The organism is Paenibacillus sp. J22FR5 (genome assembly GCF_059691975.1).
Window position 1 is genome coordinate 1 of sequence record NZ_JCAUAN010000013.1, and the last position, 57,671, is coordinate 57,671.

The window sequence follows — 57,671 nt, forward strand, 5'->3', positions numbered from 1 at the left end:
GAAGAAAACCATAATAAAGGCGAATTCTCATTCAGATATTGAATGGAAATTCGCCTTTATCTATTTAGGTCCTCTTCACAAAATTAAAAACAGACGTTTTTCAGCGGCCTCGGTTAAGCGGCAACCTGTTGAGGTAACAAGACTACCTCATAAATGGGGACTGCAACCGCGATTATTTCAAGGTACAAACTTCCATCTTAATGTTCAACTAAACTGTTTAGAGGCACTTCTTGTTCTTGCTCCGGTTGATCTAGTGGATAGATCCTCGCCGTTTCATTCGTTTCATCCACATTTTGAATGTAAATAGGAACGCCATTGCAAGAAACGTTAGCCATTACAGGTGAGGCGGCGATTTGTGATGCACGTAGTTTGTTCATGGTCATTAATCTCCTTCAGGGTTTATTGTAACTTTCTTAGTCTATCCTCATAATGTTAAATTATTTGGTTCAAAGACTATAAAGAACTACTGATCTCAACGAGATCAATAGTCTTTGGCTTTTGACATCCTTTTCCCAAAAATAATAAGACTTAATCAAGAATGAATACATTTACAAGCGAACATACATTCGTTAATGGAGTGATAAATGGTGGAAGTTATCAAAACAAGGGTTGCAACAGATAGAATGATGACATGTGAACCATCATTTCCCTGGGAACAAAAAGTTTAGTCATTCAACTCTAGCGAGAAACGATCGTTGAGGAGCTTGCCTTTGGCAGCTCCTTTTTTAGTTGGATTAAGGAGCTCCTTTTTGATTTCGTTGAAAGAAACCTCTGGCGCGTCAATAAAATAAATTTAGGTACTTCAAGGAGTAAGTCGAGTTTTAGCGAATATATAAGAAAAGAGTATGTTCAGACATACAATCAACCAGAGGATGATACATAAAAATGAACCTTCAAATTATCAAAGATATACTCATCAATCTTTTATTTGTAATTCTTCCTTTTTACTTATATCTGCTTTTTGGAAAAAATAAACGAAGCTTCTCTATGGCAGACGGAAATGTTGTCAATTACACAATTGTCGGGTCCATAATGATGATCCTGTGCATGGCTTTTCCGATAAAAATAATAACGAATCATATTTTCGATTTAAGGCAAATCCCGTTGATTATTGGCTTTTTATATGTCGGAAGAATCACTGGATTGGTTTTATTCTTAGTGCTCATTATGACTCGCGCTTTTTGGGGTGGCGATGGTTTTTACGGAACTATCTTTGTTAATTCGTTCCTTTTGATCTTGTTATTTTTCATTAGAAATACATTTAATGGGTTATCCGGTAAATTCAAATTTGTAGTGGCCTCCGCGCTTACGTTGTTCAGCTGCATGCTCATCTATGTTTTCTTCCTAATGGTTCTTAAAAACGATCCAACGATACTGGTCATTACCCTGCAATTATTCGCGGCTCAAACGATCGGATTATTTATTATCATTTATTCCATTGAAAAGTTGAAGAGGGATGCATTTATCGAAAAGAATATGCAAAAAGCGGAAAAGGCCCAAATTGTCAGCGATTTGGCCGCAGCAGTCTCTCACGAAATACGCAATCCTTTAACCGTCACAAAAGGATTCTTACAAGTCGTTATTCGTCAACCTCTCCCTGATCGTACAAAAGAACAGTTGAGAATGGCGCAAGAGGAATTGTCTCATGCTGAAAATGTAATCAACGATTATTTAATGTTCGCCAAACCGACTACGGATCATCAGACCGTTCTGTGCCTTATTGACGAAATCAATAAAGTCGTTAAGTTTATTACACCATACGCGAATATGCAATCGGTACAGATCGAGTTTCGCTATGACGCCCAATTGAAAGTAGCAGGGGACGCACAAAAATTTCACCAATGCCTGTCTAATATAGTAAAAAACTGCGTAGAGGCAATGCCTGGCGGGGGATGCATCGATATTCATTTAGGGCAAGCAGGCAATAAAATTGTACTTGCGATATCCGACACCGGGGTAGGTATGAGTCCCGAACAACTGAAGAGTTTAGGGGAGCCTTATTACACAACCAAACAAAACGGCACCGGTCTCGGTATGATGGTGGTTTACGGCATTATTAAGTCAATGAACGGCAAAATGACCGTTACCAGTGAGAAAGGCAAAGGAACAACATTTCATTTAGAATTTCGAATGGAAAAAGTTTTGAAGCTCACGTAATGCTGGGTGGAGCGATGAAATTATCAGTAAAAGTTGGATTTAAATCCAAATTAACAGAAATGGAGTCATTATGTTAATTGCGTGTCTCGCGCATTTCAGGGTCAAAGATCCAATCAGCAAAACGGCAGCGCGCGGATGGGCCAAAGCACGCCGCCAGTCAAATCATTTGTTGAAGTAACGGAGAACGAGAGTTCAATGACTTAACTGAAGAAGGCTGCCGACAATAATTGATCGGCAGCCTTCTCAATTAACGGCTAGGAAGAAATTGAACAAATGGATGTTGATTATCGGCGGTTTAACGGTAATACTACATGTTGTGCGCCTGTACCTTCAACACAACAGTCTATGTGATAGAATAATCCCAGTTGTTTGTGGGAGATTGGGGTGACTTGAGTGATATAGATCCAGTTGAATGGGCTAGTCAAGAGGAACAAGGAAACTGAGCATACAAATAGGAGATACTATAATGGAACTTTATACATCATTTTTATTGCTGAGCCTCACTTCATTCTTTACACTCATTAATCCACTTGCTATCATGCCAATTTTTATGTCGATGACAGCTGACCTTGAAGCACAGATGAAAGTCCATACTGCACGTAAAGCAGTAGTTGTTTCATTTTTTCTATTACTCATTTTTTCAACTACTGGCGAATGGTTATTTCACTTTTTCAACATTTCAATTAACAGTTTAAAGATTGTCGGAGGGATTATTTTCATTTTAATGGGACAGGATATGCTGCAGGCACGGCTTGTTCGTACAAAGGTTGATAAAGCGGATGTTGATACATATGTAAATGATATTTCAATTACACCACTGGCTATTCCAATGATTTGTGGTCCCGGTGCTATTACTAATGGAATTGTCCTTATGGAATCTACGACAAATTTTATGGAGAAAATTATATTAATACTTGTGATTGCTTTTGTACTCATACTTACATACATTATTCTTGCTAACTCAGCTACTATTTATCGATTTATTGGACCACCAGGCAATAATGTACTAATGCGTTTAATGGGATTAATTGTAATGGTGATCGCCATAGAGTTTATGGTAAGTGGAATTACGCCGATTATCCAGCAAATTCTGAATAAATGAGAAACCAGAAGTAAAGCTGATATAAGTGTTCATTATGCTTCCTACATCTTGCAAAGAGACCCTATGGCGTCCAATTTTCATCAGCTCATTAGCTTTCTTGATTCTAAATAAAGGACCTGAATAAACTTTTTTGTGTTTTGACGGATTAAGCTGAGAGCAGAAGTTTCATCATTTTCCAGTGCTTTCATTTTTTTGCGGATATCACTCAGGTCAAAAAACTTTGTAGAGTACTGCTCGAACTTCGGATTCGAATAATCGATCAATCCAAGGGATGCCAAGTGAGTTAGCGCTTGATTCACTGCTCGCCGCACCCGTTGTTCGGCCGCTTTGATCTCTTTTTTCAAGTCGATAGTTGAAGCGGAGGGGCCTAATTTTTTCAAGGCAATTTGATGGTAGATTTCATGAAGCTGCGGAAAGCCCTGTTCCTGTGAGTGATCGGCCTCATAACGGTATAAATAACTAAGCATCTCCAGCAAGTCTTTGCTGCCGGCTTCCCCAATCAGTCCGAGATCTGATAACATATAGTTTCCGCATGTAATGATATTTTTTTCAATGGAAGAAGGCTCCTTCTCCGTTAATTCGCCGCTGAAGCCAACAGCACGGAGAGATTTTTGAATATTTCGAAAGGATTGGTGGATGAGCAGCAATTCAGAAACCTTTCTAATAACGGCAATAACTTCCAAACGGTTTAAGGGCTTGGTGATATAATATTCAATTCCGCAGGCATACGCCTTGACTATCATTTCCTTTGACTCCACTTGAGAAATCATAATGATTTTCCCTTCAAAGCTCCCGGATAGTTTGCGAACGGTCTCTATGCCGTCACGAACAGGCATTAGTAAATCGATAAGCATGATGTCTACTTGCTTAAGTTCGAGCAAAGTGATATCAACATGCGCCCCGTCAGTAGCTTCGCCTACCACACTTCCTAAATCCTCATCCTCGATAATTTGTTCCAGCATGGAACGGATAGCCGGATCGTCATCGATAATAAAAAAACGCATCGCGCTACTCTTCCTTTCCTATTTGGCCTATTGGCAATGTGATGGTGAAAACAGTACCTGCGCCTTCGGTGTTGTCTTGAACTTGGACGTTTCCGAGCAATCGCTCTGTTTCCTGATTCACATAAACCAAACCGATTCCCGTTGACGGATTGCCAGCTTTATCGAATTTGGTCGTATAGCCGGGCATGAAGATTTTCTCTCGATACTTTGGCGCAATACCTGGGCCATTATCAGCGACACTGAATACAATAACATCTTTTTCTCGTTTAACCCATATTCGGATAATGCCCTGTTCCTCTAACGCTTCTACGGCATTGGCAACTAAATTATTGAACAAAGACAAAGCTGTGTACACATGACATAAAGGAAAGTTACCTTCGGTTTGCAGCGTGAATTCGATCTTCTTACCAAGAGACTGGGCATATTTCTGATTGGAGCGCAGAACGATATCGGCCAATTCTTCAACCGGCATATAATCGCTTTCATGCGAAATCAGGCTGGATAGACCCGCATATATTCGTTGATTGTCCTTTTTGATCTCATGAACCTCACCAGCGATCCGGAGAGCTTTGTGTGCTAGATCTTCATGAAAAACATGCTGTGTATCATTTAACGATTGATATAGCTCGTAGCTGTCACGGGCGATATTTTCTGCATTGTGCAGCGTTTTCTTTAATTGAATGGTTTCCTCGTAAAGCTCAGAAATAAGCATGAGCATCTTCTCGTTTTCTTTACGCTTCTGCTCTTCGGCCGCTTTCGACTGCCTCAATTTGACCAAATTGAAAAAACCAAGAACGAAAAAACTCCGAAAAAAAGCAATGATAACAATTTGATTCCAGGTTGCGAAAGTGGCCGTTTGCTCTGTTGCCGAATAACGCAGCAAAAGCTCTACCAACGTCGCGGCGATTTCACACGCTACACCAAGTGCTCCAACCAGAAGTGGTCGGTTATGACGACGGTTCATTCGAACTGCCGCGAAGGTAATCGCATAGGTAAAATAGTAAAAGAATACCGGATAATGATGCTGAAAAGCAGCTCCCCAGTTCCAATACGGTTCGAGTGCCAAGTCAAGTCCCATGCGAAAGATCGTAACCGAGCTGCCGACAAGTAATCCGGAGATAAGCGGTGAGGGAGAACGGAGCCAGAGTAGGAATAGAAAAAAGGCAGGGGTGCCCAAACTTACTCGAAAATCAGTTTGGAACGGGTTAAAAAACAATTCGCCAGCGATCGGAACCGAAATGACCATTAGTGTTAAAAGAAGCCATTTTTCTTTCAAAGCGGTTTTAGAGCCTCCTTTCTTAACAACTTAACAGACTTTCGACATCATTTGTATTATTCCTCCATGGTCATAGCTATTCCTTCTTCTTCATTATTCCAAAAAATGAGATGAATAATTCGACGAAGGACGGACCAAAGAATTTTTGCTCAACATGTAGATTCATATAGATTTCTGTAGATTCCCCGTACAATAAACTCATTCAAGACATTTTAAATTTTTATACAAAAGAAAGCGCTTTACATTTTTGGGAAAAGGGGAATTATTATGAAAAAATTTGGTTTGGCTTTTCAAATCTTGTTTGGCCTTCTATTAGGGATTATTGTCGGGGCCATTTTTTACGGCAACCCAAGCATTGAAAGTTATTTGAAACCGGCGGGCGACATTTTCATTCGTTTGATTAAAATGATCGTCGTTCCGATTGTTGTTTCCTCTCTTATTGTCGGAGTAGCGGGAGTAGGAGATATTAAAAAGCTTGGAAGACTCGGAGGAAAAACGCTTCTTTACTTTGAAATTGTGACGACGATAGCTATTATTTTCGGCCTGGTCATAGCGAATATCTTTCAGCCTGGAGCCGGAATCAATATGGCTGGACTAGCCAAATCAGATATTACGAAATATGTCGAAGCGACCGAAAAGGTGACCAGTCACAGCTTCGCCGATACATTTGTCAATGTCGTTCCGAAAAACATCTTCGAATCATTAGTAGCCGGTGACATGCTGGCCATCATTTTCTTCTCCGTATTGTTTGGTCTGGGCGTTGCCGCGATTGGCGATAAAGGAAAGCCCGTTTTATCTTTTTTCCAGGGCGTTGCGGAATCGATGTTCTGGGTGACGAACCAAATTATGAAATTTGCGCCGATCGGTGTATTTGGGTTGATTGGCGTAACGGTATCCAAATTTGGTGTCGGCTCTTTGATTCCTTTGGGGAAATTGGTGATTGCTGTATACGTCGGCATGTTCCTATTTGTAGTTATCGTGCTTGGTTTGATTGCTAAGCTTTGCGGTACCAGCCTCATGGCAATTATTCGCATATTAAAAGATGAACTCATTCTGGCTTACTCTACAGCAAGCTCCGAAACGGCACTTCCAAAGATGATGGAAAAAATGGAGAAGTTCGGCGTACCAAAGGCAATCACGTCATTTGTCGTCCCTATTGGATATTCGTTTAATTTGGACGGGTCCACGTTATATCAAGCGATAGCCGCATTATTTATTGCACAAATGTATGGGATCCATATGTCGATTAGCTCTCAAATCATGTTGATGGTTGTCTTGATGCTCACTTCAAAGGGAATTGCTGGCGTACCAGGCGCTTCGTTTGTCGTCCTGCTTGCCACACTCGGATCCGTTGGGATTCCTCTCGAAGGTCTAGCTTTTATCGCAGGTATTGATCGTATTCTGGATATGGCCCGGACAGTAGTCAACGTCATCGGCAATTCTATGGCCGCGGTGGTCATGGCTAAATGGGAAGGCCAGTACGACAAGAACAAAGGAAAGAAATATTTAGAGTCCGTCAAGCAGGCTGCGTAAGAGAATAACGAGGGGGAAACAACCATGACAACAGCTGTGCAAAGGGTGGAAAAAGATTTTCTTGGCTCTAAGGAAGTGCCGTCCGACGCCTATTATGGCATTCAAACACTGCGCGCAGTAGAAAATTTCCCAATTACCGGCTACCGTATTCACGAAGAATTGATACGTGCGATGGCAACCGTTAAACATGCGGCTGCTGCAGCGAACATGGAAATTAGGCAGTTGAATCCGCAGATTGGGCAGGCCGTTGTGCACGCGGCACAAGAAATTATGGACGGTAAATGGCATGATCAATTTATCGTTGATCCGATACAAGGCGGAGCAGGTACGTCCATCAACATGAATACCAATGAGGTCATCGCCAACCGGGCGATCGAGATTCTCGGGGGAATCAAAGGCGATTATTTTAAAGTAAGTCCCAATTCGCATGTGAATATGGCCCAATCGACCAACGATGCTTTTCCGACGGCGATTCATATTGCAACACTTTCTTTAATTGAGAAGCTGCTAGTGACGATGCAGGAGATGCTCACAGCATTTCGTAAAAAAGCCGTGCAATTCGACGGGGTTATCAAAATGGGGCGGACGCATCTTCAGGATGGCGTGCCGATCCGACTCGGGCAGGAATTTGAGGCCTACAGCAGAGTACTCGAGCGCGATATCAAGCGGATAAAACAAACTCGCGGCCATCTGTACGAAGTCAACATGGGTGCAACAGCCGTCGGTACCGGTCTGAATGCCGATCCCCGCTATATTAAGCGGGTTGTGGAATTGCTCGCTGAGCTCAGCGGGCTGCCGCTTACAAATGCTGATCACCTGGTGGACGCAACTCAAAATACAGATGCCTATACCGAGGTGTCTGCCGCATTGAAAGTTTGCATGATCAACATGTCTAAGATTGCCAACGACTTACGATTGCTCGCCTCCGGACCGCGTGCTGGGCTCGGGGAGCTGAATCTGCCTGCACGGCAACCTGGTTCGTCGATCATGCCCGGCAAGGTCAATCCGGTCATGGCTGAGGTCGTCAATCAGGTAGCGTTCCAGGTCATCGGGAATGACCATACGATTTGTCTTGCCTCCGAAGCGGGGCAGCTCGAGCTTAATGTGATGGAGCCTGTGCTCGTGTTCAATTTGCTTCAATCGCTCAGTATGATGAATCAAACCTTTAAAGTTTTCCGTGTACATTGTTTGGAAGAAATCGAAGCGAACGTAGAGCGCTGCAAAGAGTATGTGGAGAAAAGTGTTGGGGTCATTACCGCGCTCAATCCGCATCTGGGCTATGAAGTCGTAGCAAGGATCGCGCGTGAAGCGATTCTAACGGGGCGTCCAGTTCGGGAGCTATGCCTTTTATATAATGTCTTAACGGAAGAGGAGCTCCAAATTATTCTCGATCCATATGAAATGACGAACCCAGGTATCGCAGGAGCGGAGCTATTGGGCAAGAACTAAAGAGAAACATGCAGAAACCGTTTCACGAATGTAAAGGGAGAGTGTAAGAACAAATGTCAGTTTCAAGCGGTGCCAGCATGCATATGATATTTCGGCTGCCTGGATACGAAGGACACCGACGAAATCGGATTGTTGAACGCGCTCAGAATTACCGGCAAACAAATGTCGGATATTAAGGTTGTAGTGAACAGTATCGGTGCAGCGGTTATCGTTTGCTCTAAGATGATGCTATGACTCGGACTGCAAAGAGCAGCAATGTTTGGATAACACAACGAAGGGAATTGATGAGTATGGAAGCCAAGTTGCAGCAGTTGAAAATAGGTATGGTAAGTAATAATTTGCCCGTATCCCAGCTGGTCGAAATTGCATTAGAACGGAAGGAAGGGGTTCTTGCTTCCTCAGGAGCCTTACAAGTAAACACAGGCAAATATACCGGACGTTCACCAAAAGATAAGTTCATTGTCCAAGAACCTTCCGTGATGGATCACATAGATTGGGGGGCTGTGAATCAACCCATCTCACAGCATCAGTTCGAGCGGCTCTACCAAAAAGCGCAAGACTATATGTCGGATAAGGATTTGTTTGTATTCGACGGCTATGCCGGGGCGGATTCGGAGTATCGGTTACCCATTCGCATCGTGAATGAATATGCGTGGCATAATTTATTTGTCCGGCAGCTTTTTGTTCGTCCGACACATGAAGAATTGCAATCCCATAGTGCGGAGTTCACCGTGATCGCACTGCCAGGCTTAAAAGCTGATCCGGAAGTGGATGGAACACGCTCTGAAACGTTTATCTGCATTTCCTTTGAAAGGAAATTGGTTCTCATCGGAGGGACCGAGTATGCAGGAGAGATGAAAAAATCGATTTTTAGCGTTCTGAATTATTTGCTCCCTTTCCGGGACATTTTTCCGATGCATTGTTCAGCTAATGTGGGCGAGAATGACGATGTTGCTTTATTCTTCGGGTTATCCGGAACAGGAAAAACGACGCTTTCCGCTGATACAAACCGCCGCTTGATTGGGGACGATGAACATGGTTGGACCGATCAAGGGGTCTATAACTTTGAAGGCGGATGTTATGCCAAGTGTGCCAATCTCTCCGAAGAAAAGGAACCTCAAATTTGGCAGGCTATTCGTTATGGTTCGGTTTTAGAAAATGTCGTTCTGGATCCAGAGACAGGCAGAGCGGATTATAACGATACTCGGACTACAGAAAATACGCGAGCTGCTTATCCAATCGATTTAATTCCTGGTGCAGTCATCCCAGGGAAGGCGGGTCATCCGAACGTTATCATTTTCTTAACAGCTGATGCTTTCGGCGTGCTGCCTCCTATTTCGAAGCTGACGAAGGAACAGGCGATGTATCACTTTTTATCAGGGTATACGTCGAAGTTGGCAGGTACCGAAAGAGGAGTAACGGAACCGGAGGCGACATTTTCCACTTGCTTTGGGGCGCCTTTCCTTCCTCTCCATCCAACTGTGTATGCCAAGTTATTGGGAGATAAAATTGAGGAGCACCAAGTTAACGTGTATTTAGTTAACACAGGATGGTCCGGCGGTCCCTACGGTGTAGGAAAGAGGATGAACTTAACTTTCACCCGTGCGATGGTAACTGCTGCTTTGAATGGAAGTATTGAGCAAGCGACGTTTACGGCCGATCCGATCTTTGGTGTGCTTTGTCCTGATTTCGTAGAGGGTGTTCCAAGCAATGTTCTTGTTCCCCGTCATACTTGGGAGGATCAAGATGCGTATAAGAAGGCCGCTTTGGATTTGGCCGAACGGTTTACTCGTAATTTCGAGAAATTTTCCAATATGGAAAAAGAAATTATTACTGCTGGTCCGAACTGATTAGAGATGATAATGGTATTTGGAATGGTTCATTAAACCTATTCAATAACTAAAATACCTTTATTAACTAAGGGAAAACAATAGCTGAATAAATGAAGGGCTGCGTAGCAGCCCTTCATTCCGTTAACGGGGAGATTAACGGAGTGCTCTTCATGGGATTCAGTGCAAAATGAGGACTGTAAATAAGCCGACGTCATCGCTTGACGTCTCTTTCCTTTAATGAATTACTTCTAACGCTCGCCTGACTTTTCTTGCGAAAACAAGAGGTCTATCAACCGATTCAATATTGATATAAATCAAACGTGGTTGCTCGAACAGCCATTCGTTGCGAACAGACGAAACTTTTATTCCTTGATTACGAATAGCCGAAATGAATGTATTGACTTCATTTTGTAAGAATGCCGCTCTACCTAAACAAAGTGCTATGCCAGTTCTATTATTTAATGATTCGAACGAAAAAGAAGACGTTACACGAAATCTTTTCCCCAGAATTGTTGCTCTTATTTGATCTCGAGTTATTGTCGTCACACATTTTCCGCCAGCCAAGCCGGGTTGGCCACCGATAATCCTTGAGAACTGATCACAGAGCAATCCGTTATTTGCCATACTTCGTTCCTCCTCTGTTTTCTATTTATGATATGAGCACCTGAACAGGGTTGAAACGGATTATCACTTAACATATCGATGCATTGATCATCACTTATTTTCGTTTGACCCTAACGCAAGCGTCAGTTGAACCACGAGTTGTCAGTTCCGATTGAAATTGTACATTGTCTGAATACCGACTTTCACCTTTCTTTTGATTTAATCATATTTATATCTCGTATCCTGCAAAGGAAGAAATTTTACACAAGTTAATCTCTGGTTCCTGGATGTCAGGTACAAAAAATACATTTCAGAAGCATCTACAGAGTTTTCTGGTAAGCTATGCCACCTGTTTTACCTGTTTAACACGCAACCTTCATAGGAGGCTTTCAATTGAGTAAACCGATAATTGGAATATTAACTCATCGAAATGGAAACAAGTTTTCTGAGTCTGAATTTTTTCTAGATATGGTCAGAGAAGGTCGGAGTTTGGGTGCGAAAGTGTTCTTGTTTTCTTATTGGGATATCATGCCCGAAGCAAAACAAATTCGAGGTTTTGTACCTTCTGCGACTGGAGGATGGAAGGAAGAAATCTTCCGTTGGCCTGATGTGGTCATCGATCGCTGTCGCAAGTTAGATAAACCGTATAAGGAAATGAGACGGAAAGATTGGTTTCCGTACACAAGTCATAAATTTACTTACAAGTCAAAGGCGACAAAGTTGTTTAGCAATACGCCTTCGCTTGCGAAATACATTCCTAAAACTGTTATGTTTTCCACAGAGAAACTCCGGCTGATGATAAGAGAATTTCCTGAATTATACATTAAACCGAGTAATGGAACCGGAGGATGCAGCATTTTGAAGATCGCGCGTAATAAAGAATTTTTCACATTAACTGGGCGGAACAGAGTAGGCAATTTAGTGAGAAGTAAACTAAATTCTGAAGCTTCAGCCATTCGTTGGATTAAGAATTGGGTGGTTTCTGAGCGGATAAGATCGGGAACATTTATGATTCAACAGGGTCTTTGCTTGGAATTGATGCCGAATCGGGTAATAGATGCAAGGATGATGATACAAAAAAATACTCACGGCGAGTGGAGTGTCACTGGTATAGGTCTAAGATTAGGAGGAAAGAACAGTCCGACATCCAATATCACTTGGAAAGGAGGCAAAGCAATTCGTTTCGATGAGTTCATGGTTCGTCGCTTTGGACGGGAGAAGGCGGAGACCATTCGGCAGAATTGCAAAAAGATGGCCCAACTTGTCGTGGAGACGATTGAATTGAAGTTCGGTTCCATGATGGAGTTTGGGCTTGATATTGGGATTGATGTAGATGGGAAAATTTGGTTGATAGAAGCGAATCCTAAGCCGAGCAGAAAAATCTTTTTAAAGACGGGTCAATTGGAGGTTTATAAAGAATCGGTACGGCGACCGCTGCAATACGCACTATTTTTAGTTAACCAACAAAAAACACCAATAACAGCTGAAATAGAAAATTAACAAGATAATGACTTACAATTACGATTCAATTAATTATTCGATTATAGGCTTTCGTAGTTGGTTGTATTAGCGAGCAACTTGGCGTAAAATAGTCAGTTTCCGCTTGACTTGATTGTACGCAAATCTGTATTTTTTATTTGCTGTGAGTCCAAGTAAACGAATCGTACGTGGGTTTAGGCTAAAGGTATTGTTAAACACATCGTTTTCCGTTAATAAAACAAAACGTAATTTCCTACAGACTTGGCCATGTTGTAAGGTAATGAGTTCGCCGCCTTGTAAATAATTGCCTACTTTCCTCGCAAGCCCAAGACCCATAGCTACCTGATCTATTTGTGTTTTGGAACTGGAGCTTAGAAGTAAAGTATCGAACGTTACCCGCTTTCGTACCATGGTTAGTGTCTTGGTCACTGTATTATAAGTAAAAAGATATCTTTGTTGACTGCGCAGTCCAAATTTTCGTGCTAGGGCCGCGCTCACTATCATAAAATTTGCAACACATTCAGATCCGTCATTTTGATGGACGGTGACCTTTCTTCGGATTCCGCCTCTTCGCAAAGTTACAACGCTGCCATCAGGTATGATCTCTAGATTGTTATCAAATGCACCTCCACAAATCGCATTTAAACTTACGGAATTAAGGTCCGCTCCCGCAGTTATACGAATATCTACAAGACTAGATGCTGTACTGGCTAAAGCCAATCGTTTTTCATTTGACATATAAATACCTCCTATAAAGTTTAAATCAGTGTATTCAACTATTACGCATATGGAAGAAGAGGGAATCGGACTACTACGTGATTAGAAACTCCGGAAATAAAAAAGAGAGCCGCATCTCTGTAGCTCTGTAAGCCTCAAACAGCTCCCACCTTGTCTTCAAGTTGAATCCCGATTTTCATCGCAGAAGTAAACAAAATCGTGTTTATGTCACTTGAGTTCCAATTACAAGTCTATTTGTTATTTGATTATAGGCCAATCGATAGCTTTTTCCATTTTTTAGCCCGAATTTTGACGCGTTATTTTTCGTTAATTGAAAGAATAAATCCGGAGTATCTATATTACTTTGCAAGATTTTGAATGTTTTGCATACTCTTCCACGAATAACGGTTATTGTTTTTCTAGTACTGTAAATTCCTAAGTCATCAATAAATGGACCTCCTAAAGTGATTGTGTTGTCGTGGAGTTTATTCTGGTCAAGCTTGAATTGAGCCGTGTCTCGGGTCACCGGTGCTCTAAACATTCTCATTATATTTGTTTTCTCATTGAATACGAGTAAAAAACGTTGTTCCTTTTTAACTCTAAATAATTGAGCTGTTTTCGTATTTAGTGAAGCAAAATGGAAATCACATTCTGAAGCATCTCCCTTAACTACACGAACCTTTTTCTTAATGGCTCCCCGTTGGAGAATAACAATAGATCCATCAGGAATTTTAAACAAGCTGGCTGGGGGTCCTCCACCGCATTCATTTATAAAAAGAGTGTTTTGATCTTGAGCTGATGATACGTTAAAATCCACAAGTCCTCTTAGAACCATGTTCATCCCACCTCAAATATATTAAAATATATACGGTTTAAAAGTGTTTCAGTTAAAATCAATGTGAAAGAGTGGTCAATCATTTGGATTGATTAGCATAGCTAATTTAGCCTTTTAAGTGAAGTTTGTTTTATTCCTTCCCCCTACCAATGATGATCTTAATATATGTTGAACAGTCATGGAGTGTTTGGGTTCTTTACCATTTCCCAATTCAAAAGTAATTTTGGAAACGGTCTCGAAATCGCAGTTAGACCCCTATATGGAGCACTTGTTTTATCGGGCTTCCCCTTTTTTGGATACGAAACTATAGTGAAAATTTTGTTGTAAAGGGGGAAGCCGCAACACCTAATAAACGTTATTGACCATTTCTGGGTGCGTAAATCCTCATATTATATTCGCACAGGCACATTTGGACTCTTGCTCATATTGTGAAGATATACAGTTCAAGGATAGATTAAGTGAAAAGGAAATTGAATTTTCATGTTGCATTGCCCTTCATCACAGTAATGTCTCTTCAAGAGAGCTTATCCAGTTAAAAAATGTTAGGTGGTGAACGAATTTGTCAGAAATTCATATAGCTGCCGTTGGAGACCTTATGGTAAAACGGTATATCATTTCAGATGCTAAACGGGCTGACGGGACTTACTCTTTCGACCCACTTTTAGCAAAGGTAGCTCCAATTCTAAAAAAAGCGGACTTAACGATAGGAAATCTTGAAACCACCTTCGCTGGAACTAGGGGGAGAAAGAGCCGGAAATCACGTGGTCCTTTGTTCAAATGTCCTGATGAGCTGGCTCCAGCTCTTAAAAGAGCCGGTTTTGATGTCTTAATTACAGCAAACAATCATTGTATGGATTTCGGCACCACAGGTTTGCTTCGTACGTTACGGGTTTTGAAGCAAAATGGAATTGATCATACTGGCACATTTGAATCTTTAAATAAGTCCAAAGAATATCTTATCAAAAGCATCAAAGGTATAAATATCGGAATCCTATCCTATACATCGGGGCTGAATGGTATTCCAATACCATCAAATAAATCGTGGATGGTCAATTTAATCCAAAGGAAAAAGATGATTGAGGATATTCGTCATTTAAAAAAGCGCGTTGATCTTTTAATCATTTATTTGCATTTCGGAAATGAATACTGTCATACTCCAAACCTGAAACAAAAGCAATTGGTGAAACTTTTATTTAAACATGGCGCCCAAATTATTTTAGGGTCACATCCACATGTGCTTCAGCCGTTAATTGCGAGGGGAAAGCAACGATTGGTCATGTATTCTTTAGGTAATTTTATATCTACAAAATTAAGGGGAAACGTTCATACACAAAACAGTATCATTCTTAATATTAAAGTCAAAAAAAATGATGAAGGGAAAATAATCATAACGGAGACTAAATATATTCCGACTTTAGTGCATCGGAAACTTGAAAGCGATCGCCATAAAACAGAGGTGATCTCAGTACGTGAAGCCTTGAATGAAACGAATCCAAAATTACGAGCAGATTCGCGTGAACGATTTCAAAACATGTTAAACCAAACGATAAAAATAATAAAAAGTAAGGTGTAACTTAGGGGAATGGCTTTCTCTTATCGCCTAAGGATCCAGATACATCAGGCTGCGAGTTCCATCTATGGGATGGAGGCCCGGCCTTTTTTTGATGCGCATTATGCAAAGAGCTGAGTCGAAGGGCGAGTCTAGCCGATACACCTGCAGGCATCGTCACGCTGCGTGGTCCGCCGAAGTTGAAGGCGATGATGACGATGTCATTGCTCCCGCGTCTCACCTGTTTTCGATGAAAGCAGTTTAAAACAAATGTGGTATTAAAACCATAACTGAAACCCACGCTTCATCTTATAAGAATGCATACCTTATCCTTGGGAGTGAAATTTGAAATGTCCAAGGAAGAAGGTAGTTGTATGGCGACAAAAATCAAACAAGGCCAGAAGACAGTTTCCGGAGAACTTGATGTTTTCGTCGGAGGAACCGATTTGAAACCGGTTGTATTTCTTAATTCTGATTGTGGCGGAGCCATTGAAAATAATTTAGATATAATACCTGACGGTGCCGTTATATCACTGCGTCGAGGAACGATAGTTCGCAAGGTGAAGGTTGTACAATTAGGTCTGAGCGAATGTGTTGCTAACAGTCTGTCAGTAAATAGTGCTTTAGCAAAAACATTTCACCTCAAAAATGCTACAAGGTTCATAGGGACATACAATCCTGTGACCAAGACATTAACTATGCATCGTAAACGAGTGACAGTCCGAAACGTAGTCGTGACTTCCAGTACGAAGGTAAGGATTGGAAGCGTAGTTATAGGAGATGGACTGGCGATTTCGATGGGGAACTACTTAAATGGGGGAGTATTTCTAACTTTGAAGCACAGATCAACTCGGTTACGGCTACGCTATCTTCGTATTGCGGACATTTTCAATAGTGATTTTCGCCTAAATCCTCTTACCATTCGTAGGCTGGGACTCATTGTTGGGAAAACTTATAAGGTCGCCTATAATCAAACTACAAGAGAGATAACATTCTTAACATAAACGCTGATTTTGAAGCGATTAAGCGTTTCTTGGTCGCAGACAGGAACTCTGATCCTTTCCGATTATACCTATGCTAGTTCCGTAAGTTTGCTGAACCCAATACACCATCGTGCTGAGGCGCTCGTTTTTTTACAAAGCCGAAAGTAATCCATCTACAGGAATCTAATGGAAAACGAAAGTGGAGGAGCTTGCCGGCAGCTCCTTTTTTTTGCTCATTCCAGTAACGGGCGGTTATGTGGAATAGGTGCTCTTAATAAATATCATTTTATGTTATTATTGGGTAAAATTTGGTATATGGCTAGGAGATGAGTAATATGGAACCACGTATGTCTTTGGTCAGACCCTCAGCAGATTTGCAGGACGAATATCTCTCTTTTTATCAAGAATGGATTGAAAGTGGAGAAGACATGGTCCCATGGGTAATAAGTAAAAACTTACGGAGCATTCCGTCTAGCGGATGATACACCGAAGGAAGCCTTGGACCGGCTGGCGCAGACATTGGCAAAAAGTAGACTGCCACAGGACATGCTAAAGCAGCTGGCGCATGGGTAGACGCATTGGGGAATATTGATCAATGGAAAGTAAAAGGAAAAGAGGAACAGAAGGAGTACAACCAAAGATGAAGCAGTTCGTTTGTTTGGCGGTTATGGCTATACTGTTGAGTTCGTGTGTGACTGAAAAATTGCAGGTTGCGACTAAGAACGCATTGGAAGAAAACACAGACATCGTCTTGGATTCATCGAATAGCTGGACTACCAGCCGATTGGAGGGAATCCATGGTACCGGCTGGATCTCCGATCATGAGATACAGTTTGTGCAATCAGTGAAAATCGGGACAGACGAACATCATGAGCCCAAATATAAAGATACGATGGGGATTAAGGATATCATCTCCGGAGAGGTAAGAGGAGAAAAACCTGGCATTTCCTACGATATTTATGAGGTATCTCCCGATGGCAGGCATATCTATGTGAAGCAGAATCATATGGAAGACGAGAATCTGGTTGTCGAGCATCAGATGATCAGCCGAGATGGCGGAGAGAGGATGGAAATCGCCAATCAGGCATTTGCTGGCAGCGCCGTATGGCTGGATAATGAGCATGTATTGTATAGGGGTGGAATTGGTGATGGGGGCGTCGTACAGATTGATTTGCAGGGGAAGATTACGCCGATGCCTGCATTAAATCAATTAATGGAACCTAAGAATACGGATACAAGATACGTGGGGCAGGTAACGAAAATAGGCGAACGCTTGTACTTTGTAGAAGTTAGTGGATTAAGTTATATCGAGATGTCACAGTTGGATAATCCTGTACTACATACGATATATGATGAGAATGTGAATCGATTCTATTCCTCTCCAGACGGAGATCAGATAGCTGTAGTAACGACAAAGTTCGGCAGCCAATCCGACAGGATGGAAAGTGAGCTTCTGCTGTTGGATCCAGATGGAAATCCCATAGGGAATCATTTGGAGACAGGGGAATATTTCTACAGTATTTCTTGGTCACTTGATCAATCGAAACTGACTTATGTCGTGACGAAACACTACCCCGACAAATATGAGGTCCATGTGGTCGATATGAAGAAGGTCGAAAACAAGATGATCTACAAAAGCGGCAATCAAGTGGCGGGCAGCGAATTGTTCTGGAGTCCAAACAGCAAACTAATGATGTTCACTGTTGACCGATCCCATTCAACTTTGGAATCGAAGCCGGAAACGATTATTTACAAATTCAACTGATCCACAGGACATTGTAAAAAAAACGGAGCTATCGGATTCGTCTAGGTTTCAGCTAGAACGATTAACGATGCTCCGTTCGATAGATTTAAGGATTAGATCATAAGAAATCGGCTCAGCCTCGCTCAATTATCAGTTCGCCCGTTTGCGGGTCGGTAAGCTTCAACCTGCCGAAATAGGCGCCGTTATCGTCTTGGAAGGACATTTTGCCGGAATAGCCTTTGAGTCGATAAGACGGCTTGTAAATGCCAAAAGGGCATCAATTTTAATAGTGTAGCAACTGATTCTGACGTAAGCAAAGCAACGCTCTATAACAATCCTGAGATACGTATACGCATTGAATCGCTTCGTCAGCAGCAAGCTCAAGTGCCGAGACCAAAACAAATTAAGCTTATGTTTTAATTGTAACCTATGGTGGTGTCTGTAGGGTAATTAATGCTTATTTTAATGAGCAGACTAACGAAGAATTTTATCAATTTCATATGGGAAATTGTGAATTAAAAGAATATCACATTGATGGATGAGATATTTTGGATTGAACTAACGGCGAACTATAGTGCAGGAGCTGCATTGAAGCAGCTCTTTTTAGATTCCATTAAAATAACGGGCCAGTATAGTTGAAAAAGGAACTTAAATTTAAATCTCGAATATCTAATGTAATCGGATAGCTAAAAATTTGATGACAGACAGGAGTTAGATACGATGATAAAAGGTTTCGGAGGAATATTTTGGAGAACTAAGAATCTTGAAGTTATAAAAAAATGGTACAGCGAAGTGTTGAATATTGAAATAGAAAATTGGAATGGGACAGTGATAAAACCCCAATTAGGAAATGAGACTATCTTTTCTTTCTTTACCGAGAATGACAGTTATTTTCCAACAGAACAACAAGTGATGTTAAATTTCCAAGTACATAATCTAAACGAGACTATTAAGCATCTTGAACATATTGGTGTACCTCTTGCAAAGAAAAAAGAGATTAGTGAATTTGGAAAGTTTATTTGGATTGAAGATCCTGAAGGTCGACTGGTCGAGCTTTGGGAGAAATAACGAGTTGTAATTCATTTGCAATTGAGCTAACGAGTAACTATAGTAATAAAAGCATTAAAAGTCTTTAAAGAATTAGGAGGCATTAGTGATGCTAAGATGCTCATGGTGTATGAAGAAAATCAAAGAAGATAAACCCTGCTACGGTCTAAATGTCAAGTTTGCGTCAGGAGTTGATTTTGACGAGAAAGATGGAAGAATAATATCAGTATATTTAAAAACTAGAAAAACAAGTGTTCCTTTAATAGTTGTAGCCGATGACTCAGAAGCAAAAAAAAGTGGACAGGATGGGATCTTTGCACTTTGTAGTGAGAACTGTGCGACTAAGATGAAAGAGACAGTTACAAATGAATAGAGCTATTTTCAGGTGAAAGCAGTATGGTACGTTTATAAGACAAGCGACTCAAACATTAAATTAACAAAATTGAACAAACAACACAGATGGGCTACCGCGAATAAATCCGGCAGCCTATTCAGCTTAAGGGAAGGATAGTTACAAATAAAGGAAACTCAATTAGAAATGATCAAAAAAATTTTTTACTTGTATACGAGGAGAACGGAGAGTTATTAGGCACGGTCACGTTGAATATCTGTTTGCAAGCTCTACATGGCTTTAGGCAAGGTGGCATATTTAAGACTGCAATCTTTTCTTGCTAACGGGAGGATACGGAAACAGCTGAAGAGGTGAAATATGATTCGGGGAGTAATTATCGAAGGGTTGTCAACATCAGGAAAAACATCTGTATTTTCTGCAATAAAGAGAGTACATAGTCAAACACACAATGATGAAAAAACGATAATTGCAATAAGTGAACACTATTCACAAGTTTTGCATTCATACCAAGGCGTCTTAAGATCGATGGACAAGGATGAACACATTCAGCTTTTAAATCGTCATGTTGATTATCTGGAGCAACAAAACAATTGGATTGATTCACTAGGTCATACGAAACCATCAAACGGTATATTTTATCTTTTAGAGAGGTTCCATGTAAATCATCGAGCGGCATTTATAAATTCTGCAGAAATTGAGTTGCTGGAGAAACGTCTATTACTGCTGAATGCACATTGTGTACTCTTAACCTTGTCTCAAGATGTTGTCGAGCCTAGATTTATTGAAAGTCGTAGCGAAGCTTGGAAATCATATGTGTTGAAAAAACACTCTACGGTAACGGAAGCATGTCAGAAGTTCTTAGAGGATCAGCAAAAACTTCGCATGAGTGCGAAACAATCGATAATTCCCACTTTAGAAATAAACACAGATAATGCAGATTGGGATTCTTATGCAAAACAAATACTCATGGAATTCAACTAACGCAGAATAATAGTTGAATGTTCAGAAACAAATAGAATAAAACCGCCATTTTTGGCGGTTAGTTAATTAAGGTTCATCAATATATTCTTCTTCGTTCGGGATACTGTTCAAAAGGTCTTTATCCTTTTTTTTCTGGTCCTGCTCTGTGTCGCAGTTTACAATGCACTCCATTATTTCTTCGGAGTTGTCCTGAATATTTGTGTATTCAACCATAAATGAACCTCCTTTCATCAAATTTAGAGTTTCCAAGATCAAGCAAATTATTCAAGTAGTCTTCTTAGTACAGGCTTATCTATAGGGTTTCAAAAGTATGCATTTTTCCGAGAAAAATTGAAAAATCAATTTATCTTCAAAGTATTTTTAAAGGTTTGAGAGGTTTTGATTTTAAACAGGTATGGGAGCTCTAATCATTAAAGCAGCTGGTGTTGTTCGAGGTTAACTGGAATAGTAGCCAAAAAGGCAGGGTCTTAAGCTAACTCCGGCGCCTCCGCCATACGGACAATATCTTTGACCGACAAATAATCGGTATACGGCAAGAGCTCTGAGGAGAGAGCTAAGTTAAAATCTCCCCCCTTTTAAATATAAAACTCAGACCCTCAGCTCGTTACTGTGGGTCTTTTTTTGCTATTCAACAAAAAACAGCTATAAGTGATTGTCTCAGTCTATATACTTCCTAATTATGGTAATATAAAAACGAGGAAATGTTTTATTGTGTTCCTTGGGGGGAGAGGCGTTGAATATGTCAGATGAGTTAAGTAAAGCAATATTGGAAGAGCTAAAGAAATTAAACGAAAAACTTGATAATTTAAACGAACCTAAAGGGCTGTCGACGCCAATGAAGGTTGTTGCATTATTCTTTGGGTTCGTGGTGATAGGTCCTTTTATTACGTTACTTTTATCTCGTTTGTTTCACTAACGAATACCAGGCGGTGGTCAAGATATGTTGTGAGACATGGTCAGTCAGAATGGAACTATGAAAATCGAAAGCTAAAACAGGGGTACGACATGATTCGGTGAGATGCCAGGTATAGCTTGAAACATTTCTACGGACTGATTTTTCCATCAAAGAGCGAATCCTTTAACAACTGGAGGATCCCTTTACAGATATTGGCGAAAGAAATCCCAATGCTAAGAGGTTAGAATAATAGCATGGTGATTTTTTATAAAAGGAGTATTTTTTGTGAAAAGCATTCAAAGCCGTTTATTAATCATGCTGCTTGTTTTTATTATCCTTCCGTATTTTCTGTCCATGCTGTTGATTTATCGGCAAACGAAAGAGAATGTGGAACGGCATGAGATTGAGAACAGCCGCGAGCAAATTGGGCAGGCGTCCGAAGACCTGGAGCAATACTTTGATGACATTGTTAATCTTCCGTATATTTTATACCGAAATCCCGACTTGTTCATGATTTTCGAAAAAGGCTTCGAAAGGTCCCTTTACTTCAACCAGCTTGAAATCTATAAAGGCATGACAACTTTTTATCTGATGAGGAACGAAATTAGGCAGGTTCGGTTATACATCGAAGAAGGACAAAACTCATTTACGGTTTATAATGCGATGATAAGTGCACGTAAGCGGCAGCCAGATTTATTGAAACAAGCATCTATTCAGAAGTTAATAAACTCTGATTCGAACTTTATAATCGAACCGCCTCATCAGATTGAAAATTATAACAATACATCAATTATGCCCCAATCGGACAAAACGATGGTTTTGACGATTCATCACAAAATCTTGGACGCCCTTTCGAAAGAATTTCTCGGTATCATCACGATAGACATCGATTTGGACAAATTTGCTCGCATTTCTAATCATTTTATTCAAAAAAATAAAGAATCCGTATTGCTTTCCGATTCGGACGGTCATGTGATCTATGCAAGTGATGCAGGCATGATTGGCAAGGTCGTTCCGGCAGAATTACAAAAGAAAATCAATCAGTCGGCTGCAGGCGTACAGTTTTCGAATGGCGATATTATCTTTTCCAAAACGTTGTCGGAACCTTTAAATCAATGGCACTTTGTTAAGATAACCTCCAGTAAATTTTTATTTAATGACGTGAGGAAAACCGCCTACACGAACATCATCGTCGGTGTAATCGTGGGAGTTCTGGGCTTAATCATGATAGCCATCATATCATACAAGATTACTCGTCCGATCAAGCTGCTTAGCCGGAAAGTGCTGAGCATTGAAGGAGGTAACATGAATGCTCCGTTTGACGATAAGAGGGAAGATGAAATCGGCAATCTGGAGAGGCATATCAAGGAAATGATGAACCGGATCAATCGTCACATCGACCGTGAGTACAAGCTGGAGATTGAGAACAGGAAGAACCAGCATAGGGCGCTAAAGTCCCAGATTAATCCTCACTTTTTATACAACTCTCTGCAATCCATTGGTGCGGTTGCCCTATTTAGCGAATCTCCGCGAGTATACCAATTGGTAGTCTCCTTGTCCAAAATGATGCGGTACGCCATTCGTGTGGATCAACAGGCCACAGTTCGGAGTGAAGTGGATTATGTAAGAGCGTATTTGAACCTTCAAGAGGAGCGTTTTCAAACAGATTTTAGCTATTCCATCGACATACCCGAGGACATTCTTGATATTTCAGTTCCGAGTATGATTTTGCAGCCGCTTGTTGAAAACTTTTTTAAACACTGTTATGAAGAAGGGTACGAACAAGCCCACTTGCGTATTTACGGTGAATTGCGAAATGAATATTTGAATCTGGTTGTGGAAAATAACGGTTGCAGTTTGACGAATGATGAGCTGACGGTATTAAAAAATAAAATCTACACGCCGGTATACGAAGGAAACTACTCGCCCCAGCATATCGGCTTGAAAAACATTCATGACCGCTTGGTTCTTAATTATGATCCGACAGCAGGAATCCTACTTGATTCGATGCAGGGACAAGGGTTTTCCGTGAAGCTGGTGATTCCATTCTACCTGAAGGAGGAATGACGTAATGAAAGCTCTTATCGTCGATGATGAGACCAATGTAAGGAAAATTATTCGTTTTATGGGACAGTGGCAGAAACATGGGATTACCGACATTTTGGAAGCCAGAAATGGTGAAGAGGCGAAAGCATTGATTGATCAGGAAAGTCCGGAAATCATCATGACAGACGTGAAAATGCCCAAAAAGAACGGGATTGAGTTGATCGAGTGGTTGGATGCCAATTCCTATCCGGGAAAAGTGATTTTGATTACAGGGTTTGACGACTATTCCTTCATGCGTAAAGCGATTAAGCACGGCAGCTTCGATTATTTGTTGAAGCCTATCGAAAATGAAATGCTAAATGAAACACTTGCGGGAGCGGTAGAAACCTGGAAAAAAGAAGAGGAAGAGCGCAGCAGTGTAGAGCCTGGCGTCTATGAAGAGGCTAAGAAGCTTCGCTTAAACAAGGGGGTTACCTCGGCATGTAACGGGGAACTTTTTGATTCCGACGAAATTGCCTTGTCTCTTCCGCAAGCGGACGCATACGATCTTACATTGATTTATTTTTACCAAACCCATCATTCGGCTCCTTATCTCCAGCATTTGACGGATGAGCTGGTTACTCGGGAATGGGGAAATACCTATGCTCTTCAGAACGACCCTAATGTCTGTGTGATACTTTCTGTTCACGGCCAATTCTTCCCGGTAGAGGAATGGATTACCCAGCACATTGATATTCCTGTACGTTTGGTTAGCGGACATCCAATAAAATCGTTGGAAGAACTCCCACAATCTTTTCAAACTGCGCAAAAGGCAATGGCTGAACAAAACTTCAGAGCTATACATCGTTTGATGGATTTGGATGATGCCAGGCGTATGCATGACATTGTTACTTTTGTAAATGAACGTTACATGCAAGAGTTAAGTTTGGACAAACTGTCAACCCGGTTCTTTCTGAGCCGTGAACATATCTCGCGACGATTCAAGCAAGAAATAGGGATGACCCTATCCAACTACATTATTCAAATAAGAATAAAACAAGCCAAACAATGGTTAAGCCAAACGGACGAGAAAATGTACTCGATTGCATTAAAGCTCGGGTACCAGGATGAAACTTACTTTTCGAAATTGTTTAAACGAATTGTTGGCATGACGCCTCTTGAATATCGGAATAAGGAGGGAAACCGGGAAATAACGGAAATGGAATTGCTTCATAAAAGTTGTAAATGTAACGAGGGGGTTTCATGAAAATCAAGGTTTTTCAATACATTTTAGCCGGGCTGTTTACCCTATCGCTTTCAGCTTGCGGGGCGGACAATCGTTCGGTAAAGGAAATGGATACAAAGAGTGCCGATCAGTACATCACTTTAGAGGTGCTTAATCCCAAAGTGGAAATTTCCATGGAGTTCGAGCAGATGGTAAAGGAATACGAGAAGGAAAATCCGAATGTCAAGATGCATATATTAACCTTTGGCGGAGGGGCAAACTACCTTGCCGAATTGAAAGCAAGATTTGCAGCAAATAAAGGTCCCGATATCTTTCCTAACGGCGGTTACGAAGAAGCGAAGTCATGGAAAAGGTATTTGGAGGATTTATCCGATCAGCCGTGGGTGAAAAATGTGGTTGATGAGGCCCTTGAGCCGATGAAGATGGACGGGAAAACTTACGGGATGCCTGTAAATTTGGAAGGTTACGGCTTTATCTATAATAAGGATTTATTCGCAAAGGCTGGTATCGACACACTGCCAAAAACGCTCTCCGAATTAAAGGCTGCGGCGGAAAAGCTGCATTCCGCAGGTATTACCCCTTTTTCAGTCGGATATTCAGATAGTTGGTTTTTCATTCTCATGTTGAATATTGCTTTTGCCCAACAGGATGACCCGGACGCTTTTATTCAAGCTTTGAACGAGGGGACGCAATCCATCGTAGGGAACAAAAAGTTCGAAGATCTGACTCGAATGCTGGATTTGACCGTTCAATACGGCAATAAAGATTTTCTGACGACCGACTATAATACCGAAGTCGCTTTGTTTGCAACCGGCAAAGCTGCGATCCTGAAACAAGGGAATTGGGCTCAATCTAAGATTGATCAAATAACGCCGAATATGAGTATCGGTTTCTTACCCATTCCGATTAATGATGATGCTAGAAACGATGCCTTACCAGTGGGAGTATCCAATAATTGGGTTGTAAATAAAGAATCTTCGCCGGAGAAAAAGAAAGAAGCAAAGAGATTCTTAAACTGGATGGTTTCATCGGATCAAGGAAAAACGTTTATGAAGGACCAATTCCATTTTATTTCTGCGTTTAAAAATATAGAGTCGGACCGTTCAGGACCACTCGTGGACGATATTAATCGTTACACAAAGGAGAAGAAAACGTTGTCCTGGAACTGGTTTAAATTTCCTTCGAGGGCAAGAGAAGAGTTCGGCTATGCCATGCAAGCTTATGTAGGCAAACAGCTTAACCGCGATCAATTACTGCAGGAGCTCCAGAAATCCTGGAAAAAAGCTGAGCAGAAATAATTGGCTTTTTAGATTCATAACCCTTTCCGCTCTGATACTTAGTATCAAGACGGTAAGGGTTATTTTGTGCTTGGGATCGAGTATCCCCGTCCGTCTGAATCAATATAAGCCTACAAATCTATCAATGTACGACATGTTCTTAACTTTTCCTTTGCCTTAAACTATAAATTGTGGAGAGAAAAAAACATACAATAGAACAGGAGTTGTAAGGTTATGAACATCAAAAAATTGGTTAAACGAGCAACAACAGTAAGCTTGACTACAGCAATGCTGGTAGGAGGTGGTGCTCAAGCATTTGCGAAAGAAAAAGACAATACGGATTACAATGAAAAATATGGTTTTTCCCACATTACACGCTCTGATATGCTGAAAATACCTGAACAACAAAAGAGTGCACAATTTCAAGCACCTCAATTCGATGCAACAACAATAAAAAACATTCCTTCGGCAAAAGGTTATGATGAGCAGGGCAACTTGATCGATATCGATGTTTGGGATAGCTGGCCGCTGCAAAACGCTGATGGAACAGTAGCAAATTATAATGGCTACAATATCGTTTTTGCTTTAGCAGGAGACCCTAAAAGAGGATGGGACACATTTGTCTACATGTTCTATCAAAAAGTAGGCGATACTTCCATTGACAGCTTGAAAAATGCTGGAAGAGTATTTAAGGATAGCGATAAATTCGTTCCTAACGATCCTTTTCTCAAATATCAAGCAGAAGAATGGTCAGGCTCCGCAACCTTAACATCGGATGGAAAAGTTCGCTTATTCTATACAGATCGTCAGGGTTGGGACCCCAATCACGGGTTTTATGGTAAACAAACCTTAACAACAGCCCAAGTCAATGTATCTCAACCAGATAAAAGTACGCTGAAAATTGATGGCGTCCAGGATCTGAAATCGATTTTTGATGGCGGAGACGGCAAAATCTATCAAAATGTTATGCAAGGAATCGAAGCGGAGAATTATTCGGATAATCATACATTCAGAGACCCTCACTATGTGGAAGATAATGGTCATAAATATCTTGTTTTCGAAGCCAATACAGGAACGGAAGTTGGTTACCAAGGAGAGGCATCGCTCTTTAACAAAGCTTTCTACGGCGGAAACAAGCAATTCTTCCAAGATGAAAAAAATAAATTGCTGCAAGGTCCTAAAAAACGTGCTGCTGAGTTAGCGAATGGCGCATTGGGTATTATTGAATTGAACGACGATTATACGTTGAAAAAAGTCATGAAACCGTTAATTGCATCGAACACTGTAACAGATGAAATCGAACGTGCCAACGTATTTAAAATGAATGGTAAATGGTATTTGTTCACGGATTCCAGGGGTTCCAAAATGACGATTGATGGAATCGGGGCGAATGATGTATACATGTTAGGTTATGTGTCCGATTCCTTAACAGGGTCATACAAACCGTTAAATGAAAGCGGACTTGTCTTAAACATGAATCTTGATCCTAAAGATCTAACCTGGACTTATTCCCACTTTGCAGTACCGCAAGCTGACGGTAACAATGTGGTCATCACGAGTTATATGACAAACAGAGGTTTCTATGCAGACCACAAATCTACCTTTGCGCCGAGTTTCTTGTTGAACATTAATGGTTCAAAAACTTCGGTTGTCAAAGATAGTATCCTTGCACAAGGGCAATTAACGATTGACACGAAGAAGAAAAAATAAAAGCATCCTCAATAAAGCAAAAGAAAATGCCGATGAAAATCGGCGTTTTCTTTTTATACAAAAAGGAATAAGCAGCAGCACAGCGAGGAGGTGTCAGCTTGAACTATACAACAAATCAGAAGAAAGCAGCAAAACGAATAGGTGTAGTTATGATTTGTTTCATTATTTTGATGACGAACGAAACCATAGATTCCGTTATGCCAACGTATCGGGCTAGCTATCATTTCACTACGCCCGATAAATGGAAAAACGACCCTCAGCGGCCGTTTTATTTGGATGGAAAGTATCATTACTATTATCTTTATAATCATGATTATCCGAACGGAAATGGAACCGAATGGCGGCATGCGACAACAACGGATTTGGTGCATTGGAAAGATGAAGGGGTGGCCATTCCTAAATATACAACCAATAATGGTGATTTATGGAGCGGATCAGTCGTTGTGGACGAGAAAAATACGGCAGGCTTTGGAAAAGAAGCGCTTGTCGCGATCGTGACACAGCCATCTGCAGTAGGCGGGAAGCAGGAACAATATCTGTGGTACAGTACGGACAAAGGAAAAACGTTTACTTCTTATCGTGACGATCCCATTATTCCGAATCCGGGCACCAAAGATTTTAGAGACCCGAAAATCATTTGGGATCATCAGATTAATAAATGGGTGATGACAATGGCCGAAGGGACGAAGATTGGTTTTTATGAGTCTCCGAATTTAAAAGATTGGCAATATATGAGTGGTTTTATGACAGAAAATATCGGAATTGTGGAGTGTCCTGATCTTTATTTGATGCGTGCGAATGACGGGATCTATAAATGGATTCTTGGTGTCAGCGCTAATGGTAAATCGGCAGGTCAACCAAACACTTACGCCTATTGGACTGGACACTTTAATGGAAAGGAATTTTTCCCTGATCAAAGTGACCCTCAGTGGTTAGATAATGGCTTTGATTGGTATGGTGCCGTCACATTTGAAGAAGGGAAAGACAACGATAAATACAATCATCGGTATGCCTTGGCTTGGATGAATAATTGGGATTATCCCCATAATACGCCAACCCTTCAGGAAGGGTTTAACGGAATGGATTCGATTGTTCGTCAAATTAATCTAAAAAAAGTAAGCGATCATATGTATCGTTTGGCTTCACAACCCATTGAAGCATTGAATCAATTGATAAATACAACGGATTTGTTGAAACAAATAGAGGTTAATGGCTCTAAAACTCTTCATATAACAGGCGATGCTTACCAGCTCGAGACAGATATATCATGGTCAGATATCAAGAATGTTGGATTAAGACTTCGGGAATCAACAGACAATAACCGTCATGTAGATGTCGGAGTGTTTATAGAAGGCCAATATTCCTATGTCAATAGAGCTTTTACTGGGCAACCCGACAAGAGTGGTAAATATGTTGAAAGCAGGTCAGCTTTTGATGTGAGTAAGAAGAATGTTCACTTTAAGATTCTCGTCGATAAAACAAGCATTGAAGTCTTTATGGATGATGGAACCATCGTTTTTTCCAATCAAATTTTCCCGGAATTAAATGATCAAGGAATTACCCTTTTTTCTGAAGGCGGCACCGCGATCTTTAAAAATGTTGTAATCAAGCACTTCAACAAAGATCAAATCAATCTAAAATGAACAAAGATTTGGTGGGAAAGTATATTACTATGACCATGAATAATTATTTTTAAAGGAAAAACTATTTGAGAAAGGCAACAAGACAGTGGATCGGTTGCCTTTACTCAATTAAAAGGGCAGAATAGTTCTAAATCGTGAGTTTCTCATGAATTATCTATCAAAAATGATTTGGTTGAAATCGGTACAGGTACGTAAAAAGTCAATGGGTGGGCCGACGCATGCTCTACCACTCAAGATAAGTCTAAAATGACCATGAGCAATGTCTCCAAATTCCCCTCTCAAAGTCAATTCTGCAAGGAAAAGACCAAATTCTCCGCCTATGCTAAGTGTTGGATTTCTCAAACTTATCGTTCCGGAGAAAACAGATGCTCCAAACACTTTGAGAGTGACTTTAATACTTGGTTCATTGGGATCAATATCTAAGTCTAGACTTAACCCATCAATCAAACGCACAGGAATACAAGTATGACCCGCTGGGCACGAGACAGGAGGAGGCTGAATTAAGCCATCAACAATACGTTGACTAAGAAGAACGTTCTTGCTGATCGTTTTAAGTTGTTTATTGATCTTTTTCAAACTCTTTTTGATATCGTCATTGTATTTATTGCCCTCTAATAGACGATCAATCATCTTTTGATTAATAAGAACATTTTGGTTGATTGTTTTAAGTTGTTTTTGTATTCTTTTCAAAGCATCTTTATCGTATTGTTTGCCTGAGAGAACTAGTTTAGTTCCAATCGTGTGCTGATTAATGAGAACTTTATTGTTGATAGCCTTCAGTTGTTTTCTGATCTGTAATAAGAGTTCTTTATCATTTTTTTTGCAAGTCTGTCTAAATTCAATTATTTTCTTTCTATTGAGAAGAACGGCATTGTTAATAGCTATCAGTTGTTTTTGAATCCTTACTAAAATATTGTTATTATTTTTATTAACGGACAATGACTTGCACCTCCTTTGCAATACAATACTATATGTTCTGTTTCATATTTTGATATAGGACAAACACTCAATTGTTACCGATAGTGATAAAAAAACTCCAATCTTGACTGGTTGTAGGAGCTATTAAACTATAGGAATTTAAGTATTAGCGTAATTCTTAAGAGACTTTTTTAGTAATGAAAAAAGAATAGAACAGGGGGACATCCGCTCCTCGGATTTGACCCGATTGGTAGGAGGATTGCACGGCTAGAACAGGCATGAGTGGTAGTACCGATGTACGTTAACCTAAAAAGGACCGTTAGGATGTGGATAACCTTGGGATTCGATTGGCCACAGCGAAGAAGATGCTAGCTGAAGTAGGTTTAAGCATTAAGGTTATTTATCCATTGTAGGCAACTGCATGACCTCGTTTCGTATTCTATGCCATATGATGAAAGCTGATTATTTAGTAGCCGCGGCAGTAGTAATTGTAACGGTGGCTTCTATCTTCTTTCATCGGTTTGATCTAACACGTTCGGCCAAAATAAATAAAAAAGATAAACCCAATGAATTTGGTGAAGCGGAGCCGCACATTAAGCCTGTACATCGGAATGACATTGATACAAAGTTAACTCCTTATTCTAATGCAGAAGGGCAATCCAACTATATCAAAACATTAACGATGGAACTGCGTCTTATGATCAAAGGGTTACGTTTATGGTGGTACTTGATAGCATTGGTAATGATCGTACTTGGTTTATTTTTGCCAATGGAATCCGTATTAGTGTTAGTTTTTCCCCTTACCTGGGTTTGGCCAGTTCTGATTTGGTCGGCAATGGGCACAAATGAAACGTATTACCGTACCCATCAATTGATTTTTACGGCCATGGATCCAGTTCGGAATCAATTTATTGTATTGTGGCTAGCTGGAATCATTGTTGCTTATTTGACAGGCAGCGGGGCAATGATTCATTTGCTTGTCGTGGGTGAATGGGAAAGCTTAAAGGCCATGGCAGTAGGCGGACAAGCTCTTGACCGAGGTGTATCTCAGTATTACCTGCTAGCCACAATTATTCTGCTGATGCTGGCTGTAATTGGAAGAGTGCGTCAAGTGAGAATGTATAATTAACCTTAGATTAAAAGTTTGCTTCTAAAGCTCGTTGTTCAAAGAAGCGTCGAAGAACATTTTAATGTCTTTGACGCTTCTTTGGTCTGGTTTTCGAAAAATGGATGCAGCCCAGTACGGAGCCGCTCAGAACCGTGAGCGTGTATTTATTGCTGTCTGGAAAGCCATAGGTAACAGGCCGGAGCCAGTTAGCGGTAAAACGGTAGAAGGTTCGTTCCATAATCACGTCGTATCTCCTTTTAAAATTGCGTAAGCTCGATTATAATCTACAGATGTCTGAATACCAAGTGAAGAGAAGTAAGCTGCACACAAAGGAGTAACATGTAATGAGCAAAATCAATCCTTTATTACAAGCATTTAATCAAACCAACAATCCAATAGGCGGCCATGGTAAAAGAAAAATTCAAGTGTTGAAAGAGGCATTACATCATGTTGATGAACATGTAGATAGTGATATTTATGGGAGCGGGAAACTTATAGAAGATTTTCAAGAAGAAATGGCATCGTTTTTAGGCAAAGAATCTGCCGTATTTTTTCCTAGTGGAACAATGGCACAGCAAATCGCTTTAAGAATTTGGTGTGATAAAAAAGGAATAAAGAAAGTAGCCTATCATCCTTTGAGTCATTTAGAGATCCATGAGGAGGATGGGTTAAAAGAATTGCACCATATCGAATCAATTTTATTGGCGGATAAGGACAGGTTGATTCGACTAGAAGATGTCCTCGATCTGCAGGAGGATATTGCTTGTTTGCTGTTAGAATTGCCTCAAAGTGAAATTGGCGGACAGTTACCAGATTTCGACGAGCTTGTAGCCATTTCTACGTATTGTCGTAAAAATGATATCAGATTGCATCTAGACGGTGCTAGGTTATATGAAATTCTGCCCTATTATCAAAAGTCTGCTGTTGAAATTTGCGAGCTATTTGATAGTGTTTATGTGTCTTTCTATAAAGGAATCGGCGGAATTGCAGGAGCCATTCTTGCAGGCGATGAAGCTTTTACAAAAGAGTCTAAAGTATGGAAAAGACGTCATGGTGGCGATTTAATCAGCCTGTATCCATATATCCTCAGCGCCAGCTATTATTTCAAACAGCGACTGCATAACATGGAGCAGTATTATAAAGAAGCTAAAGAACTTGCTTCCTATTATAATCAATGCTTGGGCTTTGAAACCAAACCATTACAACCTGTAACTAATATGTTTCATGTCCATGTTGATGTGTCAAAAGAGAAGCTTGAACCTATATTAATAACCATGTATGAGGAAACGGGCGTGGGCTTAACCCCTTATTTAAGAGAGAGCGGTGAGACAACTTGTTATTATGAGGTTACCATCGGTGATCGGTTTGCGAAAATACCCCAAAAAGAGCTTAAGAAAGCATTTGATTGGCTAAATGTGAAATTGAAAGAAGTACTAAGTAAAAACGAATAGTTGAAGGAGAATGGCTCTGTCGCAAATGATGCGAACAGAGCCGTTTTAATCTTGGCAAAATCACCCGGGATCAGAAAGGCTCTGCCGATGACCATCGAGCCAAATTCGATTTTCCACCAGTCAATCTAGAAAAAAGCTACTCGATGCTAAAATTTAACTCACTAAAAAAAGATGAATAACCTACACCACAAGGCTGCTCAACTACGGATAATTATCTGTTTTCCAAGACATGCTATAAATAGCATAAATGTCAATGGAAGGATTTTCACAGTGACGACATGGTTACGCAAATGGCTAGTCAGCAGTCCACCCATTATGGATGAAAGTGATAAAAATAGGCTAGATAAGGAAGCTGTAACGTCTATTATCGAACAAAACGAAGCCTTTGTGAAACAAATGTTTCAAAAATGCTCGGATTTGGTTTGCCATAAAATTAATACGGATGACGGGAAAGTCAAGCGTTTAATTGTCTATCTTGAAACGATAACCGACGAAAAAAAAGTGAGCGATCTAGTCTTAAAACCATATGAACGGATTGCTGAAGAAACGGAAACATTGAAAAGTGAATCAATTCCAGTCGGCAAATCGGTAACAACGTCGAATTGGGCGGAAATCATCAAACTTTTGCTGCGCGGGTATGCCATCGTGTTTACTGCCGGTGAAGCGAGTGCCGTTTGTCTCACAGTAAATAGCTTGGTTCATCGGAGCATCGAAGAACCTTCTTCGGAACCGGTTATCCGGGGGCCAAAAGAGGGTTTCATCGAAAGGCAGTCAGTGAATGTTGGGCTGTTGCGCAACTATATTCGTACCCCTCGTTTGAAAATGGAGGCCTTCACCGTAGGCGAGATTACGGAAACGAGTGTACTAGTGACTTATATCGAAGGACTTGCCGATGAAGCAGTCGTTAACCAGGTACGAGATAAAATCGCTTCTATCCGGATTGATGGTGTATTGGAGAGTGGTTACATCGAGGCATTGATTCAGGATGATCCATTTCCCCTTTTTCCAACCGTTCAAATCACGGAACGGCCCGATGCCGTAGCAGGGGGACTATTGGAAGGAAGGGTAGCCATTCTTGTAGATAATTCCCCTTTCGTTCTCATTGTTCCAGTTACTTTTTGGAACGGTATGCAAGCAAGCGAAGATTACAATCTACGTTTCCCTGTAGCTACTTTCGTGCGGTGGATCCGATTTATTTTTATGATTATCGCTATCTTTGCCCCTGCTTTTTTTGTAGCGGTGACCACATACCATCAGGAAATGATACCCACCAGTTTATTGTTGAGCATCGCCTCCGCTCGGGAGCCTGTGCCATTGCCGATTATGATAGAAGTCATGCTGATGGAATTTATGTTTGAAGCTTTACGCGAGGCTGGGCTTCGCTTACCAAGAACGATAGGTCAGACGGTAAGCATCGTTGGAGCACTAGTCATCGGGCAGGCAGCCGTACAGGCGGGCACTATTTCAGCTCCCACCGTTATCGTAGTCTCTACGACAGGTATTGCCGCCTTTGTCATACCGCGATTTAATTTTGCCAATGGGATCCGTTTACTTCGGTTTCCAATCATCTTCTTGGCAGGAACGTTAGGATTATATGGTATAGCCCTCGGTTTTTTAGGGATTTTGCTCCACGTTGTGCATTTGAAATCTTTCGGCGTACCCTATTTTACACCTGTGGCTCCATTTTCACTAAGATCAATTAAGGATGTGTGGTTCCGGGCTCCCCGAAAAAATGGCGTTGGCATATCCGCTCCCTCTTACGCAAGAGCTACTAAAGCACCTCAGCAGGAAGGGGGAGAATAGTTGAAACGATGGTTACGAATCGGGATTTTTTTGATTCCACTGGTCATTACGGGCTGTTGGGATCGCATGGAAATCAATGATATCGGTTTGGTTATGGGAACGGGGCTGGACTTGATGGAAGACGGAAACATACGGGCGACACTTCAGATTTCCGTACCTGCCCCATCCTCGCAAACTACGGGGGGCACCTCGAAAGAAGGGGATAGGTTCTTTCTGATTTCGGAGGTTGGAAAAAATGCGTTTGATCTTGACCAAAAGCTTCAGCAAAAAATGTCCAGAACGCTATTTTTTTCGCATCGCAGCGTTATACTAATCGGGGAATCTTTGGCCAAACATGGCATTAACGACATTTTGGACTCTTTCAGCCGCCAACCGCGGAACCGGTTAAAAACGTATATATTTGTTGTCAAAGGAATGAAAGCTGGGGATCTACTGCAAGTCCGTTACCCCTATGAACTGGTTCCCGCTGAAGCTTTGAAAGAAATGCAAATTATGCGGGGAGAAGGAGTCTCCACTACGTTGCGGGATTTTTTGATAGCATCGGCGAGCGAGGGAATATATCCGGCGGTTGCGGTTTTGGAGCCGACTCATTTTTTTAGTTCGTCGCAAAAAGACACGGACAAACTATTTCGTATGAAAGGTACGGCAATTTTCAAATCGTCTGCATTGGTTGGCTTTTTGGATAATGCGGAAACGCATTCTTTTCTCTGGTTCAAGAAAAACAAGAAGACGGATAAAATCGTTGCCGATCTGCCTGAAGGAAAGGGAAATGTGGGTTATTTTCTAACGAGCAGCGAAGTCATAATCAAACCGGATATGGTAGGAAATCTTCTTAAATTTCATGTCGATATAAAAGGAAAGGGAGATCTGTTTGAAAACAATTCTCGGCTCGACGTAGGCCAACCGAACAATCAGAAGCTTATCAAAAAAGCGTTGGAAAATCGGGTTGAACAGGATATGAAGGTGTTCTTGCGTAGTATACAAACCCAATACAAAACGGATATCGTAGGCTTCGGCCAGCAATTGCAAAGAAAAGATCCACAAAAGTGGCGTATCGTAGAGCCACAATGGGATCAGCATTTTGAAGAGGCTGAAATTTCCGTATCCGTGAACCTCACCATCAACAATACGGGAGTTATCGGCCCTTCCTTGCAATTGAAAGAAAAGGAGATTATAAAGTGAACCTTATCATGTCTGCAGGATATGTGTTGTGTCTTTACACGTACACCTTATTTCAAATTCGTCGTTTAAGGGGGAGTCATGAGAAGCGGGAGGCTTTGATTTATGCACTACTCATGACCGTAACCGCTGTCATTGGCGCGCTTCTGATAGCGGGAGTGGAACTACCTAGCTTTGTCGTTCCGTACAAATTCCTATTCGAACCCCTCGGAAAAATGATTTTATCCCCATAACTTTGCGGTTTTTCTTCTGAGAGTATCAATGGTAAGCAGTAGCAATGGGAGCAAGCTTTGCGTAAAGAGGGCTAATATCGGATAGGTGAAAGTAATCCAGGCTTGAAATTCAGCGTCATTTTTGAAAATCCAGACGGAACCAACAGCAGATAACAGAGTTACCGGAACAACGGTTTTCCGATAATTTGACGTACCGAATAACTGGCTTGCACTTAAAGAAAACATATAAAGCAGCATCGAAATCTTGGTGAAAATCCCAAGAATCCATATCGCAATAGCAATGGCCTCCAGCCTTTCAACGGGTCCGAGGATACCGATATATTGGATGACTTTCAAAAAAGCGAACTTCAAACGGGGCGTTATCGGACCGAACATCATAATGGTAACGATGTCGATTGTCATGATTAACAGGACAACTCCTCCCATTGCCGAAAACAAATTCATTCGGACATTTTGCGGCTTTTCGTTTAAGTACGGGAGGAACCATCCCAAAAAAAAGAACTGGCTCATCCAGGCGGACGGAACCACTGCACCCTTAATTACCGGAAATAGTCCCTCCGCTAGAAACGGAGTCAAGCGAGCCAGTTCAATATCCCGGATAGAAAAAATGAAGATAGGGATCAGCAGGACGATGATAATGAGAACAATCACTTCATTGCACCTGGCGATAGCCTCGACTCCTGCCAGTACGGCTAAGCAGCACAAAAACAACATGGAGACCATCAGTGCCAGAGAGGGAGTATTCATTAGGAGGATCGTGTTAAGAAACCCGGCATGTTCGTTTACAGTGCTGGAAATAAAGAAAAACAAATAATAAGTCAAATAAAATCCTAAAATTTTGCCCGCCCATTTCCCACAAATCTCGACAGTGTACTGCATGATTGATTGATCGGGATAACGTTTGGACAGAGTGGTCAGTACCCAGATGTTCACGACTCCCGTAAGCGATGCTGGAAAAATAGACAACCAGGCGTTCTGCTTGGCGAAAGATACCATAATTCCGGGTACGGATAGAATGAGCGTAGAAACAATAAAGGTAAAAAAAAGTAAGCTTAACTGATTTCCGGATATTTTTCCGCTAGATTGCATTCTTTTTTCACAACCTTTATGGGTATTTCACTTTTCCCTATTTTATCCTTAGTTATCTTATTTAAACATTTATCCGGGTATGCTCCTTGTTGGAAATGTTGGCATTAACCGAATACGAGCGAATTGCTCCGACTTTAAAGGAATCCTGACAATTCCCCAAATGATCAATCAGCGCATGCATTCGAAGCTCTGAAACATGGTATGTACTATCAAAACGCAAAAGAGAGAGAACGCCGTCTGGCGCGACGGGCTGTCAATGGGGAGCAGCATTGGCCGGGCAAGTTCTCCCTCTGGTATTTTCGTCCGGGAACGGCCAAGGCTCCCCAGCCATGTCCGCCAACCTGGTATAATCAGCCGAACGTAGGACGATACAAGCTTCACTGTTTTTATGAGCCGACCGCGAAAGAATGTGAAAATGTATATAATACGTTTTAATTCTATGAACGAAAAGAACTCAGGATCTCTTAGCCTGAAATTTACGTCATGAGCAGAGTCTTGGGCTTTTTTGTCAAAGTCACAGCTGAATGATTTGTGCGATGGGGAAAATGACGCTTCTCTTCAAGCGGTCGATCTTTATATGAGAATGTGAAACATATCCCGCAGGATAAAAGTAAGAATCTATCGGAGAATGTTAGTTCAATACATGAAGGCAGCCGACCAAACCTCGGCTGCCTTTTCTGTGCTAACTGGCATGATGGTTGGGGTTTAATGTCGAATCCAGATACGGTCATAGCATGCGCTTCGTTCTTTGTTGAGCTAGAGTTGATCAGTTTATCTTCCATATAGTCCAAGCCAATATATTAACCAATTCATACATTGTTACTATCTTGTGATTAGGAGGGTGATAGGGATGGGATTAATATTTAATCGTAATGTTAGAGTAACTTTTTTCTCGGGTTTTAACTTTACTGGAAGAAGTCTAACATTTAGACGAGGCGTGGCAGTTTCAGATCTGGGATTATTCGGTTTTAACAACATCATCTCCAGTTTCCGGCTAAGAAATGTTCTAATTCCTAGTCAAGTAACGTTAGTCCTGTTTTCAGGGCGCAACTTTACAGGGAATTTTCGAATTTTCCGTGGCAGCCAGAACATTTCAGACTTACGAGCATTCAACTTTAACAATGTAACCTCGTCGTTTATTCTGGTTGGATTCCGTTTAACAACTTCTCAGATTCGTACCATTCAACGTACTGGCAGAATGCCAAGCGACATTTCCGAATTATAGACAGGCTAAAGGGGACGCTGAAAAGCGCCCTTTTTTGTTCAGCCCTTCTGCAGGGTGTTAAAGTTCCACTAATGCATCGCGGAGTTGGAGTCGGTACACATTGCTGTCACTTTCTTCTTATAGAGTAACATAAAAACGATTTCAAAAATGTCTGCCCGGAATATGTGAAAGAATAAAAATTTATTTATATCCATATTTTCCCGGTGGTTATTAAAGCTGGATGATAGAATTGGTAAGATTAATTAACCTTTAATTGAAAATAGGAATTAATAATGAGTACAGCCAGATCAATTCTAAAACCCCAATAGGAGTTGTGCTATCATGAATAAAATTCAGGAATTTAACGCATTGCATGAATCAAATGATGTTTTTTTGCTAGGGAATGCTTGGGACTTATTCTCCGCACTTTCACTCGTGAAAGCCGGATTTAAAGCAATCGGTACAACCAGTTGGGGAATAGCCCAAAGTTTAGGATATTCTGACGGCGAAATGATTGAATTTCAAACACTGCTAAATGTTGTCAAAATGATAATAGATCATGTGAAAGTATCTGTTACGGTAGATATAGAGTCAGGTTATGGAGAAAATGATCAAACGATCGTTGAAAATGTATTAAAACTTGCATGTTTAGGAGTTTCAGGAATCAATATAGAGGTTTCTCACAAGCAAATAGTAGGTCTCAAGCCATTGAGCCAACAATGTAATCTTATATCGAAGATTAGAACTACGTTAGAGGAGAATGGCTATAAAGGTTTTTATATAAATGCAAGGACGGATACATATTTACAAAATCAAAATCCTCTAGATGAAACGATTTACAGAGCAAAAGCCTATGTCGATAGTGGAGACCCCGTTGTACACTTATTGTCCAATCAAAATAAAAATAGGTTGTTAAAAAAGGATTTAATTTTGAAGTAGAGAATTATAATTAAAGAAAATTTCATATCTATCTCACTAGGTGCCCTTGCGTGAGCAAGGCATAACAGGGAATCGGGTGTAACTCCCGAGCGGTCCCGCCGCTGTAACCGAGGAGCCTCCTTCTTTATATGTCACTCAGAATTAAGTCTGGGGAAGGCAGAGGGAGTGCAATGAAACGGAAGCCAGAAGACCTACCTAGTCGAGCACACCAAATACGCCTTCGGAGAAAAGGAGTGGTGACGAAAAATGAACTGGCAGTTTAGCTCTTCTTAACTTGTCATTTATTACCGTTCCCATAAGTAAGTCCCGAAACCTTAGAGGTCGTCGGGGCTTTTTTTGTGCATTAATTGCAATAAATTTGAAAACGAAAGAGGTAATCATCAATGTCAACTGTTTCACTTATACTTCTTGTTTTTGTTTTGGGTCTACGTCATGGTTTAGACGCGGATCATTTAGCTTTTATTGATGGACAGACGCGGTATAATTGGCGGATGGGAAGTCCTATTGCTCGCTGGGTAGGTACCTTATTTTCATTTGGCCATGGAGCAGTAGTAGCTAGTATGGCAATTGTTTTGGGTATGTTTATCAAGGATTTTGAATTACCGGGTTATTTCGATACGGTTGCAACATGGATTTCTGTACTTTCACTTTTTACCATTGGAACTATAAATATCTATAATCTCTTGCGTTCTAAGCATAAAAATGAAGATTTTCAAGTTAAAGGATATAGAGGAAATTTTATTGCAAAAGTTTCCAAAGGAACAACAAATCCATTTTTAATTATTTTAGTTGGTGCGATTTTCGCATTAGCCGCTGAAACGATCAGTCAGACATCCGTTTGGGCACTTGCTGCGGGTAATAAAGTCGAATATATGCCTGTCATTTTGGGAATTGTTTTCATGATTGGGATGATGCTAACGGATACCTTGGATTCGTTGATTGCATATCGAATGGTTCATCACTCAGGGAAACTTGGGCAAGCGGCTTCAAGATTATTCGGGTGGGTTATAGTAGTTCTTGCGTATGGTGTTTCGTTATATGAAGCTTTTACATATTTCAACCCTTGGGCCGAAATTGATTTTGAAATCATAGGAATTGGAATCTTTTTATTCTTACTACTTTGTTTTGTATTTGTCACGCTACGCGCTAGGAAGAAATCCCACGCATTAACTTAATAATCACTTGAAATCAATGTGCGAAGGCGAACGCCTAGCTTGATTTGTGTGCAAAACTATACAATAAATTAATTGGACAAAGAGTTTTCAGTAATGGTATCATCAAGAAAAACTAAATATTTTTATGGAAATAGGTTCTGGACTATGTATTAGTCTAGTTAAAAGGGAAGTTCGGTGAAATGCCGTCACGGACCCGCCACTGTAAGGAATGCTAAAATTAATTGGCACTCTTCTGGTTTTTATGTCACTGAGGAAAACTTGGGAAGACACCAGAAGAGATATTCTAAGTCAGGAGACCTGCCTATTTTGACAACACAATTGACCTACGTGGATTTAGGGAGTGTTAGAAGCTCCCTTTATTTTCTAAAATGAGTTTGGCATATTGGATGAAGTTGCCATTCCATCATATAGATTTTAATGTCAGGCACCTCTAACATTTTTTTTGTTAGAGGTGTTTTTTGTTTGCCCTGCTTTGAATATAGTGTAAAAAGGAGTGGACGAGAATGAGAGGGAAATTATTAATTATCGGTTTTGGACCCGGCAGCTTCGAACATATTACCAAACGCGCGCGCGAGGCCATTCAGGAAAGTGAGGTTGTAATCGGGTACAACACTTACGTAGATTTGATTGCAGATCTACTTACCAGTCAATCGATTGTCCGTACAGGAATGACAGAGGAGGTTAGCCGCGCCCAAGAAGCCGTTCGACAGGCGGAAGCAGGCAAAAAGGTAGCGGTAATTTCCAGCGGGGATGCAGGAGTTTATGGCATGGCCGGGTTAGTCTATGAAGTCTTAATAGGCAAGGGATGGTCGCGTACAGATGGTGTGGAGGTAGAAATCGTTCCAGGTATTTCTGCCATTAATTCGACTGCCTCTCTATTAGGAGCGCCCATTATGCATGATTCTTGTACGATTAGCTTGAGTGATCATTTGACGCCATGGACGCAGATAGCCAAACGAGTGGAGGCTGCAGGACAAGCTGATTTTGTCATTGCGCTCTATAATCCGCGAAGCGGTAGAAGAACAAGACAAATTGTGGAGTCGCAGCAAATTCTTCTTAAGTACCGATCTCCAGATACGCCTGTAGGTATTGTAAAAAGCGCTTATCGCGATCGTGAGCAAGTGGTGATTACAACGTTACAGAATATGCTCGATCATGATATTGGCATGTTAACTACAGTCATTATAGGCAACTCGACCACGATGATATATGAAGGCCTTATGATTACACCGCGTGGTTATCAAAGAAAATACACTTTGGATTCGGATGTGCAGCGCTTAAGACCACATCAACGCTTGCAAACGGAGGCGGAGCCTTGGGCTTTAGAACAGTGGAAAGAAGAAGATGAGACTGACCATGAGCTGTATGAAGATGAGTTCGATCGTATAGAAAAATCTGAACCGGTGAAGCCAGTTGGAATACCGAATCCTCACTCATTTGCTATGGAAGCCTTACATTTAGTTAGCTTATCCAAAGGGATAACAGAGCGGAACTCTCCAATCGAGCTCATGCAGCCATCGTATAAGCAAGAAGCAATTTTTGAGTTTGCGGTAAGTCCGGGGTTAGCCAATAAGAAATTTACTGCCAAACAAATGGCTTTACTAGCTGAAATCGTTGGGGATAAAGGCGACATTGAATATACACCGCATCATCAATTAATTGTTCGTGTCGCTGTTGCAGAGCCGGATCATATTACCAGTAGACTGACGAACGAGGGCTTCATTTTATCACCTATAGGAGATGTTGTTCAGTTGAAGGCTTGCGACTTTTGTAATCTAGAAAAGGTTGAATCGCTCCCCTATGCGGAGAAGATCAATGAGATGATTGGTGGAATGAATGTTCCCAAAGAATTAAAAATTGGCTTTAATGGATGTGGAATGGCTTGCTATAACGCTGTTAGTGAAGATATCGGCATTGTATATCGCAAGGAAAAGTTTGACTTGTTCTTAGGCGGTAAAACCGTGGGAAGAAACGCGCACACGGCCCAGCCTGTTGCGGAAGGAATTGAACCGGAGGATATTGTAGGCGTTATTGAACGAATTGTTGACCGTTATAAGCATGAAGGACATCCGAATGAGCGGTTTCATAAATTTTTCAAAAGGATACAACAGATTGAGGGCTATAGATATCAAGAAGTACCAAGCTTTGTTATTGAGAATGCATTATGTGGTGACTAAATTTGAGAGGGGAACAAATGATGAATGCAGTATTATTTGTTGGACATGGCAGTAGGGATACTCATGGAAATGATGAAGTAAGAGCTTTTGTTCAGAGTGTCATTGAAACCTTAAATCAGCCTATTGCTGAAACCTGCTTTTTGGAATTTGAAAAGCCTAATATTACTGATGGAATAGAAATTTGCATCAAAAAAGGGGCAACGCGAGTGATTGTTATTCCGATTATTCTGTTTGCCGCAGGTCACGCTAAAATTCATATTCCAGCTGCAATCGATGAGGCCAAGCTTACATATCCACTCGTTCAATTTATTTATGGTAGACCAATTGGCATTCATGATAAGGTTTTGGATATTCTAACATCGAGAACTAGTGATGCGGGAATCGCGAAAAATGAAGATCAGAATGATACGGCTATTCTTGTAGTTGGCCGAGGCAGCAGTGATCCGGATGCAAATAGCGACTTGTTCAAAATATCCCGACTTCTATGGGAAAAAATGAAGGTCAAATGGGTGGAAACGGCTTTTATTGGCGTTACATCTCCACTTATTGAAGAAGGCGTGGACAAGTGTTTGAAGCTTGGAGCCCGACATGTGGTTATTGTACCTTACTTCTTATTTACAGGTATTTTGATCAATCGTATGGAGAAAATGCTGGAAGAGTTTAAATTAAAGCACCCTGATCATCAATTTTCGATGGCTGAGTATTTCGGATTCCATCCTGAGCTGAAGCAAATATTAAGCGATCGTGTTAATGAAGCGTTACGGGATGAAGTGAAGGTCAATTGCGATATGTGTCAATATCGTATTGCTGCAATGGACAGTATTGACCATCACCATCATCATGACCACGATCACCACGATCATGACCATGATCATCATGAACAAGATCATCACGACCGTGACCACGATCACAAGCATGACCATAAATAAGACAGCCCTTGGCGTAGAAAAAGGAGTGAGCTTGGATGATATTGGTGATGGCTGGTACAAGCGATGCGAGAGAATTGGCCTTGCAAATCAAAGGAGCAGGCTATGATCTCCTAACTTCAGTCGTAACGGAAAATGCAGCCAAAGGGATGGAAGAAGCTGAATTGCCCGTGCGTTTCGGCAGGTTAAATGAGTTTGAACTTGCAGACTTAATCAGTAACGGCGGCTTTAAAATAGTTATCGATGCAAGTCATCCGTTTGCCGAAGAAGCTTCCAAGAACGCCATGGCAGCGGCTTTGCGTGCTAAGGTGCCTTACATTCGCTATGAACGTGAGAGTATTACCTATGAGGACAATCCACATTTATATTATGTGGATGATTACGAGCAAGCAGCGGAATTGGCTGCATCAAAGCAAGGTGTGATCATGTTGACAACAGGCAGCAAAACCTTAAAGGTATTTACAGATAAGCTGCTTGACTTGCCGAATACAACATTGATTGCAAGAATGCTTCCGCGCAAAGATAATATGGAGAAATGTGAAGAGCTCGGAATGGAACAGAAGAATATCGTGGCTATGCAAGGCCCTTTTACAAAAGAATTGAACACAGCCCTTTATAATCAATATAAGGTAACGTTAATGATTACAAAAGAAAGCGGTAAAGTAGGCGCAGTCGACGAGAAGCTAGAGGCGGCATTAGAGCTGGGTATCGATACGATCATGATTGGCAGACCTACTGTAGACTATGGTAATCAGCATTCAGACTTTTCAAGTGTGTTAAGTCATATCGTTCAATTACTAAAGGAGGCGTAAAGAGATGGATTTTCATACAGATTTCAAACCATTGACGATACAACCGCAGGAAATTGAGGAAAAAAGCTTTGAAATGATTACGCATGAGCTTGGTGAGCATCCGTTTACGACAGAGCAGTACGCTGTTGTCCAACGTGTGATTCATGCATCAGCCGATTTTGAATTGGGACGCAGTCTCCTGTTTCATCCAGATGCGATTCAATCAGGGATTCAAGCGATCCGCAGCGGCAAAATGGTTGTTGCTGATGTACAAATGGTGCAGGTCGGAATTAGTAAAGGGCGGATTGAAAAGTTTGGCGGCGAGGTTAACGTATATATTTCCGATCCTGATGTTATGGTCGAGGCCAAGAGACTCAATACAACAAGAGCTATTATCTCAATTCGAAAAGCGATCCTTGAAGCCGAGGGAGGCATTTATGTGATCGGTAATGCACCGACAGCCCTTCTAGAGTTGATTCGCTTGATTAAAGAAGGTGTCACAAGACCGGGACTTGTTATAGGTGTTCCTGTTGGCTTTGTTTCTGCTGCGGAGTCGAAGGAAGAATTGGCAAAGCTAGACATCCCCTTCATTACCAATATCGGACGCAAGGGTGGAAGTGCGGTAGCTGTTGCTGCTTTAAATGCCATTTCACTATTAGCTGAAAAACAGGAATAACGCTATGGAAATCATCGATCCTAAGCCGCAGCGCCATGGCTATACAACGGGCTCTTGTGCTGCTGCGACAGCAAAAGCGGCCCTGATGGCTTTGATTTTGCAAGAGAGACAAAGTGAGTCCTGCATTCGCATTCCAATTGGTGAGGATGTCACCTTTCAACTCGTAAATTGTGAATTTACAAGAGATATGGCGACTACTGCGGTGATTAAAGACGGTGGGGATGACCCAGATGCTACTCATGGAGCGCTTATCATAGCTACGGTTACTTGGCAAACAGCGCCCGGAATTGAGTTAGATGGGGGAATCGGTGTCGGAAGAGTGACCAAGCCGGGTCTGCCAGTGGATGTGGGTGAAGCAGCCATTAATCCAGTTCCTCGCAAAATGATTCGCGAAGCCGTTCAAGGGGTTTTAGATGAATTCGATATTCACATCGGCGTTAAGGTTGTTATTTCCGTACCAGATGGTGTGGAAATTGCGAAGAAAACACTGAATGAGCGGCTGGGAATCATAGGGGGTATTTCTATTCTCGGTACCCGTGGGACGGTGGTTCCTTTTTCTACAGCTGCCTATAAGGCAAGTGTCGCACTTGCGATTCGTGTAGCCGTTAAATGTGGCTGTGATCATTTAGTTATTTCCACAGGTGGCAGAACAGAGAACTTTGGAATCGCTATGTATCCAGATCTGTCAGAGGAAGCTTTTGTTGAGATGGGTGACTTTGTTGGATTTTCCTTAACGATGGCCAAAAGGCAAGGGGTTCGTAAGGTCACATTAGTAGGAATGATGGGGAAGTTTTCCAAGGTAGCTCAAGGCGTAATGAATGTGCATTCCAAAAGCGCTCCTGTAGATTTCGGATTTTTGGCGCAGATTGCGGCTGAATCGGGTGCTTCAGATGAGGTAGTCACCGAAATCCGGACTGCGAATACCGCATCTCAGGTCGGAGATCGGATGAATGCTTTGGGAAATCACGTTTTTTTTCAAAAGCTTTGTGAGTACTGCTGTCAAGAAAGCTTAAAGCAGGTTGAGGGCGGCATGGAAATTGAAACCGTGATTATCTCGATGAAAGCTGAGCTGTTGGGAAAGGCGCATGTACAAGGGTGATCAGCCAAACTCTGGTTCAAAAAGCAAATAAGGAAGTGAATTGAAGTGAAGCCGGCTATTAAAATGATCGGAATTGGTGATAACGGAAAGGCAAGTCTACTGCCTTTATATCTAGAGTGGATTCAACAGTGTGAGGTGCTCGTAGGCGGGGAGAGGCACTTGCAATTTTTTGCCGATTTCAAAGGTGAGAGAATGACCATTAAAGGTGCTTTGTCTGAAATGATGGAACAATTGAAACAAGAACATAGATCGATTGTGATCCTTGCCTCAGGAGACCCATTATTCTACGGCATAGGTAGTTATGCTGCAAAAAAACTCGATCGTGTGGAGATTTATCCCCACTTAAGCTCGATTCAGCTAGCTTTTGCAAGATTAGGTCAAGGTTGGCAGGATGCCTATGTGACAAGTGTTCACGGCCGCAGCATGAAAGGGTTGGCACAGCGGATCGACGGTCGACAAACCATTGCGCTGTTAACAGATGCAACGAATAACCCGAATACGATTGCTCAGTATTTACGCCATTATGGTATGGACGAATATCGTGCTTTTGTAGCTGAGAATTTAGGCGGGAGCAATGAAAAAACCGGTTGGTACTCGCTGCAGGAAATGGCAGAAGCCGAGTTCTCTCCTTTAAATGTTGTTATTTTGCAAAAACAGTCTAACAGTCCTGTATGGCCGCTTGGCATCGAGGATGATCAATTTGCCCAGCGAAAGCCAGACAAGGGTCTGATTACGAAAAAAGAAGTGCGCATATTAAGTGTAGCTAATATGAACTTACGGCCGGATAGCATTGTCTGGGATGTCGGTACCTGTACGGGCTCTATTGCAATTGAGGCAGCTCGCATTGCGCGCTTAGGCGAGGTGTATGCGATCGAAAAGAATGAAGCTGATTTGGAAAATTGTAAACAAAATATGGTGAAATTCCGTACAGATCTAACAGCCGTTCTTGGCAAAGCGCCGCAGAGACTTGAGGAGTTTCCTGACCCGAATGCCATCTTTATAGGGGGCACCGGCGGAGAAATGCAAGAGCTATTGCATATTTGCTGTACTCGTCTGCAAGCAGATGGCGTTATTGTCCTAAATGTTGTGACCATTGAAAATCTCTACGAAGCCAATAAAGCATTTGAAGCAGAAGGCTTTCATACCCAGATTACCTTATTGCAGGTTTCGCGAAGTAAGCCTATTTTGGATATGAATCGATTTGAGGGCTTAAACCCGGTTTACATCATTACTGCCAAGAAACGTCATGCAAATGAAGAAAGTCTGAGTAAAGGAGCTGCCATCATTGAGTAAATTAGGTAAATTGTATGGCGTAGGTGTGGGGCCTGGTGATCCGGAGCTGATAACGGTGAAAGCATTTCGCATTCTGAAGGAATCTCCGGTAATCGCGTATCCGCGAAAGATGCGCGGGGCTAAAAGCTACGCTCTAACGATTATGGAAGCGTATGTGAATCCGGCGGAAAAGCAGATGCTAGGGCTTACTTTTCCCATGACGAAAGATAAAGAGGCGCTAGAGAAGCAGTGGACCAAGACAGTTGCGGATGTATGGGGATTTTTACAGGAGGGGAAGGATGTAGCTTTCGTTACAGAAGGAGACCCGATGATCTACAGCACATTTATTCATATGATGCGCTTGATGAATGCCGAGCATCCTGAAGTAGAAGTGAGATCGATTCCTGGCATATCGTCTATTACGGCTTCCGCCTCAACTTTGGGGATACCGCTAGCAGATGGCGATGATCAAATAGCGATCGTTCCTGCTACAAATGATTATGATAAGATGCGTAAGGCTTTGGAAGAGCATGATTGCGTTGTCTTTATTAAGGTAGCCAAGGTCATTGACTTAATGCTAACCGTTTTGAGAGATTTGAAGCTTGTTGATAAAGCATCGGTGATAACCAAGGTGACGTCATCTGAAGAGTTGATTTGGCGCAGCGTGGGAAGCTTGGCGGGTCGAGAACTGGAATATTTAACCTTAATGGTGGTGAGAAAATAATGAAAATATATATTATCGGCGCAGGTCCAGGTGATCCTGATTTAATTACTGTAAAGGGCTTAAGACTGCTGCAGGAAGCCGATGTCGTCCTCTACACAGATTCTTTAGTCAATGAAGAGCTGATTGCTAAAGCAAAGCCTGGTGCAGAAGTGTTGAAAAGCGCAGGCATGGATTTGGATGAGATGGTTCGCATTATGGTGGATCGCGTGAAGCAGGGCAAAATGGTTGCCCGTGTTCATACAGGTGATCCAGCTGTTTTTGGAGCCATTATGGAACAAATCGTACTGTTAAAAAAGGAAGGTATCGGTTATGAGATCATTCCGGGAGTCAGCTCTGTTTTTGCGTCTGCGGCTGCTCTTGGAGCAGAGCTAACGATCCCTGAGTTAACCCAAACGGTGATTCTCACACGAGCAGAAGGCAGAACCCCTGTACCGGAGCTCGAACGTTTAAAAGACTTGGCAGCGCATCATTGCACAATTGCGTTATTCTTAAGTGCGACTTTGACGAAGAAGGTTGTTAATGATTTCAGGGAAGCCGGCTGGCGTGAGGATACGCCGATCGCCGTCGTGCAAAGAGCAACCTGGCCGGATCAAATTATTGTACGTACGACACTCGCTCATTTGGAAGAAGATATGAAAAAGAATGGAATTCGCTCCCATGCCATGATTCTAGCGGGTTGGGCGTTGGACCCTGATATTCATCAAAAGGAAGAATATAAGTCCAAGCTTTACGATAAGGAGTTTACGCACCGCTTTCGCAGAGGGGTAAGTTCATGAGCATCCAACTGCTAGAGGGAGAAATCCCAACCATTCATCAAACATCTGATTTTGCGATTATCGCTATTACGAAACACGGTGTGGAATTAGCGCGGAAGCTGCAAAGTCAGTTTGCACATGCAGACCTGTATTATATGAGTAAGTTTAACCGAGGAGATGAGGACTCGCGGAACATTCAGTCTTTCGATGGAAGTGTCCGTTTGTTGTTTCCGGCTTTGTTTCCAGCATATAAAGGTCTGATCATCATTATTTCGTTGGGCGCTGTCATTCGCATGATAGCACCTTTATTACAGGATAAGAAGAAAGATCCAGGGATTGTCGTCATTGATGATAAAGGAGAGCACGTCATTAGTGTGCTTTCCGGTCATTTGGGCGGAGCTAATGAGCTGACGCTGGAAGTTGCCGCAGCCATTGGAGCGAGACCCGTCATTACTACAGCCTCTGATGTGCAAAAGACGATTGCCGTTGATTTATTCGGTCGTCGTTTTGGCTGGCAATGGGAAGCGGAAGACAAGCTTACGCCGGTTAGTGCAGCAGTTGTGAATGAGGAGCAAATTGCCGTTGTTCAGGAATCGGGTGAACGGAATTGGTGGCTGCATGCCAATCCCATGCCTGCCAATATACAAGTATATGAGACTGTATCTGAGGCCATGCTGGCGAAGCCAAACGCTGCGCTCATCGTCACGCATCGTCTTTTACATCCGGATGAAGCCAGACTATTAGACAATGGAGTATTGTATCGTCCCAAGGTGCTTGTGATTGGAATGGGCTGCAATAGAGGCACTACACTGGAAGAAATTGAGGCGGTTATTACTGACACCTTGGCGGAATTGCAATTTTCGATCCGCAGTGTGAAAGCGTTGTGTACGATTGATTTGAAACAGGATGAGCCAGGACTGCTGGAGGTATGTCAAAAGTACGGCTGGGAGATGGTATGTTACACGGCCAATCAATTGAATGAAGTTAACATCGAAGCTCCATCGGAAACGGTATATAAATTTACAGGAGCTTACGCGGTAAGTGAGCCTTCTGCTAAGTTATATAGTGGAAATGAGCAGTTGATTGTAAATAAGAAGAAGTCAGGGAACGTGACGATTTCGCTCGGAATGATTCATTTTCCACGATTATAGTTTGGAGGCTTTATTATCATGCATAGAAGAGTAGTGATTGCCGGAACAGGCAGTGGTGTTGGCAAAACAACGCTGACACTCGGATTGATGGCCGCTCTGCGTAAACAGGGCTATGTGGTTCAAGGCTTTAAGTGCGGACCCGATTACATTGATCCGAGCTATCATACAGCTGTCACTGGAAGAGTTTCACGAAATTTGGATAGCTGGATGCTAAATCACGATACAGTGAAGGAAATCTTCGATCGAGGAAGCAAGGAAGCGGATATTTCGGTAATTGAAGGTGTAATGGGTCTTTATGATGGTAAAAATCCACGTACGAATGAAGGCAGTACGGCAGAAATAAGTATGATTCTGGATGCGCCAATTGTCCTTGTTGTCAATTGTCAAAGCATGGCTCGCAGTGCGGCTGCCATTGTGAAGGGATTTCAATGCTTCTCCCCAGGAATTCGGATCGTTGGCGTCATTGCCAATAAAGTTGGAAGCGATGGTCATTACAAGCTTGTTAAGGAAGCTATTGAACAAGAATGTAATGTGCCCGTTCTTGGCTTCCTAAAGCGCGATGATAAGATCGAAATTCCAGAGAGGCATTTGGGACTTATACCATCCATTGAAAGAGGCGAGCTTAAACCTTTTTTTGATAGACTCGCAGACCTAATCACTTCCCAGATCGATTTGGATAAGCTCATTGAGTTATCAACGTGTGAGCCAGTTACCTTTGATGGACATTTATTTTCCTCCATCCAGAAGCCGAAACAGGTGAAAATAGCTATCGCCAAAGATGCTGCCTTCAATTTTTATTATCCGGAAAACTTAGAATTGCTGGAAGCCTATGGTGCAGAAATTGAATATTTTTCACCCTTAGCTGGCGATGTACTGCCCATAGATGCAGACGGACTTTATATAGGCGGGGGATTTCCTGAGGAATTTGTCGAACAGCTAATGCATAATGATGACGTGAAAGCTTCTATCGTCAAAAGTATCACAGCAGGACTTCCCACCTTGGCAGAGTGTGGGGGCTTCATGTACTTAAGTGAGGGCATCGAAGACACACAGGGGAATTATTATCCTATGCTCGGGCTGGTTCCTGGGAAAGTGAAAATGCAGCATAAACTAGCCGCACTGGGTTATCGTGAAATAACCGGTACACCTGGGAATTTTCTTCTAGGGCCACAAGATCACGCGAAGGGTCATGAATTTCATTATTCCATCTTTCAATCAAATGGAGATCAAGAAATCAGGTCTGCCTATGAGACGAAAGGGTTGAGAGGCACTAAGCAAGAAGGATATATGCAATTTAATGTGATTGCGGGTTATACACACTTTCATTTTGCATCGGCGCCTGAAATGGTTCAACGATGGATTGATACATGTCTGGCTTTTAAAGCTAGTCGAAACCATGAAATAGAGTAGGAGCATACCAATGACTGTCCTAGAAACATTGAAAGACCGTAGAGCCGTGAGAAACTATCTACCCCTTGAAGTAGAGACGGATAAAATCACTAGGCTGCTTGAAGCTGCGACTTGGGCGCCGAATGACCGTCTGCGTGAGCCTTGGCATTTTTATATTATACGTGGTGAAGCTAAGCTGCGGTATAAAGAAATAGCCAACGAATATTTGCAGGAGCGCTTTCCAACGAAGCCTAATTTGATTCAAGAATCCCTGATCGTTTTGGAGAAAACCCCGCTTGTAATTGTGGTAACTGCGGATATGATCCCTGGAGATGAAGCCTCGTCTGAGGATAATGAATATGCAGTAGCTTGTGCGATTCACTCCATGTGGCTTGCCGCTAAGGAATTAGGGCTTGGATTGGTTTGGAGAACGAGAGGGATCGGGCTTGTGCGTGATGAACGTATGCATCAATTTATCGGCTCACCCGAGAATAAGAAAGTAATCGGTACTGTCTTTATCGGCTATCCGGAAATAGAACCAAAACTGACCGTACGTACCGCAGTGGAGGATAAAACAACATGGCTGTAAAATGGGGACAGGTTTTGATATGTGCAACCGGCTGCTGCTGTGGTCGGGTGGATAAAGGGGCAGCTCCGATTCCGTTGGAGTGGTTGCAGAAAAGCTGGAAGCAATTCTCACTTCACAAATCTTTGCAGCTCTCTACAACAGGCTGCATGGGACCCTGTGATCGTAAAAATGTGATCGGAATTATAACGAGGGAAAAACAACTATGGTTAGGAAACCTTACAGAAATTACGGAATATGCTGCGTTACTTGAGTGGTTTAAAGAGTCAGTTGAAGCAGGTCAATTGATTGAATTACCATTGTTGTTAAAAGATCATTGCTTTGAGCGTTTTGTTGTTTAACACAATAATGCAATTAGGTGAAACGTGTAAAGTACAGGAAGGAAGATAATTGTGGAAACATTGCTTCAAGTCTTAAACGGGATCGAACGGCCGAACTTCGTTTTTATGAGGCAAATGCAGTCACGTTTGAATAATCTGACAAAGCCGCTTGGCAGTTTAGGGGAACTTGAGGATATAGCCGTTCGGCTCGCTGGTATACAAGGAACGTTGCAGCCGAAGGTTGAGCATAAAGCGATCGTGGTGATGTGCGGTGATCATGGCGTGGTCGAGGAGGGCGTAAGCGCTTATCCTGCAGCAGTGACGGGCATGATGATAGGCAATTTTGTTCGTGGAAGGGCAGCAATCAACGTGTTAGCCCGGCAAACCGGCTCTATTGTCCGAGTTGTCGATATCGGCAGTAATCTCGCTGAAGTACCAGAAGGTGTCATTGCGCGAAAAATTCGTTGCAGTACAGCTAACATGGCCAAAGGTCCAGCGATGACGAAACAGGAGGCAGTTGAAGCTATTCATATCGGTATCGATATAGCTCTTTCTCTTGCCGACGAGGGAATCGATATGATTGGACTCGGTGAAATGGGGATTGGTAATACGACACCGAGCAGTGCCATGACAGCGGTATTCACGGGCAGATCGATCCGTGAACTAACTGGTACAGGGACTGGTATTGATGATGCTGCACTTAATGCCAAGATTGAAGTGATTGAGCGGGCGATTCACCTCAATCAGCCGAACCTGGATGACGTGATTGATGTCATTGCAAAAGTCGGCGGGCTCGAAATTGCTGGATTAATTGGGGTTATTTTGGGTGCTTCTTCCCGTAAAATTGCGATTGTAATCGATGGAGTCATCACTGGAGCCGCCGCTTTGGCGGCAAGCCGCATTGAGCCCCGCTGCCGTGAGTACATGATCGCATCCCATCTTTCAGTCGAGCCGGCGCACTGTATCATCCTCGATGACCTTGGCCTTAAGCCGATACTGCATCTCGGCATGCGGCTTGGTGAAGGAACGGGTGCGGCGCTTGCTTTTCCGATCATTGAATCTGCCGTTAGAATTGCGGATGAAATGGCTACATTTGAAGATCTGGGATTCCCAAGTCCTGCACCGGAACTAGAGGCATACAGCATGCTTTCGTTGCCGTTAGTCCCTGCACCTTTGTTAACAAAAATGAAAGCTCCTGAGCTTACCGGATCAAGTCCTAAGAGTTCCCATGCACATGCTTTTTCAGCTGAGGAGAAAGCAGCCGTTTACAAAGTGATTGAGCAACGGCGAGACATCCGAACGTTTAAACCGGACCCAGTCCCGAACGATTTACTTATGCGACTATTACAAGCCGCCCATCACGCACCTTCGGTCGGGTTTATGCAGCCGTGGAATTTTATTGTTATCACATCGGAGCAAACAAAGTTCAAGCTGAAACAGGCAGCTGACAAGGAACGGAGAGCCTTGCTCATTCATTATGAAGGCGAGCAATCGGAAAAGTTTGCTAAGCTGAAAATCGAAGCGTTGACGGAAGCTCCCGTCACCATATGCGTGACGCTGGATCCGACGCGTGGAGGATTGCACGTTCTTGGACGTAACTCGATACCCGAAACGGATCTTGCTTCCGTTGCCTGCGCAATTCAAAATTTGTGGCTTGCAGCGCGATCGGAAGGGCTGGCGGTCGGCTGGGTCAGCTTTTACAAAAAACAGGATATCCGTCATATACTTGGAATTCCTTTTCATATCGACCCCGTTGCGCTGTTATCCATTGGATATACCGATCATTTTCCGGAGCAGCCCATTTTGGAAAAGGAAGGTTGGCGGAAGAGGATGAATTTGGAGGAGTTAATTTTTTCTGAGGCTTGGGGCAGAAAATAATTATTCATGCGGTGCTCTGCTGACGATTGAACGAGGGGGAAATTCCATGGATCAGACTGCAACAAAGAACCGTAAAGGCTACACGCTCGTTTATACGGGAGATGGCAAAGGGAAAACGACAGCAGCCATTGGTTTGGCCGTCCGTGCGGTTGGGCGGGGATACAAAGTGCTAATGCTACAGTTTATCAAATCACCGCAGCGTACATATGGCGAACAAATTGCTTTGCGTAAAATCGGTGTAGAACTGCGTCAACTAGGCGTCGGATTCACTTGGACGAAAACGCCTGAGGAGCATCGCGAAGCTTTACGCAAAGCATGGGAGATGGCGAAGGAGGAAACGATTAACGGTGATTGGGACGTCATCATTCTTGATGAAATCAACAATGCACTGGCGATTGAACGATTTCCGATAGACGACGTCCTTCCATTGTCCGAAGTAGTAGAGCTGATCGTACGTCGACCCCGGCATCGGCATATGGTTCTGACCGGACGTAATGCGAAGCCTGAAATTATCGAAAAAGCTGATCTCGTATCTGAAGTACAGGTCGTTAAGCATTATTATCAAGAAGGCGTATCTGCCGTGCTTGGTCTTGAATATTAGTCTTGATCGTAGACTCAAACCAATTCCGCGGATGCTTTGGGATTGGTCATACCCCTGTCAAGTAGACAGATGAAAAAAACTATGCTGCCAACGCGCACCGATATTCAATCGGTGCGCGTTGTTTCAGTTTGGCTTGAAACCGCTGGTAGTTATCCTTATGGAAGATTATGCTATAATTATGATCGAAAACGTTTCTGGGAGGGGATAGGAATATGAACTCAAGTATTCGACTGACTGAACGATTGACTCCACTGCTTAAGAGTGTAATGGAAAAGGGGCCGGCCGGCTGTGCCTGTACCGTTGTGCGGCGGGGAGAAGTTGTATATCAGGAAACCCTGGGTTATGCGGATTTGGAGAAGAAGAAGGAGATCACTCCGGATACAATCTACCGGATCTATTCGATGACAAAGGTAATTACCTGTGCAGCGGCACTTATGCTTTATGAAAAAGGACTTTATCTGCTTAACGATCCGTTGGAGGAATACCTGACGGATTTCAAAAATCCACAGGTGTACCGATACAACGAATACGGAGCCAAGGCTTTATCTCCTGTGACGGGTCCGATCCGGATAAAGGATCTTTTCACGATGTCCTCCGGGCTTACATACGGTGGGGACGGCACGGAAACCGAAAGGCAAACTCGTACAATCATGGAGAACGCTGCAACGACCGTGGATATGCAGGCTTTGTCCAAAGCGTTGGCGTCCGTTCCGCTGTCTTTCGATCCCGGCACGCACTGGAAGTATGGTACAAGCCACGATGTCTTGGCCGCATTGATCGAAGTGCTGTCTGGACAAACATTTGGTAATTTTCTGCAGAAGGAAATTTTCGATCCGTTGGGGATGACCGACACCTCATTCCGGATACCGGACGACAAGCGGGATCGTCTATGCACCATGTACGATCTTGCAGAAGACGGCACGCTTACTCCTAATACAAGGATGGACGCCCACTATCAACCGGGAAGCCGTCATGAAAGCGGCGGAAGCGGCCTGCTTTCGACGATCGCCGATTACAGCCGGTTTGCGCAACTGCTGGCGAAGGGCGGGGAGCTGGACGGGGTGCGGATTCTTAGCCCGAAGACGATTCATTTGATGGCGACCAATCATTTAAGTTCGCAGCAGCTCAAGGATTTCAACTGGCCGCATATGAGTGGTTATGGCTATGGTTTGGGCGTCCGTGTTATGATCGATCCTGCATTAGGCGGCATCAACGGCTCGATCGGTGAATTCGGCTGGGCCGGTCTAGCCGGGTCATACTTGATGATTGATCCGAAGGAAGAACTGTCCGTCGTGTACATGCAGCAGCTGCTGCCGAGCCTTGAGCCCTTCATTCATCCCCGACTACGGGCTGCCATTTACGGGGCATTGGACTAAGAATGCCGGGTTAACGGTGGCGAGAGTTGGCGCCATAAACACAGCAAATGCTTTAAAAAGACATGTATTTTTTCGTCCATGTCTTTTTTGACTTCAAGGCAACGGAATCCAGCGAATGAGTGAGTAAAAGTGAGAAAAACCCTTAAAACCATGACCAATACGGTCAGGTTTTTTTTGTTTCCTATTGGGAAAAGGCTCTGAAAGGGGGATTATTGATGAGTAAGGGATGTGAAAAATTACGAACGTGAAGTTGCTCAGCTAAACAAGCCTGTTAGGGCATCGACATTGCGAAGGAAACTCATTTAGCACAAGCGACTAATTTTCGCGGCATCGTACTTTCTCATCGTCACCTCACATTTTCAAATACAATGAAGGCTTCGAAAAATTAGTACGGTGGATCGATGGACTGAAATAAAAACACCGTTTACAGGGACTCCTCATTGGCATGGAGCCGACTGGACATTACGGGTCAAACCTGGCTAATTGGCTTGCAGACGTGTTCAGCCGAGGATTTTACTATGAATACTCTCGACAAGCTGCAGTCTTTGAAATGTTGCGAACAATGGTGAGTGATCAGGAATATTGGGTGACAAATAGTGTACGGCTTCAGAAGCGAATCATCCGCTGGATAGACATTCGCTTCCCTGAGTATTTTTCTGTATTTAAAGATTGGATCTGCAAACGTTCCTTGGCTACGCTTAAGGAATTCCCATTTCCGCAGGTTATTAGCTCATGGACCTTCCTCTCCCAGCCTTGCCAGCAGTATTGACGGATTCTATATACCATTTTCATCATTTGTGGTACAGCGTTTGCGCTGCATGTTTGGCTAACGAGGAACTTTAGTGCAGAAGCTGCTTAGACGGCTCTTTTTTTATTTATTGTACAAACAAGGAGCATAGTTTAATCGCTTCGCGAATATTTCAATTATTGAGTATCAAATTTCCCGTTATTACCAATTAAAAATAACTATTAGAATTGAGTGATTTTGGGAGAAGGGGGAGAACATCGTGAAGAAACAAGGTCTTATTTTTATTATGCTATTTTTAGTACTCTCGTTGTCAGCTTGTTTGTCATCAAAAGTTGCTTTAAACACGCCGAATCCATCGGAACCGCCATCAACGTCTGCACCAGAAATCACGCCCACGCCCACACCCATACCCGCGCCATCGCCCTCAGATTCACCGCTCGCGGTGTCGCCAATACCTGCAGCAAGTCAAGCACCTGCATGGGATCCCCCAGTACACTTCGATTATCCAGATGCTGTACGTGGAATTTATGTAACAGGTTGGTCAGCTGGAGGGGACCGTATGCCTAAACTTCTGTCACTTGTTGATAACACCGACCTAAATGCAATGGTGATAGATATAAAAGATGATGACGGCTATATCACATTTAAGCCTGAGGGAAAACTT

Annotated in this window: 54 protein-coding genes, 3 pseudogenes and 2 riboswitches (1 of these 59 running past the window's edge); of the genes and pseudogenes, 48 read left to right on the plus strand and 9 right to left on the minus strand. The window is 42.2% G+C overall.

Going from position 1 to position 57,671, the window contains the following annotated elements:
• Positions 1–197 precede the first annotated feature (197 nt).
• Positions 198–377: a small acid-soluble spore protein H gene (locus AC58P7_RS17525; protein WP_497345026.1), complete on the minus strand. Its 180-nt coding sequence runs from the start codon at positions 375–377 to the stop codon at positions 198–200.
• A 508-nt stretch (positions 378–885) separates the two neighbouring features.
• On the opposite strand from AC58P7_RS17525, the gene AC58P7_RS17530 reads away from it, so the two are divergent.
• Positions 886–2,157 carry an ATP-binding protein gene (locus tag AC58P7_RS17530; protein ID WP_497345028.1) on the plus strand — a complete coding sequence of 424 codons (1,272 nt, stop codon included), beginning with the start codon at positions 886–888 and terminating at the stop codon, positions 2,155–2,157.
• A 466-nt stretch (positions 2,158–2,623) separates the two neighbouring features.
• Positions 2,624–3,259 carry a MarC family protein gene (locus tag AC58P7_RS17535; protein WP_497345030.1) on the plus strand — a complete coding sequence of 212 codons (636 nt, stop codon included), beginning with the start codon at positions 2,624–2,626 and terminating at the stop codon, positions 3,257–3,259.
• 80 nt (positions 3,260–3,339) lie between these two features.
• Here the strand turns inward: AC58P7_RS17535 and AC58P7_RS17540 are convergent, their stop codons facing one another.
• Complete coding sequence (locus AC58P7_RS17540) at positions 3,340–4,263, minus strand: response regulator (protein ID WP_497345032.1); 924 nt, start codon at positions 4,261–4,263, stop codon at positions 3,340–3,342.
• 4 nt (positions 4,264–4,267) lie between these two features.
• Complete coding sequence (locus tag AC58P7_RS17545; RefSeq protein ID WP_497345034.1) at positions 4,268–5,539, minus strand: sensor histidine kinase; 1,272 nt, start codon at positions 5,537–5,539, stop codon at positions 4,268–4,270.
• A gap of 267 nt (positions 5,540–5,806) precedes the next feature.
• Between AC58P7_RS17545 and AC58P7_RS17550 the strand changes: the two genes are divergently transcribed.
• From AC58P7_RS17550 to pckA, 3 genes are all read left to right on the plus strand, one after another.
• Positions 5,807–7,072, plus strand: a complete 1,266-nt coding sequence (locus AC58P7_RS17550) for a cation:dicarboxylate symporter family transporter (RefSeq protein WP_497345035.1) — start codon at positions 5,807–5,809, stop codon at positions 7,070–7,072.
• Between the two features lie 24 nt (positions 7,073–7,096).
• Positions 7,097–8,521: an aspartate ammonia-lyase gene (aspA, locus tag AC58P7_RS17555; protein WP_497345037.1), complete on the plus strand. Its 1,425-nt coding sequence runs from the start codon at positions 7,097–7,099 to the stop codon at positions 8,519–8,521.
• Positions 8,522–8,811: 290 nt separating this feature from the next.
• Positions 8,812–10,371, plus strand: a complete 1,560-nt coding sequence (gene pckA / locus AC58P7_RS17560) for a phosphoenolpyruvate carboxykinase (ATP) (RefSeq protein ID WP_497345039.1) — start codon at positions 8,812–8,814, stop codon at positions 10,369–10,371.
• A 216-nt stretch (positions 10,372–10,587) separates the two neighbouring features.
• On the opposite strand, the gene AC58P7_RS17565 is transcribed toward pckA, so the two are convergent.
• Positions 10,588–10,977: a DUF1259 domain-containing protein gene (locus AC58P7_RS17565; protein ID WP_497345041.1), complete on the minus strand. Its 390-nt coding sequence runs from the start codon at positions 10,975–10,977 to the stop codon at positions 10,588–10,590.
• 372 nt (positions 10,978–11,349) lie between these two features.
• Between AC58P7_RS17565 and AC58P7_RS17570 the strand changes: the two genes are divergently transcribed.
• Positions 11,350–12,456, plus strand: a complete 1,107-nt coding sequence (locus tag AC58P7_RS17570) for a YheC/YheD family endospore coat-associated protein (protein WP_497345043.1) — start codon at positions 11,350–11,352, stop codon at positions 12,454–12,456.
• A 66-nt stretch (positions 12,457–12,522) separates the two neighbouring features.
• Here AC58P7_RS17570 and AC58P7_RS17575 read toward each other — a convergent pair whose 3' ends face one another.
• Both AC58P7_RS17575 and AC58P7_RS17580 read right to left on the minus strand, forming a co-directional pair.
• Positions 12,523–13,173, minus strand: coding sequence for a hypothetical protein (locus AC58P7_RS17575; protein ID WP_497345045.1), 651 nt, complete (start codon positions 13,171–13,173; stop codon positions 12,523–12,525).
• A 202-nt stretch (positions 13,174–13,375) separates the two neighbouring features.
• Positions 13,376–13,987 (minus strand): hypothetical protein, encoded by a 612-nt coding sequence (locus tag AC58P7_RS17580; RefSeq protein WP_497345047.1) that lies wholly within the window; start codon positions 13,985–13,987, stop codon positions 13,376–13,378.
• A 559-nt stretch (positions 13,988–14,546) separates the two neighbouring features.
• Here AC58P7_RS17580 and AC58P7_RS17585 point away from each other — a divergent pair.
• The 8 genes and pseudogenes from AC58P7_RS17585 (at position 14,547) to AC58P7_RS17620 (ending at position 20,643) form a co-directional block, all read left to right on the plus strand.
• Complete coding sequence (locus AC58P7_RS17585; protein ID WP_497345049.1) at positions 14,547–15,560, plus strand: CapA family protein; 1,014 nt, start codon at positions 14,547–14,549, stop codon at positions 15,558–15,560.
• Positions 15,561–15,660: 100 nt separating this feature from the next.
• Entirely contained in the window at positions 15,661–15,801 is a 141-nt protein-coding gene (locus AC58P7_RS17590) for a hypothetical protein (protein ID WP_497345051.1), read from the plus strand.
• A gap of 85 nt (positions 15,802–15,886) precedes the next feature.
• Positions 15,887–16,540 carry a hypothetical protein gene (locus AC58P7_RS17595; protein WP_497345053.1) on the plus strand — a complete coding sequence of 218 codons (654 nt, stop codon included), beginning with the start codon at positions 15,887–15,889 and terminating at the stop codon, positions 16,538–16,540.
• Positions 16,541–17,159: 619 nt separating this feature from the next.
• Positions 17,160–18,284 carry a hypothetical protein gene (locus AC58P7_RS17600; RefSeq protein WP_497345055.1) on the plus strand — a complete coding sequence of 375 codons (1,125 nt, stop codon included), beginning with the start codon at positions 17,160–17,162 and terminating at the stop codon, positions 18,282–18,284.
• Between the two features lie 249 nt (positions 18,285–18,533).
• Positions 18,534–18,671 (plus strand): annotated as a pseudogene (locus AC58P7_RS17605) (DUF6262 family protein); the annotation flags it as partial.
• A gap of 312 nt (positions 18,672–18,983) precedes the next feature.
• On the plus strand, positions 18,984–19,331 hold the full coding sequence (locus AC58P7_RS17610) for a VOC family protein (protein WP_497345057.1): 348 nt from the start codon (positions 18,984–18,986) through the stop codon (positions 19,329–19,331).
• A 109-nt stretch (positions 19,332–19,440) separates the two neighbouring features.
• The gene (locus AC58P7_RS17615) at positions 19,441–19,683 is read left to right on the plus strand and encodes a hypothetical protein (protein ID WP_497345059.1); all 243 of its coding nucleotides are present in this window, start codon (positions 19,441–19,443) and stop codon (positions 19,681–19,683) included.
• A gap of 336 nt (positions 19,684–20,019) precedes the next feature.
• Positions 20,020–20,643: a hypothetical protein gene (locus AC58P7_RS17620; protein WP_497345061.1), complete on the plus strand. Its 624-nt coding sequence runs from the start codon at positions 20,020–20,022 to the stop codon at positions 20,641–20,643.
• Between the two features lie 66 nt (positions 20,644–20,709).
• Here the strand turns inward: AC58P7_RS17620 and AC58P7_RS17625 are convergent, their stop codons facing one another.
• Complete coding sequence (locus AC58P7_RS17625; protein ID WP_497345063.1) at positions 20,710–20,856, minus strand: hypothetical protein; 147 nt, start codon at positions 20,854–20,856, stop codon at positions 20,710–20,712.
• 526 nt (positions 20,857–21,382) lie between these two features.
• On the opposite strand from AC58P7_RS17625, the gene AC58P7_RS17630 reads away from it, so the two are divergent.
• From AC58P7_RS17630 to AC58P7_RS17655, 6 genes are all read left to right on the plus strand, one after another.
• Positions 21,383–21,559 (plus strand): hypothetical protein, encoded by a 177-nt coding sequence (locus tag AC58P7_RS17630; RefSeq protein WP_497345064.1) that lies wholly within the window; start codon positions 21,383–21,385, stop codon positions 21,557–21,559.
• A gap of 264 nt (positions 21,560–21,823) precedes the next feature.
• Positions 21,824–23,605, plus strand: coding sequence for a sensor histidine kinase (locus AC58P7_RS17635; RefSeq protein WP_497345066.1), 1,782 nt, complete (start codon positions 21,824–21,826; stop codon positions 23,603–23,605).
• Between the two features lie 4 nt (positions 23,606–23,609).
• Complete coding sequence (locus AC58P7_RS17640) at positions 23,610–24,830, plus strand: response regulator transcription factor (protein ID WP_497345068.1); 1,221 nt, start codon at positions 23,610–23,612, stop codon at positions 24,828–24,830.
• A complete protein-coding gene (locus tag AC58P7_RS17645) occupies positions 24,827–26,107 on the plus strand; it encodes an ABC transporter substrate-binding protein (RefSeq protein ID WP_497345070.1) in 1,281 nt (426 codons plus the stop codon). The genes AC58P7_RS17640 and AC58P7_RS17645 overlap by 4 nt, the downstream gene beginning before the upstream one ends.
• A 213-nt stretch (positions 26,108–26,320) precedes the next feature.
• Complete coding sequence (sacB, locus tag AC58P7_RS17650; RefSeq protein WP_497345072.1) at positions 26,321–27,796, plus strand: levansucrase; 1,476 nt, start codon at positions 26,321–26,323, stop codon at positions 27,794–27,796.
• A 149-nt stretch (positions 27,797–27,945) separates the two neighbouring features.
• Entirely contained in the window at positions 27,946–29,439 is a 1,494-nt protein-coding gene (locus AC58P7_RS17655; protein WP_497345290.1) for a glycoside hydrolase family 32 protein, read from the plus strand.
• Between the two features lie 150 nt (positions 29,440–29,589).
• Here AC58P7_RS17655 and AC58P7_RS17660 read toward each other — a convergent pair whose 3' ends face one another.
• Positions 29,590–30,378 carry a hypothetical protein gene (locus tag AC58P7_RS17660; protein ID WP_497345074.1) on the minus strand — a complete coding sequence of 263 codons (789 nt, stop codon included), beginning with the start codon at positions 30,376–30,378 and terminating at the stop codon, positions 29,590–29,592.
• 427 nt (positions 30,379–30,805) lie between these two features.
• On the opposite strand from AC58P7_RS17660, the gene AC58P7_RS17665 reads away from it, so the two are divergent.
• From AC58P7_RS17665 to AC58P7_RS17690, 6 genes are all read left to right on the plus strand, one after another.
• The gene (locus AC58P7_RS17665; protein WP_497345076.1) at positions 30,806–31,486 is read left to right on the plus strand and encodes a hypothetical protein; all 681 of its coding nucleotides are present in this window, start codon (positions 30,806–30,808) and stop codon (positions 31,484–31,486) included.
• 61 nt (positions 31,487–31,547) lie between these two features.
• Positions 31,548–31,736, plus strand: coding sequence for a hypothetical protein (locus tag AC58P7_RS17670; protein WP_497345078.1), 189 nt, complete (start codon positions 31,548–31,550; stop codon positions 31,734–31,736).
• Between the two features lie 73 nt (positions 31,737–31,809).
• Positions 31,810–32,916, plus strand: coding sequence for a threonine aldolase family protein (locus AC58P7_RS17675; RefSeq protein ID WP_497345080.1), 1,107 nt, complete (start codon positions 31,810–31,812; stop codon positions 32,914–32,916).
• A gap of 270 nt (positions 32,917–33,186) precedes the next feature.
• Positions 33,187–34,719 carry a spore germination protein gene (locus AC58P7_RS17680; protein ID WP_497345082.1) on the plus strand — a complete coding sequence of 511 codons (1,533 nt, stop codon included), beginning with the start codon at positions 33,187–33,189 and terminating at the stop codon, positions 34,717–34,719.
• On the plus strand, positions 34,720–35,901 hold the full coding sequence (locus AC58P7_RS17685; RefSeq protein WP_497345084.1) for a Ger(x)C family spore germination protein: 1,182 nt from the start codon (positions 34,720–34,722) through the stop codon (positions 35,899–35,901).
• Complete coding sequence (locus tag AC58P7_RS17690; RefSeq protein ID WP_497345086.1) at positions 35,898–36,131, plus strand: hypothetical protein; 234 nt, start codon at positions 35,898–35,900, stop codon at positions 36,129–36,131. Before AC58P7_RS17685 ends, AC58P7_RS17690 begins: the two co-directional genes overlap by 4 nt.
• On the opposite strand, the gene AC58P7_RS17695 is transcribed toward AC58P7_RS17690, so the two are convergent.
• On the minus strand, positions 36,120–37,220 hold the full coding sequence (locus AC58P7_RS17695) for a GerAB/ArcD/ProY family transporter (protein ID WP_497345088.1): 1,101 nt from the start codon (positions 37,218–37,220) through the stop codon (positions 36,120–36,122). The genes AC58P7_RS17690 and AC58P7_RS17695 overlap by 12 nt on opposite strands.
• Positions 37,221–37,296: 76 nt before the next feature.
• On the opposite strand from AC58P7_RS17695, the pseudogene AC58P7_RS17700 reads away from it, so the two are divergent.
• The 22 genes and pseudogenes from AC58P7_RS17700 to AC58P7_RS17805 form a co-directional block, all read left to right on the plus strand.
• A pseudogene (locus tag AC58P7_RS17700) lies at positions 37,297–37,655 on the plus strand (cell wall hydrolase); the annotation flags it as partial.
• 502 nt (positions 37,656–38,157) lie between these two features.
• Positions 38,158–38,445, plus strand: coding sequence for a hypothetical protein (locus AC58P7_RS17705; protein WP_497345090.1), 288 nt, complete (start codon positions 38,158–38,160; stop codon positions 38,443–38,445).
• A gap of 321 nt (positions 38,446–38,766) precedes the next feature.
• Positions 38,767–39,363, plus strand: coding sequence for an isocitrate lyase/PEP mutase family protein (locus AC58P7_RS17710; RefSeq protein WP_497345091.1), 597 nt, complete (start codon positions 38,767–38,769; stop codon positions 39,361–39,363).
• A 21-nt stretch (positions 39,364–39,384) separates the two neighbouring features.
• A riboswitch (cobalamin riboswitch) is annotated at positions 39,385–39,576 on the plus strand.
• Between the two features lie 170 nt (positions 39,577–39,746).
• A complete protein-coding gene (locus tag AC58P7_RS17715; protein ID WP_497345093.1) occupies positions 39,747–40,538 on the plus strand; it encodes a HoxN/HupN/NixA family nickel/cobalt transporter in 792 nt (263 codons plus the stop codon).
• A 115-nt stretch (positions 40,539–40,653) separates the two neighbouring features.
• Positions 40,654–40,857: riboswitch (cobalamin riboswitch) on the plus strand.
• A gap of 184 nt (positions 40,858–41,041) precedes the next feature.
• Entirely contained in the window at positions 41,042–42,715 is a 1,674-nt protein-coding gene (cobJ, locus tag AC58P7_RS17720; RefSeq protein ID WP_497345095.1) for a precorrin-3B C(17)-methyltransferase, read from the plus strand.
• Positions 42,716–42,735: 20 nt separating this feature from the next.
• Positions 42,736–43,644, plus strand: a complete 909-nt coding sequence (locus AC58P7_RS17725) for a sirohydrochlorin chelatase (RefSeq protein ID WP_497345097.1) — start codon at positions 42,736–42,738, stop codon at positions 43,642–43,644.
• A 35-nt stretch (positions 43,645–43,679) separates the two neighbouring features.
• Positions 43,680–44,453 (plus strand): precorrin-6A reductase, encoded by a 774-nt coding sequence (gene cobK / locus AC58P7_RS17730; protein ID WP_497345099.1) that lies wholly within the window; start codon positions 43,680–43,682, stop codon positions 44,451–44,453.
• A gap of 4 nt (positions 44,454–44,457) precedes the next feature.
• Positions 44,458–45,108, plus strand: coding sequence for a precorrin-8X methylmutase (locus tag AC58P7_RS17735; RefSeq protein WP_497345101.1), 651 nt, complete (start codon positions 44,458–44,460; stop codon positions 45,106–45,108).
• A gap of 4 nt (positions 45,109–45,112) precedes the next feature.
• Complete coding sequence (locus tag AC58P7_RS17740) at positions 45,113–46,207, plus strand: cobalt-precorrin-5B (C(1))-methyltransferase (protein ID WP_497345103.1); 1,095 nt, start codon at positions 45,113–45,115, stop codon at positions 46,205–46,207.
• A 45-nt stretch (positions 46,208–46,252) separates the two neighbouring features.
• Positions 46,253–47,500: a precorrin-6y C5,15-methyltransferase (decarboxylating) subunit CbiE gene (cbiE, locus tag AC58P7_RS17745; RefSeq protein WP_497345104.1), complete on the plus strand. Its 1,248-nt coding sequence runs from the start codon at positions 46,253–46,255 to the stop codon at positions 47,498–47,500.
• Positions 47,493–48,203 carry a precorrin-2 C(20)-methyltransferase gene (cobI, locus tag AC58P7_RS17750; protein ID WP_497345106.1) on the plus strand — a complete coding sequence of 237 codons (711 nt, stop codon included), beginning with the start codon at positions 47,493–47,495 and terminating at the stop codon, positions 48,201–48,203. Before cbiE ends, cobI begins: the two co-directional genes overlap by 8 nt.
• Positions 48,203–48,979: a precorrin-4 C(11)-methyltransferase gene (cobM, locus tag AC58P7_RS17755; protein WP_497345108.1), complete on the plus strand. Its 777-nt coding sequence runs from the start codon at positions 48,203–48,205 to the stop codon at positions 48,977–48,979. The genes cobI and cobM overlap by 1 nt, the downstream gene beginning before the upstream one ends.
• Positions 48,976–50,109: a cobalt-precorrin 5A hydrolase gene (locus AC58P7_RS17760; protein WP_497345110.1), complete on the plus strand. Its 1,134-nt coding sequence runs from the start codon at positions 48,976–48,978 to the stop codon at positions 50,107–50,109. The genes cobM and AC58P7_RS17760 overlap by 4 nt, the downstream gene beginning before the upstream one ends.
• An 18-nt stretch (positions 50,110–50,127) precedes the next feature.
• Complete coding sequence (locus tag AC58P7_RS17765; RefSeq protein ID WP_497345112.1) at positions 50,128–51,519, plus strand: cobyrinic acid a,c-diamide synthase CobB; 1,392 nt, start codon at positions 50,128–50,130, stop codon at positions 51,517–51,519.
• Positions 51,520–51,529: 10 nt separating this feature from the next.
• The gene (locus AC58P7_RS17770) at positions 51,530–52,087 is read left to right on the plus strand and encodes a nitroreductase family protein (RefSeq protein ID WP_497345114.1); all 558 of its coding nucleotides are present in this window, start codon (positions 51,530–51,532) and stop codon (positions 52,085–52,087) included.
• Complete coding sequence (locus AC58P7_RS17775) at positions 52,078–52,425, plus strand: (2Fe-2S) ferredoxin domain-containing protein (RefSeq protein ID WP_497345116.1); 348 nt, start codon at positions 52,078–52,080, stop codon at positions 52,423–52,425. The genes AC58P7_RS17770 and AC58P7_RS17775 overlap by 10 nt, the downstream gene beginning before the upstream one ends.
• Before the next feature lie 51 nt (positions 52,426–52,476).
• Positions 52,477–53,499, plus strand: a pseudogene (cobT, locus tag AC58P7_RS17780) (nicotinate-nucleotide--dimethylbenzimidazole phosphoribosyltransferase); the annotation flags it as partial.
• 90 nt (positions 53,500–53,589) lie between these two features.
• Positions 53,590–54,282, plus strand: a complete 693-nt coding sequence (gene bluB / locus AC58P7_RS17785; protein WP_497345292.1) for a 5,6-dimethylbenzimidazole synthase — start codon at positions 53,590–53,592, stop codon at positions 54,280–54,282.
• A 46-nt stretch (positions 54,283–54,328) separates the two neighbouring features.
• Positions 54,329–54,883: a cob(I)yrinic acid a,c-diamide adenosyltransferase gene (gene cobO, locus AC58P7_RS17790; protein WP_497345117.1), complete on the plus strand. Its 555-nt coding sequence runs from the start codon at positions 54,329–54,331 to the stop codon at positions 54,881–54,883.
• A gap of 212 nt (positions 54,884–55,095) precedes the next feature.
• Positions 55,096–56,259: a serine hydrolase domain-containing protein gene (locus tag AC58P7_RS17795; protein ID WP_497345119.1), complete on the plus strand. Its 1,164-nt coding sequence runs from the start codon at positions 55,096–55,098 to the stop codon at positions 56,257–56,259.
• A 445-nt stretch (positions 56,260–56,704) separates the two neighbouring features.
• On the plus strand, positions 56,705–57,028 hold the full coding sequence (locus AC58P7_RS17800) for a hypothetical protein (RefSeq protein WP_497345121.1): 324 nt from the start codon (positions 56,705–56,707) through the stop codon (positions 57,026–57,028).
• Positions 57,029–57,266: 238 nt separating this feature from the next.
• On the plus strand, positions 57,267–57,671 hold the start of the coding sequence (locus tag AC58P7_RS17805) for a putative glycoside hydrolase (RefSeq protein ID WP_497345123.1). The gene runs 1,065 nt beyond the window's last position; only the first 405 of its 1,470 coding nucleotides appear in the window; its start codon is at positions 57,267–57,269; its stop codon lies beyond the right edge, outside the window.

What these genes read in the sequence shown, in the direction of transcription:
- bluB (WP_497345292.1), top strand. Translation starts at nt 53,590, where the DNA reads ATGAAAGCTCCTGAGCTTACCGGATCAAGTCCTAAGAGTTCCCATGCA.
- AC58P7_RS17625 (WP_497345063.1), bottom strand. Translation starts at nt 20,856, where the DNA reads ATGGTTGAATACACAAATATTCAGGACAACTCCGAAGAAATAATGGAG.
- AC58P7_RS17565 (WP_497345041.1), bottom strand. Translation starts at nt 10,977, where the DNA reads ATGGCAAATAACGGATTGCTCTGTGATCAGTTCTCAAGGATTATCGGT.
- AC58P7_RS17710 (WP_497345091.1), top strand. Translation starts at nt 38,767, where the DNA reads ATGAATAAAATTCAGGAATTTAACGCATTGCATGAATCAAATGATGTT.
- AC58P7_RS17575 (WP_497345045.1), bottom strand. Translation starts at nt 13,173, where the DNA reads ATGTCAAATGAAAAACGATTGGCTTTAGCCAGTACAGCATCTAGTCTT.
- AC58P7_RS17640 (WP_497345068.1), top strand. Translation starts at nt 23,610, where the DNA reads ATGAAAGCTCTTATCGTCGATGATGAGACCAATGTAAGGAAAATTATT.
- AC58P7_RS17715 (WP_497345093.1), top strand. Translation starts at nt 39,747, where the DNA reads ATGTCAACTGTTTCACTTATACTTCTTGTTTTTGTTTTGGGTCTACGT.
- sacB (WP_497345072.1), top strand. Translation starts at nt 26,321, where the DNA reads ATGAACATCAAAAAATTGGTTAAACGAGCAACAACAGTAAGCTTGACT.
- AC58P7_RS17525 (WP_497345026.1), bottom strand. Translation starts at nt 377, where the DNA reads ATGAACAAACTACGTGCATCACAAATCGCCGCCTCACCTGTAATGGCT.
- AC58P7_RS17760 (WP_497345110.1), top strand. Translation starts at nt 48,976, where the DNA reads ATGAGCATCCAACTGCTAGAGGGAGAAATCCCAACCATTCATCAAACA.
- AC58P7_RS17665 (WP_497345076.1), top strand. Translation starts at nt 30,806, where the DNA reads ATGATGAAAGCTGATTATTTAGTAGCCGCGGCAGTAGTAATTGTAACG.
- cobJ (WP_497345095.1), top strand. Translation starts at nt 41,042, where the DNA reads ATGAGAGGGAAATTATTAATTATCGGTTTTGGACCCGGCAGCTTCGAA.
- AC58P7_RS17610 (WP_497345057.1), top strand. Translation starts at nt 18,984, where the DNA reads ATGATAAAAGGTTTCGGAGGAATATTTTGGAGAACTAAGAATCTTGAA.
- AC58P7_RS17550 (WP_497345035.1), top strand. Translation starts at nt 5,807, where the DNA reads ATGAAAAAATTTGGTTTGGCTTTTCAAATCTTGTTTGGCCTTCTATTA.
- AC58P7_RS17795 (WP_497345119.1), top strand. Translation starts at nt 55,096, where the DNA reads ATGAACTCAAGTATTCGACTGACTGAACGATTGACTCCACTGCTTAAG.
- cobM (WP_497345108.1), top strand. Translation starts at nt 48,203, where the DNA reads ATGAAAATATATATTATCGGCGCAGGTCCAGGTGATCCTGATTTAATT.
- AC58P7_RS17735 (WP_497345101.1), top strand. Translation starts at nt 44,458, where the DNA reads ATGGATTTTCATACAGATTTCAAACCATTGACGATACAACCGCAGGAA.
- cobO (WP_497345117.1), top strand. Translation starts at nt 54,329, where the DNA reads ATGGATCAGACTGCAACAAAGAACCGTAAAGGCTACACGCTCGTTTAT.
- AC58P7_RS17770 (WP_497345114.1), top strand. Translation starts at nt 51,530, where the DNA reads ATGACTGTCCTAGAAACATTGAAAGACCGTAGAGCCGTGAGAAACTAT.
- AC58P7_RS17595 (WP_497345053.1), top strand. Translation starts at nt 15,887, where the DNA reads ATGTCCAAGGAAGAAGGTAGTTGTATGGCGACAAAAATCAAACAAGGC.
- aspA (WP_497345037.1), top strand. Translation starts at nt 7,097, where the DNA reads ATGACAACAGCTGTGCAAAGGGTGGAAAAAGATTTTCTTGGCTCTAAG.
- AC58P7_RS17775 (WP_497345116.1), top strand. Translation starts at nt 52,078, where the DNA reads ATGGCTGTAAAATGGGGACAGGTTTTGATATGTGCAACCGGCTGCTGC.
- AC58P7_RS17695 (WP_497345088.1), bottom strand. Translation starts at nt 37,220, where the DNA reads ATGCAATCTAGCGGAAAAATATCCGGAAATCAGTTAAGCTTACTTTTT.
- AC58P7_RS17620 (WP_497345061.1), top strand. Translation starts at nt 20,020, where the DNA reads ATGATTCGGGGAGTAATTATCGAAGGGTTGTCAACATCAGGAAAAACA.
- AC58P7_RS17590 (WP_497345051.1), top strand. Translation starts at nt 15,661, where the DNA reads ATGCAAAGAGCTGAGTCGAAGGGCGAGTCTAGCCGATACACCTGCAGG.
- AC58P7_RS17740 (WP_497345103.1), top strand. Translation starts at nt 45,113, where the DNA reads ATGGAAATCATCGATCCTAAGCCGCAGCGCCATGGCTATACAACGGGC.
- AC58P7_RS17655 (WP_497345290.1), top strand. Translation starts at nt 27,946, where the DNA reads ATGATTTGTTTCATTATTTTGATGACGAACGAAACCATAGATTCCGTT.
- AC58P7_RS17600 (WP_497345055.1), top strand. Translation starts at nt 17,160, where the DNA reads ATGAAGCAGTTCGTTTGTTTGGCGGTTATGGCTATACTGTTGAGTTCG.
- AC58P7_RS17580 (WP_497345047.1), bottom strand. Translation starts at nt 13,987, where the DNA reads ATGGTTCTAAGAGGACTTGTGGATTTTAACGTATCATCAGCTCAAGAT.
- pckA (WP_497345039.1), top strand. Translation starts at nt 8,812, where the DNA reads ATGGAAGCCAAGTTGCAGCAGTTGAAAATAGGTATGGTAAGTAATAAT.
- AC58P7_RS17540 (WP_497345032.1), bottom strand. Translation starts at nt 4,263, where the DNA reads ATGCGTTTTTTTATTATCGATGACGATCCGGCTATCCGTTCCATGCTG.
- AC58P7_RS17800 (WP_497345121.1), top strand. Translation starts at nt 56,705, where the DNA reads ATGGAGCCGACTGGACATTACGGGTCAAACCTGGCTAATTGGCTTGCA.
- AC58P7_RS17670 (WP_497345078.1), top strand. Translation starts at nt 31,548, where the DNA reads ATGTCTTTGACGCTTCTTTGGTCTGGTTTTCGAAAAATGGATGCAGCC.
- AC58P7_RS17535 (WP_497345030.1), top strand. Translation starts at nt 2,624, where the DNA reads ATGGAACTTTATACATCATTTTTATTGCTGAGCCTCACTTCATTCTTT.
- AC58P7_RS17645 (WP_497345070.1), top strand. Translation starts at nt 24,827, where the DNA reads ATGAAAATCAAGGTTTTTCAATACATTTTAGCCGGGCTGTTTACCCTA.
- cobK (WP_497345099.1), top strand. Translation starts at nt 43,680, where the DNA reads ATGATATTGGTGATGGCTGGTACAAGCGATGCGAGAGAATTGGCCTTG.
- AC58P7_RS17725 (WP_497345097.1), top strand. Translation starts at nt 42,736, where the DNA reads ATGAATGCAGTATTATTTGTTGGACATGGCAGTAGGGATACTCATGGA.
- AC58P7_RS17765 (WP_497345112.1), top strand. Translation starts at nt 50,128, where the DNA reads ATGCATAGAAGAGTAGTGATTGCCGGAACAGGCAGTGGTGTTGGCAAA.
- AC58P7_RS17530 (WP_497345028.1), top strand. Translation starts at nt 886, where the DNA reads ATGAACCTTCAAATTATCAAAGATATACTCATCAATCTTTTATTTGTA.
- AC58P7_RS17615 (WP_497345059.1), top strand. Translation starts at nt 19,441, where the DNA reads ATGAAGAAAATCAAAGAAGATAAACCCTGCTACGGTCTAAATGTCAAG.
- AC58P7_RS17675 (WP_497345080.1), top strand. Translation starts at nt 31,810, where the DNA reads ATGAGCAAAATCAATCCTTTATTACAAGCATTTAATCAAACCAACAAT.
- AC58P7_RS17630 (WP_497345064.1), top strand. Translation starts at nt 21,383, where the DNA reads ATGTCAGATGAGTTAAGTAAAGCAATATTGGAAGAGCTAAAGAAATTA.